Source organism: Bacteroides sp. MSK.20.12, assembly GCF_019052435.1.
Lineage (GTDB): Bacteria > Bacteroidota > Bacteroidia > Bacteroidales > Bacteroidaceae > Bacteroides > Bacteroides xylanisolvens.
This window is the reverse complement of record NZ_JAHQVH010000032.1, coordinates 1-57,671: the sequence shown is the minus strand read 5'-3', so window position 1 is coordinate 57,671 and position 57,671 is coordinate 1. Positions and strand designations below refer to the sequence as shown.

The following is a 57,671-nucleotide window of genomic DNA, read 5'->3' as shown; positions in this document are numbered from 1 at the left end:
TGCAGCAGACGTAAATGAAAACGAAAGCAACAACGAAATCGAGGAATAGACATAATATTAATAATTAATCAAACAACAATCATGAAAAGAGTATTATTTTCGATGGTTTTATTGATGGCTGTTAGCTTCTCATTCGCACAAACGAAGAATGTAAAAGAAGCAAAGAGTATTGCTAATGATGTAAAACCTAATTTTAAGCAGGCTGAACAGCTTATTGGGGAAGCTATGAAGAATCCTGAAACGAAGGATCTTGCTGACACATGGGACGTTGCTGGATTTATTCAGAGACGTATCAACGAAGAGCAAATGAAAAATGCTTTTTTGAAAAAGCCGTATGATACATTGAAAGTGTATAATAGCATTCTGAAAATGTATGAGTACTATACTAAGTGTGATGAATTAGCAGAAATACCTAATGAAAAGGGGAAAGTTAAAAACAAATACCGGAAAGCAAACGCTTCAAGTATGTTGGCTGAACGTCCTAATTTGATTAATGGTGGTATTCAGTATTTTAACTTGGATAAGAATAAAGAAGCCTTGAAATTCTTTGCAACATATGTTGAATCAGCTTCTTACCCAATGTTAGCTGATAAAGAATTGGCTAAAAACGATACTCTTCTCCCGCAAATTGCCTATTACGCAACATTAGCTGCTGATAGAGTAGGTGATAAAGATGCAATTATTAAGTATGCTCCTGCTGCTTTGTCTGATAAAGATGGTGGTAAATTTGCAATGCAGTTGATGGCTGATGCATATAAGGCTAAAGGTGATACTGCTGCATGGATTAAGGCTTTGGAAGAGGGTATCCTTAAGTTCCCAGGAAATGATTATTTCTTCGCTAACTTGGTTGATTATTATAATAGCTCTAATCAAGCTTCAAAAGCTATGGAGTTTGCTGACAGAATGTTATCTAATGATCCGAACAATAAGTTGTATTTGTATGTAAAAGCATATCTTTATCATAATATGAAAGAGTATGATAATGCAATCGAATACTACAAGAAAGCTATTGCTGCTGATCCGGAATATGCAGAAGCATACTCTAATGTAGGCTTGGTATATTTGATGAAAGCACAGGATTATGCTGATAAAGCAACAACAGATATCAATGATCCTAAATATGCTGAAGCACAGGCTGTAGTTAAGAAATTCTACGAAGAAGCTAAACCATTCTATGAAAAAGCTAGAGCTTTGAAACCTGATCAACAAGATTTATGGTTACAAGGTCTTTATAGAGTTTACTATAACTTGAACATGGGACCTGAATTTGAAGAAATCGATAAACTGATGAAGTAATATCGTTTTCAGGAAAATTATAAGTCTGAAAAATATGGGAAGGTTGCTAGAAATAGTAACCTTCTTTTTTTTCGTATAATTCTATTGGGGAGAGATAATCAAAATATACATTTGAGGGAATATGCATTTTTTTCTCCTGCAAATAGTAACTTTCTTCAATTGATAAAAATTAAAAAGGAGTAATATAATAACATTGCTCCTTTTTATATTAAACATAATATTGATTATTCCCTAATCGTAAATGCCCGTTTTTTGCTTGATCTGATCAGCTATTAATAACAAGTAATGGTGTATCAGAATGAAAAATCATTTTTCTAGCAATACTTGGATTAAATAATCGAGCAAATATATTCCTTTTGTAAGAAGTCAAAGTGATTATATCTATTTGATTAACTTTGATATACTGATCAAGCCCTTTTAACAAATTATCGTTCATTACTACATCATAATGAATTTCAAGCCCTGGATATTGCTTGTGAAAATATTCTTTTATGCCTGCTAGTTTTATTTCATTCCAGGTATCTTTGGAATCAGTAAGATGTATTAAAGATACAGAAAAATGGAATGATTTCCAAGTATTAAAGAATGCTTCGAAAGCAATTAAATCTCTTTGATCAAAATTGGTAATAAAGGCGATCCGTTTTACTTCACTAAACTGTTTAAATGGTGTGTTTTCGGGAATGGCCAATACAGCTGTGCGGCTTCTATCAATAACTTCAGCAGTTACACTGCCAATCAAATCGATATCTTTCTGATTCTTTCCCCGAGTCCCCATGATAATAACCATAGGACGCTGTTCCTTAGCATATCTTAAGATTTCTTCTTCTGGAATACCTTCACGTAAGATACAGCTATATTTAATATTGGGAAAATCACCCGATGTGACTTTTTCTTTTATCTTTTCTGATAAGGCATTGAGGTCAGAATGAACTTTCTGAATAATCGTTTTTACGGATTCTTCATCTCCAATCTGGTAATTGAAAATATCTCCATATGGTAATGATGAAGCATATATAGGCGTAAAATAGACGTGCAACAAAATGACTTCAGCATTTTCTGTTTTTGCTAGGTTAAATGCAAATTCACACGCTTTCATCGAATAATTAGAGAAGTCGACGGGAATTAAAATCTTATTTGACTTATTTTCTGTTTTGGGCTCCTTCTCTCCCACTATACTTTCAGACAGCCATGTAGAACTTTCTGTTATTTTCAAAGCACGTGGCAGATCGCTTTCCTTTATGCGTAAACGCACCCCCGAAGAAACAACCGGTTGTATTTGATTTACGTTGTGAATGTATGTTTCTATACCTTCATTTTCCAAGACATTCTTTAAGATCTGCGCTTTGGTGTATGTCAGAATGGCTAGGGTTACTAATTTGTCTTCCATAAATGTATATTTTATAAGGTGAAAACAAATAAGAAATCCCAATTGTTTGATTCAATTGGGATTCAGTTTGTTATATTTTAAACTTGCACAGATTCGGTAGCCTGTTCTTTTTGCATACTCATATTCAATTCATCTAGGATTTTTAAAGCCCGATCAAGAACGGTCGTATCATCCAACATTACAAGCCCACCATCCGGACCGGGCTCAAGATGTATTCCGACACTTTTTCCCTCCTTGAAATTGTGTCCTCCGAAGAAGTTTCGCACTGTATCTACGTGCAAACCAAGTTCGTCTGCTATTCTATGCATGCTACCGCTAGGCAATGAATCTTTAATTTTACGAAGTTCATTAAACGTTATTGTTCTCATGTCTCATAAATTTAATGGTTAATACTATGTGATTTTTTTATCACGCTATAAACTTAAGCAAAAAAAAAGATAAAACAAATTATTTGCTTATCTTTTTTTCTTGAATTTATAAAATCTATTAATGACCTTTATATTACTTCAATAGCGGAAGCTGGTACCCATCCTACTTTTCCATCTTCCAACCGAATTTCTTTCCATTCTTTCATAGAGTTGTCCTTGACGTTTACTTTTCTCCCTTCATGCAGAATAAACAAACTGGTACCACTCTCGCTTGGAGTACTTCGAACTGTTACACTTGGGTTCATTACTATAGCTTCATTTCGATTGACTAAATGTTCTTTTTGTTGTGAAGCAAAAAGATTAGAGCAAATGGTGACAATCAGAAAAACGATTCCTAATATGAAGCCTACTTTCTTTAACACAATCTGTTTAGAGAATATAAAAAAGTAAAGAGCTATAATCAATAGAATAAAGGATACAATACCCCATGTGGCCCATGCATCTACACTCATGCTATTTGTCAGAGATTTGATCCATGAAACAAAGAACACTTCAGGAACAGGCTCAACTTTGTCTATTGTCTTTGCGCGTGCCACTTCAAGATTAGCACGTATATCGCCATTTCCTGGTTGCAATAACAAGGCACGCTCATAATTTAAAACAGCTTTCGCTATCTCTCCTATTTTATAATAACTATTTCCCAGATTGTAATAAACGTCAGCAGCTTCTCCATTTTTTAATAATGCTTCATATATTTGAATAGCTGCTGCATAATCTTCTTTTATATATGCGGAATCGCCTTCAGCTTTTGTGGCATCTTCCAGTGTGTTACTGGAAAATGTGGTATGTGAAGCGTGGATAGAATCAACTCCATTGGTTTGTTTAGAATCAATGTTTAACGAATCTTGTGCAAAACAAGTAAGTGACATTGATAATAATATAAAAAATAATATCTTTTTCATGACACAATCTCTTCTGGGTTAATGTTTTATCGAATTCTCCATTTTGCTTATTACTTCTATTGAAGAAGAATAAACTTTATCCATGGCTTGATTTTCATCACCTGGAGCAAACCGGGCAAATTCACAGTCATTCAATGCATTCAGGAATTCTTTGATTAGTTCCTCATTTACTCCATGATTTCTTAGCTTCTCTTCAATATTATCTTTAGATAAACGAGATACCGGAATATTCAGTTTGTCACTTATATATCCCCACAGTGCCTTTAAAACTTCATCATAGAAAGCATCTTTCTTATTTTCGGAGAGTAATTTTCCAGCTAACTTCATACGTTTTGTTGCTACTTTATTGGCTTTCTTCGTACGCATTTTAGCTACGTTCGCATTTTCAGCAGCTTGCTTACGATAAATAATAAAGAAAATAATAAAGGCAAGAGCGGGAATGATATAGAATAGCCAATATGTCATTGAACCATAGAAGAAACTTCCTTTAGGTTGGAGAGTAACTTCGTTTTGTTTGATGTAACGGATGTCCTCACCTAATACTTTCAAATCCTCTTTATTAGTGAAGTTAGCAATTACTTGATCTGCATTACCCGCACCTTTCTCTACGTTTATTACATATTCTTCTGTTTTCAGCGTTTTATAAGATTTGGAGCGAATATCAAAATAACTGAAAGATACTCCTGGAATCTTATATGTTCCAGCATGTCTCGGAATTGCTAAATATTCGATAACCTTATTACCTGTAAGTCCTTCCCGGGTTAATCTGACTTGATTGTCTACTTTGGGATCGTATACTTCAAAATCATCTGGGAATTTAATTTCCGGATTAGAAATTAACTTCAGGTTACCTGTACCGGATATTACTAATTTAATAGTAATAGCATCATTGGTTTTCAGTTCCTTGTTGTTGATAGATGAAGAAATATTGAACTCTCCCACTCCACCGGAGAAATCTGCCGGTTTACCTGCAGGAAGCGGATTTACATTTATTGCTATCTTAGGGGTGGAAATTGATTTTTTTATTTCAATGACATTACTTCCTCCATTGAAGAAAGCATCAAAAGGATCATCAGATTGTACAGGCTTACCGACTGTCATCTGGAATTGAGCAGGATCAATATATAGTTTTCCTGATTGTTGCGGGAAGAGAACGAACTGACGATAAACTGTCGTATAGTAATTACGTCCCTGATAATGTTCCGGAGTCCATCTCGCATTTGTAGTCATTTCGATTTCTTGAGAATGGAAGCCTTTAAAGTCGGGTAACTTTGCATTATTCAGTTGTAAATTGGATTCTCTGGTGTATATTTTATAGGTCAGGACAAATGCTTCCTGTTCGTACACATTCGTTTTACTGGCACTTGCTGTAATAAACAAGTCTTGGTTAGAGACCCCTGTACCAGATGAGGAATGTGTAGAAGAGCTACTGCTACTATTGCTACTACCTTGATCTTGTGGCAATACTTTAATCCTTACTGAATTTGATACCATTTGATCGCCATCAGCAACAATTGAGGCACCGGGTATTGTGTATTCTCCGGCATTATTTGCCATTAATATATATGTGAATGTAATACTACTAGTAGACGTAACATTACCATTTACTATTTGAGTATTACTTTGTTGTGAACGGCTTGGTCCCATCAACACATCAAAACCTTTGATCGATGGTGCCCGGAAATCTTTCACTTTTTGTGTAGTAACAATATACGACAGCCTGAACTGGTCGCCTACTACCACTGCGTCAGGAGCAGAAGCAGTAAAAGACACTTTATCAGCAAGCATCTGAGTGCTATATGCTATCAATGCCATCAATATAATAATCAGTTTTTTCATTGCTTATGAAATTTATATCATCAACTTTATATTACCAATCTTTTTCTAAGCGACCACCTTGCATAACTTTTTGTTGCTTTTTCACTTTGTCTTGCACATCTTTTTCATCTTGCATTACAGAATTCAGCAATTGTTCAGCATTCTCCTTTGACATCTGGTTATCTTGTTTTTTTTCTGACTTCGGTGGTTGCTGCTGATCTTTCTTTTCATCTTGTTTCTGATCTTTCTGCTTGTCTTTATTCTGATCTTGTTTTTGATCTTGCTTTTGTTGATCTTTATTCTGATCCTGATTTTGGTCTTGATTCTGCTGATTTTGTTGATCTTTCAACATTTTCTGTGCAAGAGCCAAATTGTACCGGGTTTCATGATCGGCAGGATTATTACGCAGTGACATTTTATAGGCGTCCACAGCCTTTGCATAATCTTTACCAGCTTGGAAAAGTACTCCCATATTGTGGTAGATATGGGCGAGCTTCATTTTATCCTTTTCAATTTTGCTGGCCGATACATATTGTTCCATGGCATCCTGAAACTTTTGCTGTTGCGAAAGAGTATTTCCCAAATTGTACATAGATACTGTAGACTTGGGATTTGCTTCCAGAGCTTTCCGGTAGTTTACCTCTGCGTCAACAAATACACTATCATTAAACAGGCGGTTTCCCTTACGGATATAGTCGCGTTCTGCTTTCTGAGCCGAGACACCGGCTGTCGCTAGCAGAAATACAGCGAATAGAATATATTTACTTTTTAACATACGTATAACTATTTCTTATTAGAAAACAGGTGAATGTTCTTAAATAAAGGATTCTTGCGGTCCAAAATTAAGATTTCTGCCAATAACAATAGTAGAATAACCCATGCAATAGCTTGGAATTGTTCGTTAAACTCTGTATATACTTTCGACTCTACATCAGACTTCGCCATTTTGTTCACTTCTTGATTAATAGCTCTTTGGGCTGAATTAGAGTTGTCTACTCGTACATATATACCTTTTCCTTCCTTAGCAATTTCCTGGCACATAGCTTCATTCAAACGGGTAACAATCACATTACCTTCCCGGTCGCGACGATAATCATTCGTACCTTCTACCGGAATGGGGGCACCATCAGGCATACCTACTCCCAACACACTTACTTGAATACCTTTTTCTGCAGCGGCTTTGGCGGCTTCCACTGCACCACCCTCATGATTTTCACCATCAGTAATAACAATAATAGCACGTCCTACCCCTTCTTGTGGAGTGAAACTACGAGCTGCTAAATTGATTGCTTCCCCGATAGCTGTACCCTGTTTAGAAATCAACGAAGGATTGATGGACTCTAAAAACATCTTAGCGGAAATATAGTCACTTGTTATTGGTAGCTGAGTAAAAGCGTCACCTGCAAATACAATCATACCTACCTTGTCATTGTCAAGTTCATCCACTAATCTGGAAATTAGTCTTTTTGCTTTTTCCAGACGGCTAGGCTGTACATCTTGAGCTAACATAGAGTTTGAAATATCCAAAGCTATAATTACCTCTACTCCTTTACGCTTAACCGTTTCCAGCTTAGAACCGAATTGGGGGCGTGCTAATAATATGGAGAACAAGCCAATAGCAACAAAAATAATCCAGAATTTTACATCCGGACGATATTTGGATACATCAGGCATTAATTGAGCCAATAAAGTCGGGTCCCCGAAGCGTCGGATATTCTTTCTTCTCTTGTAGTTGGAATACAAGTAGAAAGCTGCTAAAAAAGGTAATAGCAGCAATAAGTATAAATATGTAGGTTCTCCAAATCGAAACATCTTCTTACTATTTTATGATTGACAAATAACGATTGACAAACATTCTTATGGAATTTTTTTGAGTACCGAATTGCGTAATAGTACTTCCAACAAAACACAGAGGAAAGCAGCTAGGGCAAACCAGTGATACTCTTCGTCTCGTTTACTGTACTCTTTTACGTTCAGTTTCGTCTTTTCCAGTTTATCAATTTCTTCATATACTTCTTTTAGTTTCGAGTTGCTCGTAGCCCGGAAATAGTTACCATCCGTTGTTCCGGCAATCTCTGTCAATGTCTTTTCATCAATTTCCACCGGCATACTTACATATTGTACAGTATTCCCCACCGGATAAGGATAAGGAGCCATTCCATTAGTACCTACCCCGATAGTATATACACGAATACCAAAACTTTTAGCTATTTCTGCCGCTGTCATTGGAGAAATATCTCCCTTATTATTAGTACCATCCGTCAATAAGATAATAACTTTAGATTTCGCTTTGCTATCTTTTAAGCGAGTCACAGCATTAGCAATACCCATACCAACCGCAGTACCGTCAGTGATAAGGCCGCATTTAATATTATGTATCATATCCAACAATACGGCATGGTCTACAGTCAACGGACATTGAGTGAAAGTTTCTCCTGCAAATAATGTAATACCGATATTATCATTGGGGCGTCCGTTGATAAATTCAGCAGCTACATCTTTGGCAGCTTCAAGTCTGTTTGGCTTTAAGTCTTCAGCCAGCATACTGGTAGAAACGTCAATAGCCAGCATAATATCAATTCCTTCTATTTCACTGTTCTGCCACTTGTTAGTAGTTTGCGGGCGTGCAAGAACCAAGATAACTAACACCAAAGCAATGCAGCGCAGTAGAAATGGAACATGCAACAAATAGTTCTTATAACTTTTAGGTGTATGTGCATATACCCGAGCATCTGAAATTTGAAGGGTTGCTTCACTTTTCTTTTGTTTCAGGATATACCATACAATATATGGTATAAGCAATAATAGCAAAAACAGATATTCAATATTGGCAAAAACCATTTTATTTATGATTTAACAGTTTACTATTTAGTATTAAGTTATACACTCTTTATACAAAAAGATTGTATAACTGCAGACCTATATATATAAAGGTACCAATCAGTGCTGCTGATAACAGTGCAATTCCGCAAATCAGCATAGCTTTAACACGTAAAGAACGTTTCTCAATGATAGTGATTTCCGTTGGTTGCGGTTTCTGGTTTTCCTCTTCCGGTTGTTTTGTCTCATTGATAAAATCGATGGCATTAATTAAATTAGCATCGTTTTCATTCATCTGAGGATCATGTTTGGCAAACTTAACTAAATCAGCGGTCTGGAACAAAAGCTTCAAGTCTGATATAGCCTCTTTATCATTCAACTCCAATAGCTGGTCAATTATTTCAGAAGAAGTCATTTCTAATGCGTTAAATCCGAAACGGTCCTTAATATAGGTGCGAAGTGCATCCGTTAGTTCGGTATAATACTCCTTCGATTGTCCTTTTTGCCATATCTTCTCTGTTTTGATACGTTCTATCTCTTTCATTGCAGCCTGATGTGGCGGCAATTTAGGTTCAACTTTTATTTTACGGATAATAGGTTTATTATCACGTATACGAATAATGAGATAGATCAGTAAACCAAGCAAAGGTAAAGCTAGGAATGAACAAGCAATTAATCCATACCAGTCTTCCCACGCAAAAGGAGCTTTCATCACAGGTTTCTGTCCAAAGAACTGGTCCGGATGTAATGTATCAACCGGCATCGAATATACTTTCAATGCCAGAGCTTTGGATTTATATACTTTATCATCTACGGTAACCGGCATTGGTGGTAGATAATATAGAGCAGAGTCAAAAGAAGTGATAATGTATTCTTGAGTAATCAACATTCGTTGGCGATCATTCAGGAATTGAGTATCCGGTTTGACAGTTTCTATAATTTCCACACCTCTTACCAATGTATCGGTGTAAGCAGGAAAAATAGCACGCTGTTTAGCATCCATGGCTACTTGCAATTGCACTTTCGCCTGTTCGCCAATCAGTATCTGCAATGAATCAATTTTTGCTTCTACCGTGACAGACTGTGCTGCTGCTTTGCCTACAGACAATAGAGCTAATAATGCTATCAGAATAATATTTCTATTCATCTTTGATTCCATTAATTTCGTTTGGCAAATAAATTCAACAATGCCTTTACGTAATCCTGGTCGGTTCTGACAGATACAGCATCCACGTTACTTTTAGTGAAAGTATCGTTAAGTTCAGTCTGCTTTTGTATCCACCAGTCACGATGTGCCCGGCGTACAGCTTTGGAAGAGGTGTCGATCCATTGTTCATGTCCAGTTTCCGCATCTTTGATTCGCATCAGTCCTACTGGGGGAAGATCACTAACCCTCCTGTCGTACACTTGTAATGCTACTACATCATGTTTTCTGTTAGCAATGGTCAGTGCATTCTTAAAGCTGTCCTGATCAATAAAGTCTGATAAGATAAATGCGGTGCAACGTCTTTTCATCACGTTTGTCAAATATTCTAAGGCAAGACGAATATTTGTACGACGGCTTTCCGGCTGAAAATCAATCAATTCGCGGATAATATATAAGATATGTTTACGTCCTTTCTTGGGAGGAATAAACTTTTCTATCCGGTCTGAAAAGAAAATCACACCAATTTTATCATTGTTCTGAATAGCAGAGAAAGCAAGCGTGGCAGCGATTTCCGTCACCATATCTTTCTTCAACTGCTTGATCGTACCAAATTCCAAACTTCCGGAAACATCGACCATTAACATAACTGTCAGTTCACGTTCTTCTTCAAACACTTTCACATAAGGTTTATTGAAGCGCGCAGTCACATTCCAGTCTATGTCACGTATATCATCGCCGAACTGATACTCACGGACTTCCGAAAATGACATACCCCTACCCTTGAAAGCCGAATGATATTGGCCTGCAAAGATATTGTTAGACAATCCTCGTGTCTTTATTTCAATTTGGCGAACTTTTTTTAGTATTTCACTTGTTTCCATTTATACAGTAGTTAAGTAGTAAGTAGTTAAGTAGTCATGTATAGATATTAATGACTACTTATTGACTGTATTATAACTACAAATTAGGGCACTTCAACCTTATTCAGAATCTTACTGATGATTTCGTCCGAAGTCATATTATTAGCTTCAGCTTCGTATGTCAATCCAATACGATGACGGAGAACATCATGTGCTACAGCACGTACATCTTCCGGAATTACGTAACCGCGACGTTTGATAAATGCATACGTACGAGCAGCCAAAGCCAGATTGATAGACGCACGAGGTGAACCTCCGAATCCGATCATATCTTTCAGTTCCTTGAGGTCATATTTTTCAGGGAAACGAGTTGCAAATACAATATCTACAATATAACGTTCAATCTTCTCATCCAGGTACACTTGACGAACAACCTTACGTGCTTCAATAATTTCATCCGCTTTGAGAATAGGCTTCACATTGAACTTCTCACCATTGATATTTTGGCGAATAATCAGTTTTTCTTCTTCCAGCTTTGGATAATCAATGACAACTTTCAACATGAAACGGTCAACTTGTGCTTCAGGAAGCGGGTAAGTACCTTCTTGTTCGATAGGGTTCTGAGTAGCCAGTACAAGGAAAGGTTCCGGTAATATGAATGTTTCTTTACCAATAGTAACCTGACGTTCCTGCATTGCTTCCAGCAAAGCACTCTGTACTTTAGCAGGAGCACGGTTGATTTCATCAGCTAATACAAAGTTTGCGAAAATTGGTCCTCGCTGCACTTTAAAAGATTCATCTTTCTGACTGTAAACCATTGTACCAATAACGTCGGCAGGCAATAAGTCCGGCGTAAACTGGATACGGCTATACTTCGCATCAATCAGAGAAGCGAGTGTTTTAATAGCCAAAGTTTTCGCCAAACCAGGCACACCTTCCAAAAGAACGTGACCATCGGAAAGTAATCCGATAAGCAGTGATTCAACCAAATGTTTCTGACCAACAATGATTTGGTCCATCCCTGTCGTAAGATTGGTAACGAAAGCACTTTGTCTTTCAATCCGCTCATTTAGCTCGCGGATATCAATTGATTCAGCCATAAATACTTAATATTTTATTATTTAAATCCCTTTTATTTTATGTAAGCCTTTCCTGTGTGTTGTAAGGCTTCTTATTTTGCCTCCAAAAGTACGCCATATAATTAACGATTGCAACTAATTTTTATTAAAAAACAATGCGAAATCTTTAGATTAAGGTACTTTCATACGCTTTTGTACATCCATAACATTTCACCCGATCAATACAGGATTTGTATGATCGGGTGAATGGATTATTGCTATTTATTCTTTTGTAAGTTCCGGTATTTCAATTGTTGTGCCATATGGTACGTTATTGGGGTTCTTAATAACCTTCGGATTGTGCTTCACAATGTATGGCCACATTGCTTTTGTACCATAAAAACGCAAGGAAACCCTAGTTAAAGTTTCTCCTTCTTTGATTGTATATTTTGTTTTGGTTCCTGTAATTTTATAAGATGCTGAATCCAAATAAGCAGATGTAGCGGGTTGCTGTGGAGCTGTCTGGGGTTCTGCTTTGGCAGGAGCAGTTTCTTCTTTTTGGGCAACAGGTGGTGTGGGCGTAACAACTTTAGGTACATCAGGAGTTATTTCCTTTATGGTATCCTTCTGTTCAATTGTATCGGAAAGTTGTGTTTCCGGTTGAACGGGTTGAGTTGTCACAGGTGGCATATCCAGCGCATTCTTGTCAGATGAAGAAGAAAATAAATCCGGGTAATAAATAAACAGGATAACCCCTCCACATAATAACAAAACGATTACAATAACAGCTATTAAATAAGGTACAGGAGATTTTTCCTTCACTGGAGCTGTTTTTTTAGAAGCCGGTTGGGATACATGTTCTGATTTGACCGGTTTTATCGTTTCTTTTTTAGCAGGAGGTATTATAGGAGCCACAGGTTGCAGGTTTGCTTTCATAAGCTCTTGTTCTATAATTTTCTCGGCAGTGATCTCCTCTTTTTCTTCTATTATAGGTGCTGCTGGTTGTTGTTCTACCATTGCGACTTCCTCTTCCGGGACTTCTTCATCTTCCAGCTGTTCGACTTTCTCTTCAATATTAGTTTCTGTGCTGGTCCTTTTAGGTTCTACATGAGAGGATGGCTCAATAGATTCTTCTACTGTAGATACATTTTCAACGATAACAGGTTCTTCAATGGAGTCTTCCACAGATGGTTGAGCAGTTATTTGCTCTTCCTGAATCAACTCTTTTTCTGAAAGTTCATCATCAGTGCTTTCATATTCCTCCGTTACAAGGGGGGGCGTATTCTCACCAATCTCATTCAATACAGTTTGTGCTGATGCTTCCTCACCTGCTTCTTCTTCCTCTGCATCTTCTATCGGAGTATCTTCCAAAATTGTATTTTCATTCAATACAACAGTCTCAAAGTGTGCGAAAGGCTTATTTATTGTATCTCTTAGATTGGCATCCGGAGAAAATGAGACTTTTGTATGTCCCTTTATCTGGAAACGTTCTCCTGTGTTGACATTGACACTTTCCCGGCTATCTACATCAATAAGTTTGAAAGTTCCCAATCCTTTGATTTTTACAGTCTTTTCGTTCTCCAAAGCTTGTTCTATCAAGAGAAAAAACTCTTTAACAAACGCTTCGGCGTCTTTCTTGGTCATGCTATGTTTGGCTGCCAATAAGTCAGTAAGGTCTTGAATTGTTAGTCTTTCATTCATAACGGGAAATTATTTATTTAAACTTATCTTTCAATGTATTGCTAGGTCTATAAGATAGTACTAATTTGGGTGGAACCAACATGCGTTGTTTACTTGCCGGGTTGATTGAAATTCGTTCCGCTTTCTTTTTAACTTCAAAAGAGCCGAATCCTTGAACTGCAATCACATTACCTTCTTCCAATTCTTGTGTCATGCTGGACAACAAAGAACCTATCAATTCGGAAGTATCCTTGATTGTGTATCCCAATCTTTCCGCTAGTTCGGATGTAAATTCCTTATTATTCATAGTCATTTATAATCTTTGCATATAAATCAAAATCGTCTGCATTCGTCACTTCCACCTGATAAAACTGTCCGATCTTAAGTTCTCTCTCTGAACGCTTAACCAGCACTTCCGGATCTACTTCCGGTGAATCAAATTCTGTTCGTCCAATATAATAATCTCCTTCCAAACGGTCGATGATAATTTTCATCTGTTTACCGATTTTTTCCGCACTTAATTCTGCCGAGATACCTTGCTGGATGTCCATCAATTCATCAAGTCTGGCTTGTTTAACCTCTTGTGGAATAGAATCTTCGTATGCTTTTGCAGCATAAGTTCCCTCTTCTTCGGAATATGCGAAAGCTCCCATCCGATCGAAACGTACTTTGCGCACAAACTCTTTAAGCTCTTCGAAGTCTTCCTCGGTTTCTCCGGGATGCCCTACCATTAAAGTTGTTCGCAGGTGAATGCCTGGCACTTCTTTACGAAATTGTTCAATCAGTCGGTAAGTATCCTCTTTGCTCACTTGCCGACGCATTAATTGCAACATATTGTCGCTGATATGCTGAAGAGCAATATCCATATATTTACATACATTATCGCGTTCACGCATAACCCGGAATAAATCCGTTGGGAAATGTGCCGGATAGGCATAATGCAACCGAATCCATTCCACGCCAGGGATATCGGAAATACGTTCAATCAGTTCCGGAAGCATTTGCTTCTTATACCGATCGATTCCATAATAAGTCAATTCCTGTGCGATCACCTGAAATTCTTTCACGCCTTGCGATACCAGGTATCGTACTTCGTCCAAAATTTCCTCCATCGGTTTGGAGATATGGCGTCCTGTAATAATGGGAATGGCACAATAAGAACATTTGCGGTCACACCCTTCTGAAATTTTCAGGTAAGCATAGTGCTGGGGAGTTGTCAATGTCCGTTCGATATATAACTCATCATGATAGACCTTTCCTAAATCTTGTAAAAGCTCCTTCCAATTGAATTTGCCATAAAATTTATCTACTTGCGGTATCTCAACAGCCAATTCCTTCAGATAACGTTCGGAAAGACAACCCATCACGAAAAGTTTCTTTAAATCCCCTTCTTCCTTTCTTTCAGCAAACTCCAGAATCATATTTATAGACTCCTCTTTGGCATCACCAATAAAGCCGCACGTATTGATTACTGCAATTTCTCCTTGTGGATTTTCAGTATCATGGGTTACGCTATATCCGACTTCTTCCAGTTGACGCATTAACTGTTCGGAGTCAACCAAATTTTTAGAGCATCCTAAAGTGATAATATCTATTCTCTTTCTTTTCATGCATTCTCTCCAAACAAGGAATCAACGAATTCATTTTTACGGAATACTTGCAGGTCTTCCATACCTTCACCTAACCCGATATATTTAACAGGAATCTTGAATTGATCGGAAATACCAATCACAACACCGCCTTTAGCGGTTCCGTCAAGTTTAGTGATAGCCATAGCAGTTACTTCGGTTGCCAGAGTGAATTGTTTGGCTTGTTCGAATGCATTTTGTCCGGTGGAACCGTCCAATACCAATAAAACTTCATCCGGTGCAGCGGGTACAACCTTCTTCATCACATTCTTGATTTTGGTCAGCTCGTTCATCAAGCCCACTTTATTATGCAGACGACCGGCTGTATCGATAATAACCACATCTGCATTATTGGCAACGGCAGAACTAAGAGTGTCATAAGCCACAGATGCAGGATCCGCTCCCATTTTCTGTTTGACAACAGGAACCCCTACCCGTTCTCCCCAAATCATTAACTGTTCTACGGCTGCAGCGCGGAAAGTATCGGCTGCTCCCAAATAAACCGATTTGCCTGCTTTTTTGAATTGATAAGCCAGCTTGCCGATAGTTGTAGTCTTCCCTACTCCATTCACTCCCACAACCATAATTACATAAGGTTTCCTTGTGATGGGTACGTCAAAATCAGCTACATCATCCGAGTTGTTTTCGGTAAGCAAAGCTGCTATTTCGTCACGTAATATAAGATTCAGTTCTTGAGTATTCACATACTTATCAGCCGCAGCGCGTTTCTCGATGCGTTTGATAATATTTAAAGTTGTTTCTACACCTACGTCAGATGTGATCAGTACTTCTTCCAGATTATCTAATACTTCATCGTCTACTTTTGACTTACCAGCCACAGCACGAGCAATCTTACTGAATACGCTCTCTTTGGTTTTAGATAATCCTTTATCTAAAGTTTCCTTCTTCTCCTTTGAAAAAAAACTAAAAAATCCCATATTGACACTTGTTTGTATAATACATTTGCTACAAAGATATAACAAAGGATTGGAAAAGTAAAAAAAGAAGCAATAAAAAATCCCCTCATTGTTCACCAATGAGAGGATTTTGCAGTTATAGCGTATATGCTATTTCGATTATTTTTTGAAAAAGTCTTGTACTTTTTCGTTCGGAACCATTTGTTCATCAAAAACGTATGCTCCAGTTTTCGGAGATTTTACCATTTTGATAACCTTGGTATAAGCACGACCTTCTTTTGAACCTTCGTGCAAACTTGCTACTGTTTTCTTTGCCATGGGTTATACTACTTTTATTATTTAATTTCCTTGTGTACTGTTACTCTCTTCAGAATTGGGTTGTATTTTTTCAACTCAAGTCTTTCTGTAGTATTCTTTCTGTTCTTAGTTGTGATATAACGAGATGTTCCCGGCATTCCACTGTCTTTGTGTTCTGTACATTCCAGAATCACTTGTACTCTGTTACCTTTTGCTTTCTTTGCCATTGTAAGTTTTCTCCTCTACGTTTAGCCGATTACTTTAATGCTTTTCCAATCACAATAACCTTTAGCCACTGCTTCAGTCAGCGCAGCATCCAGTCCTTTTTTGTTGATAATACGCAACCCGTTAGCGCAAAGGCTAAGGCTGATCCAACAATCCTGTTCTACATAATAGAACTTTTTGTTAAACAAGTTCAAATCAAAGGTTCTTTTAGTTCTTCTCTTTGAGTGTGAAACATTGTTGCCAATCATGGCTTTCTTTCCGGTAATTTGACAAATCTTCGACATTTCTATCTTATTTTTATAGTTTTATATCTATACTTATTTCAAACAGGACGCAAAGTAAGCACTTTTATCCGTATAAAACAAGAATTTCTTAAAATAATTCACTTTCAGGCACCTATTTTTCTTTATTTGAGTAAATCACGGAGCATTAATAGGGCATTATTGCCAGCTCTTTCAATGTTCATGCCTCTTCCGCGGTTTGTTTCCTGCTTGTAAGTATGAATTTCGTTTTTATAACCAGCAGCTATCCATACAGTTCCCACCGGCTTTTCCGGAGTACCACCTCCAGGGCCTGCTATCCCTGAAGTAGCAACAGCGCAATCTGTTTTTAATGTTTTCATCGCACCTTTTACCATTTCAATCACAGTTTCCTCACTGACAGCTCCATATCGTTCCAAAGTTTCGGAGGAAACGTGCAAAAGCCCCATTTTCACTTCATTAGAGTAGGCCACTACACTTCCATTAAAATATTCAGAACTGCCGGCGATGGAAGTCAACCGTGCGGCAATACTGCCCCCGGTACAACTTTCTGCGGTGGAAACGGTCAATTTCTTCTTTTTTAAAAGCTCACCGACTATAACCTCCAATGGTGTATCTTCTTCACTGAAAATATCTTCACCAAGTATTTCCTCTAATTTTAACTTTTCACGTTCAAGAAGAACTTTTACTTCTTCTCTGTTTTGTCCTCGTCCTGTCAGTCTAAGACGAATAATGCCAAGTTTGGGTAGATATGCCAATTTAATGCATTCCGGTAAAGCGTTCTCCCACGATTCTAACTTTTCGGCTAATACAGATTCCGGATAGTGCTGTACGAGAAATGTTTGATGCATAATAACATCCGTTTGAAACCTATCGTGCAGCTTAGGTAACACGCTTTCTGTCATCACAGCAATCATCTCTTGTGGAACGCCCGGCATGGAAACAAGTACCTTGCCATCCCTCTCGAACCAACTGACAGAAGCACTTCCCACAGGGTTATTTATTACCATACAATCTTTCGGGACCATTGCCTGGCTTTTATTGAGTGCATTCATTGGTATTTTTCCTGCCAGTACCCGCTTTACGTTTTCGAATACTTCTTCGTTGAAAACCAGTTCCGTATGGAAGTATTTACATAAAGTCTGTTTGGTAATATCGTCTTTGGTAGGTCCGAGGCCTCCGGTTACTAAAACAATATTCACCCTTTCCATCGCATTATCAATCGCTTCCATGATTTCTTCTTCCCGGTCACGGATTGAAACAATACGAAGAACCTCAATACCTATTTTATTTAATTCCTGCCCCATCCAGGCAGAATTAGTATCGACAACCTGTCCTATCAGCAGTTCATCGCCAATGGTTATTATTTCGGCAAACATACTTCTTAGTTTTATCCTATTATATATAAGGTATACTTATTATAATGTCACACGGGAATAAGCCGGAAGATCAATAGAACAAAAATCCTTATCCAGATATTTGAAATATCCGGTAATGGCAATCATGGCTGCATTATCGGTAGTATAACTGAATTTAGGGATGAAAATATTCCAACCATATTTCTCGGCGTGTTCTCGAAAAGCATTGCGTAATCCGTTATTTGCGGAAACTCCTCCAGCTACTGCTATTTCATTAATTTTATATTCTTTGGCAGCTTTCCGTAATTTATCCATCAGAATGTCCACTACAGTAGCTTCCAATGATGCTGCAAGGTCCACTTTATGATGCTCTATAAAATCTGGATCATCTTTTAGCCAGTCGCGTAATGAATATAAAAAGGAAGTTTTCAATCCGCTGAAACTGTAATCTAAACCGGGAATATGCGGTTTGCTAAATGTAAAAGCTTTCGGATTTCCCTGGCGTGCTAATTTGTCAATGATTGGTCCACCCGGATAGCCAAGTCCCATCACTTTAGAACATTTATCAATTGCTTCACCTGCCGCATCGTCAATAGTCTGTCCGAGGATCTCCATATCATTATAGGCTTTTACCAGTATGATTTGTGAATTTCCTCCGGATACCAGCAAGCAAAGAAATGGGAAAGCGGGCTGCCTTTCTTCCTCTCCTTCTGCTTTAATAAAATGTGCTAAAACATGTCCGGTCAAGTGATTAACGTCAATCATTGGAATGTTTAAGGAACGAGCAAATCCTTTTGCAAAGGAGACTCCGACAAGCAAAGACCCCATCAATCCTGGACCACGAGTGAAAGCTACTGCGCTCAACTCTTCTTTGGTGACACCGGCACGTTTTAATGCTTCATGTACTACCGGTACGATGTTTTGTTGGTGTGCCCGTGAAGCCAACTCGGGTACTACTCCACCGTATGCTTCATGTACGGCTTGACTTGATACCACATTTGACAGCAAATAACCATCCTTGATTACGGCTGCCGACGTATCGTCACAGGAGGATTCAATTCCTAAAATTATTGCACTCATAAGTATTTAAACTATTAAACGGTGCAAAAGTAATCATAAAACTACGATTCGTAACGAACTATTTTATATTTTTGTTCGCAAAATAAAAGTTATCGCATATCAGAACGCTGAAAAAGACTGTACGCTGGGTAGTTGGTATTGTACTGGGAGTATATATCGGGACTATTGTTTTGCTGAATATACCAAGCATTCAGCAAACAATGAGTGTATTTGTGGCTAAAGAACTTTCCGAAGTTTTAAACACAAAGGTAGTGATTGGTAGAATTAATATCGGTCTATTGAACCGTATTATTATTGATGATGTATTGCTTGACGATCAAAGTGGTCAGGAAATGCTTAAAGTCACTCGTTTATCCGCCAAGTTTGATATTATGCCTTTCTTTAAAGGAAAGATATCCATTAGCAGTGTTCAGCTCTTCGGATTTAATATCGATCTCCGGAAAGAGACTCCGGAGTCTCCTCCTAATTTTAAATTTGTTTTGGATGCTTTTGCTTCCAAAGATACAGTAAAGAAAGAAAGTTCACTTGATTTACGAATTAACTCCATCCTGATTCGTCGTGGAAGGATGTCCTATCATGTGTTATCGGAACAGGAAACACCGGGAAAATTTAACGCCAAGCATATTCAGCTTCAAAATATCATAGCCAATATATCGCTGAAAGCCTTAAGTAAGGACTCTTTGAATTTAGGAATCAAGCGATTGAGCCTTGATGAAAAGGCATCCGGCTTTTCTTTGAAAAAAATGAGTTTGAAACTGGTTGCCAATAACAAGCAGACAAACATTGATAATTTTACTATAGAGTTGCCCGAAACATCTCTCAAGCTGGATACCATTCATTTAGAGTATGATAGTTTGAAAGCTTTTGACCGTTTTACAGAACAAGTGCATTTCTCTTTCCGTACTTTGCCGTCGCAAGTTACTCTAAAAGATATTTCTCCTTTTGTTCCTATCCTATCGCATTTCAAGGAACCGGTGACATTGGATATGGAGGTGAAGGGAACTGTGGACCAGTTGACTTGTTCGCATTTGGAAATTACGGCCGACGACCGCCAGTTTCGTTTGCGAGGGGATGTGTCGCTTCAGGACTTGTCGCGTCCACAAGATGCGTATGTATATGGAACACTTTCCGAGCTTTCGGCCAATACTCGTGGAGTCGGCTTCTTAGTGCGTAATTTGAGTCACAATTATAATGGAGTTCCTCCGCTTCTCGAACGTTTGGGAAATGTAAGTTTTCAGGGAGAGATTTCAGGATACTTTACGGACCTAGTTACTTACGGGCAATTACAAACGAGTCTTGGAAATGTAAAAACCGACTTAAAATTGAGTTCTGACAAGGCTAAAGGACTGTTTGCATATTCCGGTGCTGTCAAAACTGAAGATTTCCAGCTAGGTAAATTATTGGATAATGAGAAGTTGGAAGAAATCACTTTCAATCTGGATGTACATGGGCGGCACATTACCGGGCAATTGCCAGCTGTGGAATTGAAAGGATTGATCGCTTCGGTAGATTATAGCAGATATAGATATGAAAATATCACATTGGATGGAGAATACAAACAAGGTGGATTTAATGGTAAAGTGGCGTTGGATGACCCTAATGGATCGATTTATCTGAATGGAGATGTAAATGTTACGTCTAAAGTGCCTACTTTTAATTTTCTTGCAGTAGTCAACAAAGTACGTCCACATGATTTGAATCTTACGACTAAATACCCAGATGCGGAGTTCTCTTTAAAACTGAAAGCTAATTTCACAGGTGGATCAGTGGATGAGATGATTGGAGAAATCAATGTGGATAGTTTGGAATTTACAGCTCCGGATAAAGCATATTTTATGCAGAATATGAATATCCGGGCTACCAAACAGAACGGCGAGAACCAACTAAGATTGACTTCAGAATTCCTGAAAGCAAGTATAGAAGGTAAATTCCAGTACCACACATTACCTGCCAGTATTCTGAATATTATGCGGAAGTATGTGCCGTCTTTGATATTACCTCCCAAGAAGCCGATTGAAACACATAACAATTTTCTGTTTGACGTACATATATATAATACGGACATTTTATCTACAATCTTTGATATACCGTTGACAGTGTACACTCATTCCACATTGAAGGGATATTTCAATGATGCCTTACAACGCTTGCGTGTAGAAGGATATTTTCCCCGTCTGCAATATAAAAATAACTTTATTGAGTCGGGCATGATTCTGTGCGAGAATCCTGCAGATCATATTCGTGCACAGGTTCGTTTGACTTCTTTGAAAAAGAAAGGGGCAGTCAATCTATCCTTGGATGCACAAGCTAAAGATGATAATGTCAGTACGACATTGAATTGGGGGAATAATGCTGCAGTGACATATAGCGGGCAATTGGCTGCCATTGCCAAATTTCTACGTACAAGCGGAGAAAAACCATTGTTGAAAGCGATGGTAGATGTAAAACCTACTGATGTTATTTTAAACGATACTCTTTGGAAGATACATGCTTCACAAGTGGTGGTCGATTCAGGCAGGGTGGATGTGAATAACTTCTACTTTAGCCATCAGGATAGATATGTACGTATTAACGGCCGGCTCTCCGAGAATCCTAAAGATACTGTAAAGGTTGATTTAAAAGATATAAATATGGGATATGTATTTGATATTGCAAGCATATCCGACGATGTGAATTTTGAAGGTGATGCAACGGGAACAGCTTATGCAAGCGGAGTGCTAAAGAAACCTATTATGAATACCCGTTTATATATAAAGAACTTTTCACTTAATCAGGGTCGCTTGGGTGATTTGGATATTTATGGTGAGTGGGATAACGAAAATAGAGGTATCCGGTTGGATGCATCCATTCAGGACATATCCCCTTCTCCGTCACGTGTCACAGGTATTATTTATCCATTGAAACCCGAGAGCGGACTTGATTTAAATATTGAAGCAAATGAATTGAACTTAAAATTCCTCGAACATTATATGAAGTCTATTGCCAATGATATTAAAGGACGTGGGACGGGAAAAGTACATTTCTATGGAAAATTCAAAGGATTGAATTTGGATGGTGCGGTTATGACAGACGCTTCCATGAAGTTTGATATTCTGAACACACATTTTGCTGTAAAAGACACGATTCATCTGGCTCCTACCGGATTGACATTTAATAATATACATATATCCGACATGGAAGGACATTCGGGAAGAATGGACGGATATTTGCATTTCCAGCATTTTAAGAACTTAAACTATCGTTTTGAGATACAGGCAAATAATATGCTTGTGATGAATACGAAGGAATCGGCAGATATGCCTTTCTATGGTACGGTATACGGTACCGGAAATGTATTACTTGCCGGAAATGCCACACAAGGGTTGGACGTAAACGTGGCTATGACAACTAACCGAAATACTACCTTTACTTATATTAATGGCAGTGTAGCATCGGCTACCAGTAATCAGTTTATTAAGTTTGTAGATAAAACACCCCGTCGTACTATTCAGGATTCTATTCAGGTAATCTCATATTATGAACAAATACAGCAAAAACGTCAGGCAGAAGAAGAGCAGAAAACGGATATCCGTTTGAATATTCTGGTGGATGCAACTCCCGATGCCACCATGCGAATTATCATGGACCCTATTGCCGGAGATTATATTAGCGGAAAAGGTACGGGAAATATTCGAACGGAATTTTATAATAAGGGTGATGTGAAGATGTTTGGTAATTATCGGATTAATCAGGGAGTATATAAATTCAGCTTGCAGGAAGTAATCCGTAAGGACTTTATAATTAAGGATGGAAGCACAATAACGTTCAATGGAGCACCTCTGGATGCTAACATGGATATACAAGCTTCATATACAGTGAATTCTGCTTCCTTGAATGACTTGATACCGGATGCTTCGGCTATTATCCAACAACCCAATGTACGTGTAAATTGTATCATGAATTTAAGTGGTATGCTGGTACGTCCGACTATCAAGCTGGGCATAGAGCTTCCAAATGAAAGGGATGAAATACAAACATTGGTACGTAACTATATCAGTACGGAAGAGCAGATGAATATGCAGATCCTTTACCTGCTGGGTATTGGTAAGTTTTATACGGAAGATGCACGGAATAATAATCAAAATTCGAATGTGATGTCTTCGGTGCTCTCATCTACCCTCTCCGGCCAGTTGAACAATGCACTTTCACAAGTCTTTGAAACAAATAACTGGAATATAGGTACGAATTTGAGTACGGGTGATAAAGGTTGGACGGATATGGAAGTAGAAGGTATTCTATCGGGACAATTATTGAATAATCGTTTATTGATAAACGGAAACTTCGGTTATCGGGATAATCCGATGGCTAATACTAACTTTGTAGGAGACTTTGAAGCAGAATGGTTGATTACCCGTTCGGGAGATATCCGTTTGAAGGCTTATAATGAGACGAATGACCGCTATTATACAAAAACGAATTTGACTACACAGGGAGTAGGTATCATGTATAAGAAGGACTTCAATAAATGGAGTGATCTCTATTTTTGGAATAAATGGCGGTTGCGTAATAAGCGCAAACGGGAAGAAGCGGAAAAGGTGAAACCGCAACAGACGGACAGTATCACTGATAAAACAGCCAAATCGGCAGTAAAGAGAAATCATTCGCAACAACAATAAACATATAATAAACGATGACATGATTCCAGGCGGATATGTCAACGTTCATTATATGTGAGAATTATGTAATCAGGAGCATGTGCATCCTTTTTTATGGGATGACAATGCCGTCTTCATTGATATTTACTTCAAGATCTACATTCATTTTTTCCAGTTCGATCCGATAATAGATGGTGCCATCTGCTTTTTCAATACGTTTCGCTTCGTCAAAACGATATTCTCCATATTGATTATTAATCGTATTTTTGACAGCTTCGGGCAGTTCATTTTGACGTACTTCCCATGAAGTAGAATGCCAATCTCCGGTCTGATCGAACAAAACATCTTTTGATATTCCGTTATGAATGATATCCACTTCCGTATATCCGAAATCCCAGTCATTTCTATCATCTTCTACATCTATTTCCATGATTTTGGCATTCGGATATTTTTCATTAATGAAGTTTCTCATTGCTTCAGTCAATTGAACGGGAAGATGACCGGTGTTATCATCATCAGTGTCTACGATACTTTTAATCAGAGTTCCGTCCGCAGAATAATATAAGTCTATCTCCTGGTTCTGATTTTCGACTTCAATTACGAAAATAGTCTCAACGCCTGTTCGCTCCAATTTGTCTACATCATCTTGTTTCCACGAAGCATATTCACTCTTTTCAAAAGAAGTTTTCACAGCTTGCGGTAATGCACTGTAAGGAATGTCCGTTTCTGTCATTTGCCATTTTCCATCTTGGGTAAACCATGCAGATGCTTCATATCCATCATAGAAATCTGCTACATAATATCCGGACTTAGTTTCCCATTTCACATTTGCAGCATTAGGGTATTTAGATGAAAATGCGTTTTGAAGTTCGGTAGGAACAGCAATTGAATTATCGTCGTCGTTATCACAACTTTGTAGGCTCCATGTAACGCAAAGTGCCAGTAAGAGTGTATAAATCTTTAGTTTCATCTTTGTTCTATTTTAAAAGGTTTAGAAGTCAATATCAATCAAATTAAATTTCAAGTCGAATTTCAATTCCGTACGGTTGGACAGTTTTACTTCATAATCTTTTTTATCCCTCTCTATTTTCAGGATTTTAGCATCGGGATAATTGGTCGTTACATATTTTTGAATTGTTGCAGGGATAATAGCTGTAGGTACCGCGCTATATTTGCAATTCACTTCTTCCCAGTTTCCTTTGTTATCAAATTCTACTTTATCGCCATTAGTGAAAATCACTTCATAACTTTTATAGAAGAAATCACTTTCCATTTTGGCTAATGCTACTTTGCTGTCGGCAAAATGCTGTTTGATAAACTGCTGTGCCTGTTGTGGCATTTGAGTTACCTGAATAGGTTTGTCGTCATCTGCACGAGCTACTGTTTGCAAAGTAAAAAGACATACTAATAAGAATACTAACTTTTTCATAATCGTTGTTTTTTAAATATTGGTTTTTACTACTATTATTAATTTCACATTGCAAAGATGAAAGGAGAATCTGAAAAGATTTGGGAATTTTGAAAATTATCGAAAAAAAATCTCATAAAAATATAGTGACGCTATCCTGTTAACATAGCGTCACTATCTATAAAGGATACCGTCACCATCCCATAAGGATAGCGTCACTATAATTTCTTCCTGAAATTAGATTCTTTAGGATTCTTTTAAAACTACTAATATACACATCGTTTATTTTTGCACACACGAATTTGACAATATTCATATTAAATAACCATAAGAACTTTTTTATGACTATGAGAACAAATTATTTTTTATTATTAGCTATTCTATTGGGGGTTATTCCCATGAGTTACACACACGCCAATGATTCAATACCGAAAAGCGTGATTCTGTACACACCTTACACAAAAATCTCCGTATCGCCCGGAGCGTCAATTGATTACAGTATTGATCTTATCAACAACACGGACCAATTGACGAATGCGAATCTTTCTGTTAGTGGATTGTCCTCCAGTTGGAAACACGAAATGAAATCCGGTGGCTGGAGTCTTAGCCAGTTGTCGGTACTTCCCAAAGAGAAAAAGACTTTTAATTTAAAAGTCGAAGTTCCATTAAAAGTGAATAAAGGCAATTATCATTTTGTGGTATATGCCGGAAACGCTAAACTTCCCTTGGATGTGGTGGTTGCTCAAAAAGGAACGTACCAAACCGAATTTACTACTGACCAGCCCAATATGCAGGGAAATTCGAAATCAACCTTCACTTTCAGTGCTACTTTAAAGAATCAGACCGCCGATCAGCAACTATATGCTTTGATGGCTAATGCCCCCAGAGGGTGGAATGTCGTTTTTAAACCGAACTACAAACAAGCCACTTCTGCACAAGTAGAGGCAAACAGTACACAAAATGTAAGTATAGATATTACCCCTCCTGCCAATGTAGAAGCCGGTAGCTATAAAATTCCGGTACGTGCTGCTACAGGTACAACTTCTGCCGAATTGGAACTGGAAGTAGTTGTCACCGGTTCTTATCAAATGGAACTGACTACTCCTCGCGGGTTATTAAGCACAGATGTCACAGCTGGTGATGTGAAGAAATTAGAGCTGGAAGTAAGAAACACTGGTTCTTCATTACTGAAAGACATTCAGTTGTCTGCCAATAAACCTGCAGACTGGGAAGTTACTTTTGAACCTTCAAAGGTTGACGCATTAAAAGCTGGAGAGACATCAACGGTAATGGCTACTTTGAAAGCTTCTAAAAAAGCGCTGCCCGGGGACTATGTGACTACTATCATGGCCAAAACTCCTGAAGTAAATGCCGACGCGCAGTTCAGAATTGCGGTAAAAACTCCGATGATATGGGGATGGGTAGGTGTGCTTATCATCATTGCTACTATCGGTGTGGTTTACTATCTGTTCCGTAAATATGGAAGGAGGTAAATGATGGGCGAACAAGTGATCGTACTTACCGATTTGACCAAACAATATGGTAATTTCACTGCTGTAGATCATATTCGCCTGAATATCCGGAAAGGGGAAATCTTCGGATTGCTGGGACCGAATGGTGCCGGAAAATCAACTACTATCTTAATGATGCTAGGGTTGACGGAGCCTACTTCGGGAACAGTTGAAATCTGTGGAATAAATTCTACCACTCATCCTATTGAAGTAAAAAGGAGGATAGGTTATTTGCCTGAAGATGTAGGATTTTATGATGATATGACAGGACCGGAGAACTTGATCTATACAGCGCGATTAAATGGTATTCCTGATAAGGAGGCGAAAACCAAAGCTATGGAACTGATGAAGCGGGTAGGCCTTGAAGAACAGTTAACCAAAAAGACCGGGAAATATTCTCGTGGTATGAGACAGCGGTTGGGATTGGCTGATGTGCTTATTAAAAATCCGGAGATTATTATCCTCGATGAACCGACTTCAGGAATTGACCCGGCCGGTGTTCAGGAGTTTATCGAACTGATTCGCTGGTTGAGTAAGGAAGAGGGGTTGACTGTACTTTTCTCTTCCCATCACTTGGATCAGGTACAGAAAGTGTGCGACCGTGTTGGTTTGTTTAGTAATGGCCAATTACTTGCGTTGATCGATATGGCAGAACTGAAAGACAAGAAACAGGAATTGTCTGATATTTATAACCATTATTTTGAGGAAGGAGGAGAAAGACATGAATAAAGTCAATCATCCTTTTTGGGTGATCGTCAACAAGGAAATTTCCGACCATGTCAAAAGTTGGCGGTTCATTATATTAATAGGTATTATAGCGCTTACCTGCATGGGATCGCTATATACAGCACTCACAAATATTGGTGAAGCTATCAAGCCTAATGATCCGGACGGCTCGTTTTTATTTTTGAAGTTGTTTACGGTTTCAGATGGGACTCTCCCCTCTTTTGTACTGTTTATTAACTTCTTAGGACCTTTATTGGGAATCGCCTTAGGATTTGACGCAGTCAATTCCGAACAAAATAAAGGAACGTTGAGCCGTATGCTGTCCCAGCCTATTCATCGTGATTGCATTATTAACGCGAAGTTTGTGGCTGCTCTAATTGTAATAGGTATCATGCTGTTTGTATTGGGCTTTTTGGTAATGGGCTGTGGATTGATTGCCATTGGCATTCCTCCTACAGCAGAAGAGTTTTGGCGAATTGTTTTCTTCATCATTACCAGTATCTTTTATGTAGCATTTTGGCTGAATTTAGCTATTTTGTTTTCACTTCGTTTTCGTCAGGCAGCGACTTCTGCATTGGCATCGGTGGCTGTTTGGTTATTCTTTAGCGTATTCTATACCATGATTGTTAATTTGGTGGCAAAAGGTTTAAGCCCGTCACAGATGGCGTCGCCTTATCAGATTATCAGTTATCAAAAGTTTATTTTGGGATTGATGCGTTTGGCACCGAGTGAATTGTTTAATGAAGCTACCACTACATTATTGATGCCTTCTGTTAGAAGTTTGGGACCATTGACTATGGAACAGGTGCAGGGAGCTATTCCCAGTCCGCTCCCGTTGGGACAAAGTCTTTTAGTCGTATGGCCGCAACTGACGGGACTGATTGCAGCAACAGTTATCTGTTTCGCTATCTCTTATATCATGTTTATGAGGAGAGAAATACGATCCCGATAACTGACTCACCATAAAAGACGCAAAGGACACAGAGAAATAAGTTAAATGAATACAGCTGATAGATCGGATGATGATTACCGACAAGTTATTCACTTTTTACTCCGTGTCCTTTGTGTTTTCTGAATAAAAAATTATTGTCTGGAAATCTCGAAGCAGTGCTCTTTCTGTTCGAAGTAATATCTTATACTCAAGTGTTGCAAACGACAGATAGAATCGGCTATTGCTAGTCCCAGACCTGTAGATCCTTCCTTTTTAGTTCCTTGATAGAAACGTTCGAAGATATGTTCCTTATCCAACGGATTTTCTACTCCTGAATTTCGGAAAGTAATACTGTTTTTGGTAACAGTGATCCGGATATGTCCCCCGTCAATGTTATGTACAAATGCATTTTTTAGGAGATTCGTGAGTAAAGCAACAGCCAGAGATTCATTCATTGTCACATTGAAAATGTCCTGTTCATCGATAGTTACTTCTATGTTACGATAGTCGTAAACTTCTTCGTAATCTTGCAGATATTGTTTGAGAAGTCCATTTAGTTCCAATTGCTTGGTATCTGTAAACTGGCCATTGTCAATTTTGGTAAGCAATAGTAGAGATTTGTTTAATTTAGTGATGTATTCTAAAGTCTGGTGAGTTTTCATCAGTTCTTCCAGTTGTTTTTCTGATAACGAATCATCTTCCATCAACATTTCCAATCGGTTACGGCAGATAGCAAGTGGAGTTTGTATCTCATGTGAAGCATTTCCGATAAATTGTTTTTGTTGTTCGAACATCTGCTCCGTACGTTCTACATAACGAATAGCAGCCTCATTTAATTTTCGGAATTCCGTGATTTGGGTTTCGTTACTCAACGGCTTATTCTTTTTTCCTGTTTGATAACCGTCCAGCCAATGAAGAAGCACATAGAGCGGTCGCATATTCCGATAGAACACCCATACGGAAATGATAATAATGCAGAATAACAGAGCTACATACAAAAATATAATCCATACTTGGATGGCATCTCTCAAATCATCTTTTTCAATGCTGGGAGTTGATACTGTCAGTTCGTGGTATCGTCCTTCATCGTCTTTAAAGATAGTAGTAAGAATACGTGCCGGTTCGGTTTCCTCTTTTTCTTCAATATATACCATAGAGTCTTTATATTGAATATCCTCCCGGCTTTCTGCATATTCTTTGCTTACTTCCATCATATAATATTGATTGTTGGAGCCGTTGGTTTTAGAAGGTAGCTCCTCTCCTGCCAATGCCCGGATAATGATGGTTTCCGAATAATCTTCCAGAGCGTCATCCACTTCATCGTTGACTTCATCAATCATCGTAACATAAAAAAAGATAGCCCAGACCGTCAGTATGAAGGTCAAAGCAAGCGTAATACGAAGAATGATGTAATATACTAATTTCATGGACAATATTCTCTTTTTTTTTATTCTACTACCATTTTATACCCAAACCCATAGACCGCTTTGATTTCAATATTTGCACCCGAATCTTTGAGCTTTTTGCGAAGATTCTTAATCTGTGCATATATGAAGTCAAAATTGTCAACCTGGTCAATATGATCTCCCCATACTGATTCGGCCAAAGTGTTTTTATTGATTAATCTTCCGGGACGATTGATAAAATATAACAGGATGTCATACTCTTTTCTATTTAGCTCCACTTCCTGATCGTTGACAAATACACGATATTTATCCGGTTCTATTCGTACATTACCTTGGCGGATATCAATTTCTCCGTCATGCTGATGACGGCGAATCACGCTTTTAATTCGTGCATTTAGTTCAACCAAATGAAATGGTTTTGGCAAATAATCGTCTGCTCCCAGTTCTAGTCCCAAAACTTTGTCTTCCAAGGAGTCCTTTGCGGAAATAATAATTACGTTCTCCCGTTTATGGAGAGCTTTCAGTCGTTCAAGAAGATCAAGTCCGCTTCCGTCCGGTAGCATGATGTCCAATAAGATACAATCATAGTCGTAGTCTTCAACTTTGCGTAGAGCAGAATTAAAGTCACTGGCTGTTTCCACAACGTAACGTTCTTTTTCAAGTGAACATTGAATCAGTTCTCTTAAAGAGGGTTCGTCTTCTACAATCAATATCTTCATAACTTTGTCTCCTTTCTTTTTTACAGCTACAAAGAAAAGGGATATTTCTGAAATAAAACTGAAATGGATTGAAAAAAGAGTTTGAAATAACTATTGAATGTCCTATGAACTATTAGGACAGGTCACAAATAATATAATATGGATGGAAAAAGAAAAGGATGAAAGCGATTGAATCGTTTCCATCCTTTTTATAATTATGTGTGATTTCTATTTAATAAGAACGTGCAAATATCACGCGGCAAGCAGATGGTTTGCCTGTTACCATACATTTACCCGGTTCCTTGTCTCCCGGAACAAATGAATCGAACGGAATACAACGAATGGTTGCTTTGGTTTCTTCCTTAATCTTTTCTTCTGTTTCAGTAGTTCCGTCCCAATGAGCCAGAATAAATCCACCTTCTTCGATTTTTTCTTTAAATTCGTCGTAGGTATCTACTGTTGTAATCTTGGAGTTACGGTAGTCCAATGCTTTCTTGTAGATATTAGCCTGCATTTCTTCAAGCAAGTTCTGAACATACATTTCAATGCCTTCACAAGTAACTGTTTCTTTTTCCAGTGTATCACGGCGCATCACTTCCATGGTGTTGTTTTCAAGGTCGCGACCACCCATAACCAAACGAACAGGTACACCTTTCAATTCATAGTCGGCGAATTTAAAGCCTGGACGTTTATTATCTGCATTGTCATATTTAACAGAGATACCTAATGCTTTCAGTTTCGCTACAATGCCTTCTACTTTAGCATCGATTTGTTTCAGTTGTTCGTCATTCTTATAGATAGGAACGATCACTACCTGAATCGGAGCCAAATGCGGAGGTAATACCAATCCGTTATCATCCGAGTGAGTCATAATCAATGCCCCCATCAAACGGGTAGAAACGCCCCATGAAGTAGCCCAAACATACTCCAACTTGTTTTCTTTATTAACAAATTGAACATCGAATGCTTTTGCAAAGTTTTGTCCCAGGAAGTGGGAGGTACCACTCTGCAACGCTTTTCCATCCTGCATCATGGCTTCAATTGTATATGTATCAAGTGCGCCGGCAAAACGTTCGTTGGCTGATTTTACTCCCTTTACAACAGGAACGGCCATATATTTTTCTGCAAATTCACCATATACATTCAGCATTCTGATTGCTTCTTCCTCCGCTTCCTCACGAGTAGCATGAGCAGTATGGCCTTCTTGCCACAGAAATTCAGCAGTACGCAGGAAAAGGCGTGTACGCATTTCCCAACGGAAAACGTTAGCCCACTGATTGCAAAGAATAGGCAGGTCACGGTAAGATTGAATCCAGTTCTTATAAGTATTCCAGATGATTGTTTCTGATGTCGGACGGATAATTAATTCCTCTTCCAATTTAGCTGCAGGATCTACTACAACTCCTGAACCGTCTTCTGCATTCTTCAAGCGATAATGCGTTACAACGGCACACTCTTTAGCAAAACCTTCTACGTGTTCAGCTTCGCGGCTTAAGAATGATTTCGGGATTAATAACGGGAAGTATGCGTTTACATGTCCTGTTTCTTTGAACATATCATCCAATTGACGTTGCATTTTTTCCCAGATGGCGTATCCGTAAGGCTTAATCACCATACATCCGCGCACAGCAGACTGTTCTGCCAAGTCAGCTTTTACCACCAAATCGTTGTACCACTGTGAGTAGTTTTCACTACGTTTGGTAAGGTCTTTCAGTTCTTTTGCCATTATATTTTTCTATTTAAAGTTTTCTTGAGTGTTAAAACAGGGTGCAAAAATACGAAAAATGCATGAATTGCCCTATTCTTCATGCATTAATTTTCTAAAGTCATGTTTTGTTTCTTTTCCTCTATAATATGTATTTCAATAGAAAAGGGGCTTGGAAATAAAAAAATCAGGCAGTGTATTTAAGTTAACTGTCTGATTTTCAAAAGAGCGGTAAACGAGGCTCGAACTCGCGACCCCCAGCTTGGGAAGCTAGTGCTCTACCAACTGAGCTATTACCGCATATTTACTGTGTTTCCCGACTTAAAAGCCTTATGAAACGGTGATGCAAAGGTAAACATAATTTTTATATCTCAAATAAAATCACAGAAATTTTAATGAAAGAAAAAAGTAATGTCAAAGTTGCTTTTACTCTTTTGTTTTGATGAAAAAAGGACTGGAACTGAAAGAGCGTGAACAAACCTCTCTTTTCATCTGTTAGAATATCTCGAAATCAGATATAACCTAACCAGTATGAAAAAAAATAAGCGACTTTTTATACTATTGACTTTGTATTTCTCCATCAGTCAGATAGATGCACAGACACCATTAAGTTTTGAAGAATCACTGCATCTGCTGAATCAGGGAAATCAGAGTTTGAAAATTGCAGATAAGAGTATTGAGATTGCGAAGGCTGAACGTGATAAACTGAATGCTTTCTGGTATCCCAGTCTTCAGTCTACGGGTGCGTTTGTGCACATGTCGGAGAAGATTGAAGTAAAACAGCCCCTATCGCAGTTTACTGATCCGGCTAAAGACTTTGTACATTCCATTATTCCGGATGATCAGGTCATTTCATCCATACTAGATCAAATTGGAGCCAACACACTGGTGTTTCCCCTGACTCCCAGAAACCTGACTACTGTTGATTTATCAGCCGAGTGGGTGCTCTTTTCCGGTGGTAAACGTTTTCGTGCCACCAATATCGGAAGAACGATGGTCGACTTGGCACGAGAAAGTCGGGCACAGGTATCGGCTAACCAGCAAAACCTGTTGGTTGAAAGTTATTATGGGCTTCGGCTGGCACAACAAATAGTAACTGTTCGTGAAGAAACTTATAACGGATTGAAGAAACATTATGAAAATGCCTTGAAATTAGAGGCAGCAGGAATGATTGACAAAGCAGGCAGACTTTTTGCCCAAGTAAATATGGACGAAGCCAAACGTGCATTGGAAGCTGCGCGGAAAGAAGAAACAGTAGTGCAAAGTGCTTTAAAAGTCTTGCTAAATAAAAAGGATACAGATGCTAATATCATTCCTACCTCTCCCCTTTTTATGAATGATTCACTACCACCTAAAATGCTTTTTGATCTTTCTGTAAACAGCGGAAACTATACGCTCAATCAATTACAGTTACAGCAACATATTGCCAAACAAGAAGTACGGATTGCTCAAAGCGGGTATCTGCCGAATATAGCCCTTTTCGGAAAACAGACCTTGTATTCGCATGGTATTCAGAGTAATTTGTTGCCACGTACCATGATAGGTATTGGTTTTACATGGAATCTCTTTGACGGACTGGATCGGGAGAAGAAAGTACGGCAATCGAAATTGACGGAACAAACACTGGCTTTGGGACAGATGAAGGCTCGCGACGATTTGGCTGTTGGTGTAGATAAACTTTATACGCAGTTGGAAAAGGCACAGGATAATGTAAAAGCTCTAAATGCAACAATTGCTTTAAGCGAAGAACTGGTTCGTATCCGAAAGAAATCTTTCACAGAAGGGATGGCAACCTCTACCGAGGTTATTGATGCTGAAACCATGCTTGCCAGTGTAAGAGTAGCTCGTTTGGCAGCGTATTATGAATATGATGTGGCACTTATAAATCTACTCTCGCTTTGTGGCACACCGGAACAATTTGCAAACTATCAACCTAAACCGTAACAAATAATGAAACCAACTAGTAAAACCCTATCATGGGCTTTTGTTATCATCCTTTTGGCGGTCGGTATTTTTACCGGCTTGGGAGTTATACTAATGCATAAACAACAGCTAGTTCTGCAAGGACAGGCTGAAGCAACAGAAATCCGTATCAGTGGAAAACTTCCCGGTCGTATCGATACTTTCTTCGTTCAGGAAGGCGATTGGGTACACCAAGGAGATACTCTTGTCGTTATTAATAGCCCTGAAATATATGCCAAGTATCAACAAGTGAATGCATTGGAACAAGTAGCGGTACAGCAAAACAAGAAAATAGATGCCGGAACCCGTCGTCAGATTGTGGCTACTGCATTGCAGTTGTGGAATAAAACGAAGAGTGACCTAACTCTCGCTCAAACAACCTACAACCGTATTCTCACTTTATATAAAGACAGTGTTGTCACTTCTCAAAGGAAGGATGAAGTAGAAGCGATGTATAAAGCGGCTGTAGCAGCCGAACGCGCTGCATACGAGCAGTATCAGATGGCTGTAGACGGTGCACAGAAAGAAGATAAAGCATCAGCTGCCAGTATGGTGGATGCTGCACGAAGCACGGTGGATGAAGTTTCGGCTTTATTGGTCGACTCCCGGTTGACAGCTCCGGAAAACGGACAGATAGCAACGATCTTTCCTAAACGTGGAGAATTGGTTGCACCGGGAACTCCCATTATGAACTTGGTGGTTATGGATGATATACATGTCGTTCTTAACGTACGGGAAGATCTGATGCCACAGTTTAAAATGGACGGAACATTCGTTGCAGATGTACCCGCCATCGGTAAAGAAAATATAGAGTTCAAAATCTATTATATAAGTCCGTTAGGCAGTTTTGCGACCTGGAAATCAACCAAGCAGACCGGAAGTTATGACTTACGTACATTTGAGATTCATGCGCGTCCTACTCAAAAAGTGGATGATTTGCGTCCCGGTATGTCCGTGTTATTGACTTTAGACTAATTGACATCAAATAAACCAGCGAATGGATGAATCACAAACATACTCCCCTTTTCGTTCCGTATTGTTAAGAGAATGGCAGCGAATGACTTCGCGGCGCCTTTATTTTGGCGTCTGCATTGTTTTGCCGTTGTTCACCCTTTTCTTTATGGCTACGATTTTTGGCAACGGACAGATGGAAAATATTCCTATCGGTATTGTCGATCAGGATAACACTGCTACTTCCCGGACTATTGCCAGGAATATCTCTGCCGTACCGACTTTTAAAGTGACAAAGCATTTTGCAGATGAAGCGGCTGCCCGTGAATCTGTACAAAAGAAAGAGATTTATGGTTATCTTTCCATACCTCCCCAATTTGAGCAAGATGCTATCACCGGAAAGAATGCAACACTCTCCTACTATTATCACTATGCATTATTGTCGGTAGGCGGTGAGCTGATGGCGGCATTCGAAACATCATTAGCTCCGGTGGCTCTTTCCCCTGTGGTGATGCAAGCCGTGGCTCTCGGAGTAGAACAAAATCAGATTACCACCTTTTTATTACCAGTGCAGGCTAATAACCATCCGATATATAATCCAAGTTTGGATTATTCGGTATATTTGAGTCAGCCCTTTTTCTTTGTTTTGTTTCAGGTCTTGATCTTGTTGATTACTGTCTATACGGTCGGTATTGAAATTAAGTTCCGTACAGCAAATGATTGGTTGACGACTGCTAAAGGCAATATAGTAACTGCTGTTTTGGGTAAGTTATTGCCTTATACCATTATATATATATTGATAGGGTGGTTAGCTAATTATGTCATGTTCGGTATCCTGCATATCCCTTTTCAAGGGAGTTGGTGGTTAATGAATATCATGACCGTGCTTTTCATCATTGCGACGCAGGCTTTAGGGCTGTTTTTATTCTCGCTGTTTCCGGCAATTTCGTTGGTGATAAGCGTAGTCTCTATGGTAGGTTCTCTGGGGGCTACCTTGTCCGGGGTGACCTTTCCGGTTCCCAATATGTATCCGTTGGTGAGGGATGCTTCCTATTTGTTTCCTGTCCGCCATTTTACGGAGATGATGCAAACCATGCTTTATGGAGGCGGTGGTTTTATCCATCTTTGGCCGTCGGCTGTGATACTCTGTATCTTTCCGTTGTTGGCCCTATTGTTGCTTCCCCATTTAAAACGAGCTATAGAAAGTCATAAGTATGAAAAAATTAAGTAAGTTACAACAGTTATCATTCATCATTCGTCGTGAATTTCTAGCTATCAGTACCAGTTATGCAGTTCTGCTTGTGTTGATGGGAGGAATCTTTGTCTACGGATTACTCTACAATTATATGTATGCACCGAATATTGTAACCGATGTTCCTGTTGCCGTAGTCGATAATTCGCATAGTGAATTAAGTCGTGACTTTATCCGTTGGCTGGATGCTACTCCCCAAGCAGAGATTTATAGCCAGGCGATGGACTATCACGAAGCAAAAGAATGGATGAAAGAAGGCAAAGTACAGGGAATACTCTATCTGCCTCATGATTTTGAGAAGCGAGTGTTCCGGGGAGATGAAGCCGTATTTTCTCTTTATGCAACTACGGATGCTTTCCTGTATTTCGAGGCTTTGCAGGGGGCTTCATCGCGTGTCATGCTGGCTATTAATGATAAATACAGGCCTGATGTAGCTGTATTTCTTCCGCCTCAAGGATTGCTTGCCGTAACTATGGCAAAACCGATCAATGTAATAGGAACTGCACTTTATAATTATACAGAAGGCTATGGCTCTTATCTTATTCCCGCAGTTATGATGATTATAATCTTCCAGACTTTATTGATGGTTATTGGTATGGTGACCGGAGAAGAGCACAGCAACAGAGGAATCCGCGCTTACACTCCTTTTGGATATGGCTGGGGAGTTGCCATTCGTATAGTGGCGGGAAAAACATCCGTATACTGTGCTCTTTATGCTATCTTTGCTTTCTTTCTATTAGGCTTGCTCCCCCACTTTTTCAGTATCCCTAATATTGGAAACGGACTATACATTGTATTATTATTGATTCCATACCTGATGGCGACCTCTTTTCTGGGGTTGGCAGCTTCCAGATATTTTACGGATTCAGAAGCTCCCCTACTCATGATCGCCTTCTTCTCTGTAGGATTAATCTTTCTTTCCGGGGTTTCCTATCCGATGGAACTAATGCCCTGGTATTGGAAAGCTGCACATTACATTCTTCCCGCTGCACCAGGCACACTTGCTTTTGTGAAATTGAATTCTATGGGAGCCAGTATGGCGGATATCAGACCGGAATATATAACCCTTTGGATACAAGTACTTATTTATTTTATAGTAAGTATATGGGTTTACAAGAAGAAACTGAAATCTGATCCGATTCGTTAAATTAACGAAAATAGAATATACGCTAATTATGACAGAAGTTTAAAGAATACCTTCAGATAAATCAACTTCTCAAAGTGAATAATCAACTTTGGAAATAAAAATGTTTCTAAATGAATATTTTCTTGTAGAATCTCTCCTTTTTCTTTGCATTTTTCATTGCTTTTGTCTAGTTTCGTTAATTGTTATATTTATATGATTGCTAGAAGTAGTTTAAAAACAACTGTTTATATGAAATACATTATATATATTCTCCTCTTTTTTCCTATTTGGGTTACAGCACAAACATACAAATATATAGGAATAGAAAATGGTTTGAGCAATCGCCGGATATTCAATATTCAGAAAGATACACAAGGGTACATGTGGTTTCTCACCAATGAAGGAATGGATCGTTATAACGGTAAAGATATAAAACACTATAAATTAAATAAAGAAGCTAGTACTTTAGATGCTCCTGTACGTTTGGGATGGTTGTATACAGGTCCACAAATTGGTATATGGGTGATCGGTAAGCAGGGACGGGTTTTTCGATATGAAGCAAACGAAGATGATTTCAGAATGGTATATAAACTACCGGATATTTCTGAAACAATTAGTTGTGGCTATTTGGATCGGAATAATAACATTTGGCTATGTTGTAAGGATTCTATATTACTATATAATATAAATGATGCTCACATTCTTCAATTTTCCAATATACTACATAGTAATATCACAGCGATAGAACAAATAGACGAACAACATTTCTTTATAGCAACAGAGCTAGGCGTTCGATATGTTAAACTGGAGAATGGCATTTTGGAGACTATTCCTGTTAAAACACTGGATTATTTTCATGCGCAAGTAAGTGAATTATATTTTCATAAGCAATTAAAAAGACTATTTATCGGTTCATTTGAAAGAGGAGTTTTTGTGTATGACATGAATACACAGGAGATTATGCGACCGGAAGCTGATCTTAGTGACGTAAATATAGCTCGCATCAGCCCGTTGAATGAAACGGAGTTACTGATTGCAACAGAAGGAATGGGAGTATATAAGGTTAATGCAAATACTTGTGAACTGGAACATTACATTATTGCTAATTATCAAAGTTATAATGAAATGAATGGGAATAATATCAATGATGTATTTGTGGATGAAGAAAAACGGATATGGCTTGCTAACTATCCCACAGGGATTACGGTGATTGATAATCGCTATGAGAATTATCATTGGATGAAACACGCTATGGGCAATGTCCAATCATTAATCAATGATCAGGTACAAGCAGTCATTGAAGACCATGAAGGTGACTTGTGGTTTGGAACTAGTAATGGTATTAGTCTTTATAATTCAAAAACAGGTCAGTGGCATTCATTCCTAAGTTCTTTTAATCAGCAACTAAAAGACAAGAATCATATTTTTATTACTCTATGTGAAGTGTCTCCCGGCATTATATGGGCAGGAGGATATACTTCCGGTATTTATAAAATAAATAAAAATACTCTATCAGTTGAATACTTCTCTCCTTACCTGCTTTCTCACGTCAATATGCGTCCGGATAAATATATTCGTGATATAGTTAAAGATTCAAGAGGGTATATCTGGTCGGGAGGATATTATAATCTAAAATGTTTTGATCTGGAGACTAACACTACACGTCTATATTCAGGATTGAATTCCATTACGTCCATTGTTGAAAAAGACAAAGATAATATGTGGATTGGGACTGCTATCGGATTGTATTTATTAAATCGAAATACTGGTGAATATCAGTATATTGAAATGGAGGTAGGGATTACTTATATCAATACGCTTTATCAGGCAGATAATGGGTTGTTATATATCGGGACAAATGGTATGGGAGTATTTATCTATCATCCTCAAGATAAAACTTTCGAGCATTACTTTTCTGATAACTCTGCATTAGTTTCAAACAGAATATTTACAATATTGCCGGAAGTAGATGGACGTATAATGATGAGTACGGAGAATGGAATAACCTGTTTTCATACTAAAGAAAAGATATTTCGTAATTGGACCAAAGGAGAAGGATTGCTACCTTCATATTTTAATGCAGCAGCAGGAACGGTGCGTAAAAATAAAAACTTTGTATTCGGTAGTACGGATGGAGCAATTGAACTTCCGGTGAATGTGAAATTTCCGGATTATAAGTTCTCCAGATTGATATTCAGCGACTTCCATCTTTCTTATCAACCTGTTTATCCGGGTGTCAAGGGTTCCCCTTTACAGAAGAGTATTGATGAGACAGATGTATTAGAGCTGGCATATGATGAGAATACGTTTTCATTTGAAGTTTCTACAATCAATTATGATTCTCCCGGAAGTGCACTATACTCATGGAAATTAGAAGGGTTTTATGAAAAATGGACTCAACCGGGAGCAAATAATTTGATTCGTTTCACCAATTTGCCTCCGGGTAAATATACCCTTCATGTGCGTGCAGTATCCAGAGAAGAACATGACATTGTTTTTCAGGAACGTACTATGAAAGTTATCATCACACAGCCTTTTTGGTCGAGTTGGTGGGCTATCCTGTGTTATATCCTGTTGGTAATCGGAGGATCTTATTTCGTTCTGCGGGTGATAAATCTAAGAAAGCAAAAGAATATATCTGATGAAAAAACGCAGTTCTTCATTAATACGGCGCATGATATACGTACTCCATTAACTTTGATAAAAGCACCTTTGGAGGAATTGTTGGAAGAAGAGACGCTTACCGACAATGGAATCACTCGTACGAACATTGCATTGAGGAATGTAGAAGTACTTTTACGACTGGTCAGCAATCTGATTAATTTTGAACGAACGGATGTATATTCCTCTAAAATGAGTGTTTCCGAGTATGAGTTGAATACCTATATGAATGAGATATATGATACATTTTCTTCTTATGCAGCCATCAGGCGCATTGAATATACATACGAGAGTACTTTCAGCTATATGAATGTATCGTTTGATAAGGAGAAGATGGATTCTATTTTGAAGAATATAATATCAAACTCGCTAAAATATACTCCGGAAAATGGCAAGGTCAGCATTTCCGTATCCGATACGAATGATTCATGGAAAGTGATAATCAAGGATACAGGTATAGGTATTCCTGCCAGTGAACAAAGTAAGTTGTTCAAGCTTCATTTCCGTGCCAGCAATGCTATTAACTCTAAAGTGACGGGTAGTGGTATCGGATTAATGCTGGTAGGAAAACTGGTCAGCCTTCATGGAGGTAAAATTAGTGTAGATAGTGTTGAACATCAAGGTACGACAATCAAAATTGTTTTTCCGAAAAAGAATAAGACTTCTCAAAATATCAGTGACGAAGCACCTTCTAAATTTGAGGCGTTGGCTCCTGTACTGCCCGCTCCGAATGTACCAGCAAAGACAACCGCTACGATAGATAATCCAAATTTACGACGGATTCTTGTTGTGGAAGATAATGATGAGCTACGCTCCTATCTGGTCAGTTCATTATCTTCTATATATAATGTACAAGCTTGCGCTAACGGAAAGGAAGCGTTGATTATTATCAAAGAATATTGGCCGGAACTGGTTCTTTCTGATATCATGATGCCGGAGATGCGGGGAGATGAATTGTGTGTTGCTATCAAAAGTGATATTGAGATTTCACATATTCCTGTGTTGTTGCTCACTGCTTTGGGAGAAGAAAACAATATTCTGGATGGACTGTCGATTGGTGCGGACGAATATCTCATCAAACCTTTCAGTGTGAAAATATTACGGGCGAATATCGCTAATCTGTTGGCAAACCGGGAACTGTTGCGCATGAGATATGCCAATCTGGATATAGAAGCGAAATCAATGGTTCCATCTGCAAACGGTACTAACAGCCTCGATTGGAAGTTTATATCAAATGTAAAGAAAATCGTGGATGAGAATATAAACAACCCTGAATTTTCTGTTAATGTGCTCTGTGAATCAAGTGGCATGAGCCGTACCAGTTTCTATTGTAAATTGAAAGCATTGACGGGACAGTCTCCGACAGAGTTTATTCGGGTGATGCGTTTGAAACGTGCTACCGAGTTATTGAAAGAGGGTGAATATGCCATTAATGAGATTTCAGACATGGTTGGATTCTCTGAAACTAAATATTTCCGGGAAGTATTCAAAAAATACTATAAGATGAGTCCGAGCAGGTATGCTAAAGGAGGAGGTAATCCCACTGCTGCTGATATGGAAGATGACGACGAAGATTGATAAATAGAAAAATAGATGAATAAGTCCTATTATTATAATATGTTCTCCCCTGCTATGAATATCTTTAGCAGAGGAGAACTTTCTTTTTCAAGACTTATTGTTCTGATTTTGGAAAAGTGGGATATTTAAAAGTTCAAATTAATACCACCCATAAACGTAGCTTTCGGCATGGGATAACCTGCATTTATTTCATAACGTTGAGCCAACAGGTTTTCTCCTTTCACAAAGAGATTAGCGAAACGACAGAGACGATAATTTCCCCGAAGGTTCCATAAGACAAAACTATCTTGTTGTTCGTTGTTTAGTATTACAGAGGTATAAAGCCCCTTTACATATTGTATACCTGTTGATACACTCCAACGTCCGGAAGTATAATCTACTCCTGCATACAATTTATGCTCGGGAGCGGCAAGAACAGGATTTTCCATGTGAAGCCAGCTATAATTGGCATTGACATTCCAATGTGAATTCATGCGATAACCAATGTTGGTTTCCAACCCCCAGTTGTCTATTTCGCCGGAATTGATATTCAATGGAGGAACCAAACCGTTCGACATAATCACATTATCCCCATTGATATAATAAAGGTTGGCTCCGTAGGATAACGCGCCCTCCAACAGACGTTGTGAGTATGAAAGTTCGTAACTTATCAGTTTCTCCGGTTTTAGTTCCGGGTTGGCAGGAGGAAACATATACATTTCACGAATCGTCGGATTGCGGTAGCCTTTGCTAACCATTGCTTTAAGTTCTCCATGCTTCGGCAAATGAAAGGCCAACCCACCTTGTGGAATCCATTCAGTACCTACATGCGAATGATGGTCTACACGAATACCTGCATCCAATGAGAACCAGCTATTGATATCCTGACGGAAATCAACGTATCCGGCAAACTCATCCATTTGCTTGTCTACTCCCGGAGTATGTTCACCTGTAGCTACAACCTTGTTCCACGATTCACCTCCGAAGTGCTGATAATCCAGTCCTACGGTCAAACGGTTGCCGGTAAAGAGAGTGGCACTTTGATACCATGACACACCCAGCATCTTATCTTTGGAGTTGAAATGTGACTTTTGCGGTTCTTTTCCTATCTGATAACCATCATTGATTTTATGCCGTCCCCAGTTATAGAAAAAGCTCAAAGCACCCGAAGTCTTCTCGTAATGATTCTCTAAAGCAAATGATGTCATTCCGCGAGTGATACGGGAATCGTTGTCGATCAATGGTACTTGAATAGTTCCCGGATTGGAAGCATTAAAATGAGTTACGTTTACATCTCCCCACACCTTCCAGAAAGAGTTGATGTCATAGCCTAACTTTGCATATCCACCGTATTGCTCGAATTTCATATCAGGGCGATGTCCGTCCGTACGATTATAAGAGCCGGTTACGACACTACTGAAACGTCCCTTTTTGACACGGTTTGAAAATTCAGTCTGTAATGTGTTGTATGAACCATAGCCCACTTGCATATTCGTATTTACTCCATCTTCCTGTTGCTTGCGGGTGACAATATTAATCACTCCACCCATTGCATTCGAACCATAAAGCACGGATGCGGGGCCTCGTAACACTTCTACTTTTTCTGCCATCATCGATTGATAAGCATCCGCTATCGGATGTCCCATCAACCCCATGTACTGCGGATGCCCGTCAATCAATACCAATAATCCCGCTGTCGGACTACCACCGATACCGCGCAGGCTCATACCTCCCGCAGCTCCGCCGGATACACCATATCCCATGACGCCACGACTGGTAGTGAATAATCCCGGCACCTGCTCCGTCAATAACGGTAACAGAGAAGGTTCATATCTTTTCTCAATCTGTTGCCTACTGACTACGGAAATAGTCATCGGAAGATGACGTACATCTGTCTCATTACGTGTCCCGGTGACTACAACTTCATCGATCATATAATTTCTTCCGGCCTGTGTACTGTCTCTTTTAGTTTGTGCCATTCCCGAGAGGGAAAGCAAAATACCGAACAGGAATAAACAAGCTGTATTTCTTCTCATACTTTATTTCGTGTTTCAGTTATCTCTTTCTTACTTTCTACTTCTAATTTTTTCCAGGAAATCGCGGATCAGCGGTAATATTTCTTCTGCTGATTCCACTTCGCTACACATGGTTTCTACTGGACATCCTCCTGTACGGTCGCGGTTCCAGATAAAAGCAACTTCCTGCGCAAAATCGACTTTCACATCTGATTTCCGGAATAGCTCCAAAGCCTTGGTACTGATAATATCCGTATATAATTCTTCTATACCACCCAGAATCATCAGGGCGGCAGCTCCCTTGCCAACCACTTTGTCGGCAACCAAAGCTCCTTTAAGAAACTCCGGTTCCTGTGTTAGCAAATCATAGAGATCGGCTACGCCACGTTGAGTGAAAGTGCGGATTTTTCCTCCGTTGGCAATGGTACAGGAATATCCTCCTGTATGTAATAGATTGATTAATTCTTCCATCGTTTCTTTTATAAAGTACCTTGTTTCAATTGTTCTACAAACTGGTCTATCCGGTGCAGTTCTTTCGGAATATCAATGTTTTGCGGGCAATGAGCCACACACTGATTACAACCGATGCAATGGCTTGCCTGACGAAGTTTGGGTACGCTACGGTCATATCCGACAAGAAAAGCGCGTCGGGCTTTCGCATAATTTTCATCTTGTCCGCTTCTGGCGACATTACCTTCATTGACACAACGGTTGTAATGCAACAATACAGCAGGTATATCCAGCCCATACGGACATGGCATACAATATTTGCAGTCGTTACAAGGGATAGTAGGATATTTCAGCATTAATTGTGCCGTTTCTTCGAGGAATTCTTTTTCTTCATCTGTCAATGGTTCCAAAGGAGAATAAGTGCGGAGATTATCCTGCAGATGCTCCATGTAAGTCATACCACTTAATACAGTCAGAATATCCGGGAATGAACCGGCAAAACGGAAAGCCCAGGAAGCGACACTGCTTTCCGGACGACGTTGTTTGAGCCGTGCCACCAGATTATCGTTCAACTTGGATAGACGTCCTCCCAAAAGTGGTTCCATAATGATGGCAGGAATCCCCCGTTTGGCCAGTTCGCCATAGAGGTATTCCGCATCCGTATTTCGAGTATTGGTCTCTTTGGCATGTTTCCAGTCTACATAATTGAGTTGTATCTGTACAAAATCCCATTTAAATTCATCGTGTCGTGAGAGCAGATAATCATATACTTCAATATCGCCATGGTAAGAAAATCCGAGATTCCGGATACGTCCGGCTTCACGCTCTTTAACCAGAAAATCAAGTATTCCGTTATCCAGGTATCGTCCTTTAAGGGCTTCCATTCCTCCCATGCCGATGCCGTGGAGCAACATATAATCAATGTAGTCGACTTGTAGCTCCGCAAACGATTTGTGGTACATCTTGAGCGAGGCTTCGCGAGACCACGTATCAGGAGAGAAATTAGACAATTTGGTAGCGATGTAATATTTATCACGGGGATGACGACTCAATGCAATACCTGTTGCCTTTTCGGAAAATCCTTGTACATACGCCGGAGATGTATCGAAATAGTTTACTCCGTGAGCGATTGCATAATCTATCAATCCATTGACGGCATCCTGGTCGATAACTTCACCATTACCATCGGGAGCAGATTTGAGCGGCCAACGCATACAACCATATCCCAAAAGTGAAACACGGTCACCGGTGGTTGGAGATGTGCGGTAAGTCATTTTATCGGTGGGCACCTCTCCTTCTCCTGTTGCGCTACTTGAAGAAGTAGTCCCCTTTGAAGAGCATCCGTATAGCAACCCGGTCGATGTGGCTGCGCTGATACCTACAATCTTAATGAAATCTCTTCTATTTATATCTTTCTTATTTTTTTCTTCCATAATCTTATACTGATTTAGATCAAATAATTCTGTGCATCTGGTGTCCGCTCACATAAATGGCGCTGAAAGGACGGGACGGACAAAGGTTTTCACACGCTCCGCAACCAATGCATTTTTCTACATTCACTACCGGAATTTTTAGAGAATCCGCTTTGTCAGGATCGGAAGCCACCATTTGTATGGCACCTGTCGGGCAATGGCGGGCACAGTTGCCACACTCCATTCCATCCGTCAAAGGCACACAGTTCTCTTTAATCCATACGGCATGTCCGATCTGAATAGCCGATTTCTCGGCAAGACTGGTCAGATGAATAGCACCTGCCGGACAAACCTCCGAACATTTGGTACATTCAGGGCGACAATATCCGCGTTCATACGACATTTCCGGTTGCATCAATGTCATCAGATTGTCTGAAGGACGCAACACTTGGTTGGGGCAAACAGATACACATAATTGGCAGGCCGTACAATGTTGAGTGAAATTACGTGCGCTTAATGCGCCGGGAGGATAAATCGGATTTTCTCTGTTCGGGATCTTCTTATCCTCAATAGTGGCTAACCCGCCGTCCACTTTCTTTTCCTGTGCTTTCAGGACAGAAGTTGTCGCAAAGATTGCTGATGCCGAAAGGAAGCTACGGCGGGCATTATCAATCTGTTCGGTAGTGACAGCCTTTGCTTTCATATCTTCACTTGTAGCAGTTTCGTTTTTAGGTTTCCGTCGAGTGTATTTAATGGCTCCATGCTTACACTTTCCAATGCAATCCATACAAGCCACACAACGACTATAATCAATTTCATGAGCTTTTGAATTGATACACGATGCTTTGCAATTACGGGCACATAAACCGCAACTATTACATTTGGAAGTATCAATCACCGGTTTGAATATCGCATATTTGGATATAAATCCCAATACAGTACCCACCGGACAGATGGTATTGCAATACGTTCGTCCATTACGCCACGCCAGAATGAAAAGGACAATGAGAGTGACAACGGCAATAATCAGTGTTGAAAGGCTCTTCATCCATACATCTACCTCATAAAAAGCATAACTATCCATTCGTTCGGCAAAGTACGCCAACAGGTTGTTTCCCCATTGCCATACCGGCGCGAAAAGGCTGGAAGCTATCCGTCCATAAGCACTATACGGAGCCAGTAAGATAGCCAAAGAATTCAGCCCTGCAACCATCATGATAATGAACATTCCTAAAACGCCATACCGCAACCATTTCATTGCCGATGAATAGCGGAACCGGTTTTTCTTTTGTTTACCGGATATCCACGAAACGATGTCCTGAAACACTCCCAACGGACAGATAACGGAGCAATAGATACGCCCGAACAGGAATGTAAGCACAATTAAAAACAATACGACACCTATATTCAAGGCTAATAAAGCCGGCAGAAATTGAATTTTCGCCAACCATCCGAACCATGTGTGCAATGTACCCGTAAAGTCGAGAAAAAGCAGGGTAATAAGCGTAAAGCACACAATGGCGGCTGAAAGTCTGATAGTACGTAGCATAAACTTTTTTAATTTTCAATTTATAGTAGTTATCTCTAAATGTCCAAAACAGTCAGGATTGAACCATCTGTATTTCAACGTTGCAAATTTAATCAGTGAAATTTGTTTTTCAACTATACAGATTACAGAATGTTTTACCAATTTTACTGATAAATAGAAAAGAAACGTTTAACCGTATTAGGTGAAGAGCTATTTTTCTAATGTCACGACCTCTCCGATCTCCGGAATCAATACATTGAGGTAATCTTTATTCTTCATCTCTTCTGCATTCTTCAAAGGCTCGTCCCAACGATGTTTGGCTAACGCATATTTAGAATGATGTACGGTCAGGACTTTCTTCGCTTTTAAGTCTCTGGCTGTCTGCGCCATATATTGGGGCATGAGGTGAATTAAGCTCCACTCTTTGTCGTATTGCCCGTTTTCGAGGATTGCAAGGTCGATATTGGGGAAGCGGTTGCCTATTTCCGCATAATGTGTATCATACCCTCCGTCTCTATAATTAGGAGATTTCATGACTCTCTCCAGCCGTTCCCCGCGAGGAGTTCTGCCGAAGCTGGGTTGATTGATAAAAACAACGACTGACACAGCCAGCAACGCTATTACAGCTAATATACATCCTACAATCATACGTGTTCTGAATTTCTTGAATATGATACGCATATAATTAATGACTAAATTATTTCACGCAGCAAATATACAGGTATTCAGAGAGCCCGTTAGTATATAGATTACAGATTGTTATACCATAATTACTGAAAGCAGTTGTCTGTTGGGTGTCAGTCTATTGTGTGAACAAACCTTTTCTTATTCAGTGCTTTAGAAATAAATTTTGTAGCTGATGTTCGGAATCAATCCTGACCCGTCTTTTTCTTCTACTACGCTTGTTCTTTCATTGTATTCATAGAAATGCATTCCGGTGCGCATACCTACATTCAGTATCTTTAGAGAGAACTTGTGAGACACTCTTTTCTTATTGATCCGGAAGCTGATAGAGACATCACCATTAATGGAAGGATTGAAACGTTTGGTATATGCCTTGCTTTCGTCAAAAACGATGTCGCGTTCTTCCTGGCTTTTTTCTTCATCCACAGGAGTGTAGCGTCCCCCTCCCTGAAAAAACAGGCGTCCGTTTATACTTAATACATTTTGTTTGAGCCTGCCGACCATCCATTCTTTTCCGGCGAGCAAGTTCACTAAATAACTTTTGTCCAGTCTTGTATTTCGCCAGATACGGTCTCCTCCCCTATACTTCGACTTGAATAATGAACCTGTAATCATATAGTAGAAGCCATTTTTCATATACTGCTCCAATGTTATATCTATTCCATAGTTTTTCGCTGTTCCGGTGCTTGTCAGGATCCGGTCTAAATAGAATTCTTCGTAATTAATAATCGAAAAGGAAGAATTCTTTTCCACCGGTATGTGGAACAGGTATTGATAATAGGGTTCTATTTTCAGATGGAGACTTTGATTAATATTCCAGTCATAAGTAAATCCGAAATGATGTGCCTTAGAAAAATCCAGGTATCGGTTTGATTCCTTTTTACCATTGATTACCTGTTCGACAAAATAATAATCGAGCCTTTCCCTATGGCTGTGCAAACCGTAAGCTACCGCTAAAGAATGTGCAGGATTTATTTTCCATTTAAGTGCGACTCTCGGTTCTATCGACCAGTTCTTGTTTAAAGTAAAGTATTGTCCGGTAACTCCCAAACTGGTTGTCAGGTTATTGCTCAAGTTGATTACGGAACTGCTATACGCCGAAAAAACTGTACTTTCTCCACTACCTTTCGAAAGCTGCTCCATGGGTTGGTTTAATCCAAAATAAGGACTGACCTTATAATCAAGATCATATTTAAGTTCCGTAATGGTAATCCCCGTTCTATTGGTGTGCCTCGAACTGAATTTCTTGTTCAGATAAGAATTGAACACAAAATTCCATCTGCTGTTTTGAATATCTCCCACTTGGACAATGGTTCCATCGTCAGTCTGTAAGTTGACTAGTGAATGATCTTTCGAATAGGTTGCAGATAGAGACGAACGGATATAGGTATTTTCATTAATTACATATTTATGAGTTAGCCCGCCTGCCAGTTTATCCAGTTTGTTAGATCCCGACGACCGGTCTCCCATCGTTTCCCATTCGGAACGATCCAAAACCTCTGCCTTGTTCCTGTCGATCAATCCTAATCCCCAGATCGAAAAGGTTCCGGCTTTACGTGTGGGGAAATTCAGTTTAAAGGCTAAATCCTGATATTTCAGGTTGATGTCATTGCCCGACGCCAGCGAGGTAGTGGAAAAACGGTAATTAATCAGGTAGGAACTTCCCCGTTTTTTATTGATAGGACCTTCCGAAGCCAAATCTATCCCCATGAGTCCGACCTGAAAAGCGTGTTCGTACTTCTGATTATTACCATTTCGCAGATGCATATCGAAAACTCCTGATAGGGCATTGCTGTATTCCGCAGGGAAAGCTCCGTTGTAGAAGTCGGAGTTGCCGATGACTTGCGTACTTAAGCCAGACAGGAATCCTCCGCCCAAACCTGATAAATCGGCAAAATGGGTAGGATTAGGTATTTCAATTCCCTCCAGTCTCCATTGGGTAAATTGTGGAGCGTTTCCCCGGATGGCAACTGCATTGGTGCCGACATCTCCCGCTACTCCTGCAAATGCAGAACTCAACCGTGCAGGATCGTCAAAGCCATTGGCAAATCGTGACGCTTCTTCGATACTAATCATACGTCCTCCTGTGATGGCCATCGGGTTGACAGTCCGGTCTTTTTTTATTTCCGGTTTGACAAGCACTTCGGCCAAATCCTGTACATTTTCATCCATCGGAATCTCTACAAATACTTCTTTGGAAGAAGTGACAGATACTTCGGTGATGATACTTGAGCGATACCCCATAAAAGTTGCCTGAATATTATAACGCCCTACCGGGACATTATTAATCCGGAAATTTCCCCGTTCGTCAGTCGAACCTCCCCGAGAGGGATCTTCTGTTATACAGACGGAGGCATATTCTATCGGCGTATTGGTTTTGGAATCAACAACAATTCCTCTTATGGTTTGAGTTAGTTTTTGTGTATCATTGTTGGCGGGCTTTTGCTTGTTATCCTGCAAAGAGATAATAATATGATATCCTTTTATTTTATATGCATATCCCGTTCCTTTCAATAGTTGGGCCATGGCTTTGTCGACAGTTACATTTTTGAGAGATAAAGAGTGCTTCTTTTCGATATCCAGCTTCGATTGCTCATAAGCGATGCTATATCCGGTTTGTGTCTCTATTTGTGCAAAAGCCTCTTTTAATGAGATCTTTTTATTTTGTATGGTAATCTTTTTTTCTTTATTCTGTGCAACAGTTGTGAGAGAGAGAAAAGTAAAAAATAAAAAAATGGCGAGCATACCTGCTCTTTTCTTCGTATTTATTCGATTCATTATTCTATATTTGTATGTTGATACTTCATTTTACGTCACTTGTTGAATGAGGGTAGACATTTCAGAACTGGGAAGAGGGTCTCAAGCTACTTCCCGGTTCTTTTTATTCATAGGCTGTTTCTTTTTATGGTTGGGTTACTACTATTTTCTTTTCATACTGCTGATAATCAAAGCCGATTATATCTTTCAATATATTCAGTATTTCATCCAGGCTTTCATCTTTTAGAAACTTGACTGTATATCGTTTCGATGTGGGGATAGTTGTTGTATTATCAATCGTGGTGTTGTAGTGCCTTTCCAAGGTTCGGAATATTTCTCCGGCACTGGCATTGGTAAAGACTAGTTTTCCCACTATCCAGCAGTTGGTATCATTGGTATCTATCATTGATATATGGATGTCTGATGATTTTTTGTCGTATGTAAGCTGCTCATTGGGCTTTAGTATATGGGGAGGTTGGGACTGAACGCTCACTTCCACCTTACCGCTAGTCAATGTAGTAGTTATTTTCTCATCATTAGGATAGGCTTTCACGTTGAATCTGGTTCCGAGCACTTTCACCGAAAGTTGGGATACTTCTACAATAAAAGGACTTGCGGTATCTTTTTTGACAGAGAAATAAGCTTCGCCGTCAAGCATGACCAAGCGTTTATCTTTGGCAAAAGTTTCCGGATATAAAATGGTACTTCCCGCGTTCAACCATACTTCCGAACTGTCTGGTAAGATCAGGTGTTTCTGTTCTCCGTAGGCAACGGATACTTCTATCATTTCGTTTTGGGGAGAAAGATAGTAGAACATTCCTCCTGCAAATAAAAACAAAGGAATAATAACGGCGGCAATACGGGCAAATTTCTGATAAGAAGCGATGTTGGTGAGATGCTCCTTATTATATCCCGTTCTTAAATTTACCCGTTCCAATGAAGCATAAGTATTCGAATCGGCTTCTACGTCCAATTCATTCCAAAAATCCAGTGAAGCTTTAGCTTTCGCCTGCTGATTTTTATCTTTGATGATCCACTTCTGCACTTTCTCTTCCGTTTCGGATGGAAAGCGGGCGGAGAGGAACATTTTGATGATTTTACTGATATTACTTTTCTTCATTTTTGCTGCACTTTACTATATATACAGTTTGGTGGCAAAAAGCTCAATAAGAAAATGAATATTTTTTTGAAAAAAGCAGGATGAAGACGAAAATGATCCTATAACAATGATACCAAAAAACATGAAATAACCTTCCGTATTTCTTTCAAAGCAAGGCTTAACTGGCTTTCAACATTTCTTTTGGTAGTATTCAGGCGTTCGGCAATTTCGGCATTGGATAATCCTTCGTTACGGCTCAATGTATAAATCATTCTCCGTTGTTCGGGCATTCCTCCGACAAGTTTGTCAATCAGCATTTCCAGTTCCTTGGCAATAAGGTCTTCTTCGGAAGTAGAGCTATATTCTGTATCTTGGTTGTTGTTCAGATAGGCATCACACACATATTTATGTTTCAGGAAGTTGATGGCTGCATTTCTGGCAATGGTGTGCAAATAAGAATTGAATGATTTGGATGTATCAATGGAATGACGATTGATCCAAAGATTGACAAATAAATCCTCTGTCAGCTCTTCTGCATCGGGCTCCGATTTTATATATCCGTCAATGAATGTTTTGGTTTTGTTGTAGTATGCTATAAAAATAGTCTCAAAGGCCTTGTGATTCCCATCCTGAAAGGCCTCCAGCGTTTTTATATCAATGTTATTACTCATACTATTTCCCAACTTTCATTTCATTAGGACAAAAGAAACAATAATTTATCTTATATGAATGCTCTTTTTTGAAATATTAATGATATTAGGAGGATTTATTTTATTTTAATGGCCGGTAAAGAATACCAAATACATTCAGCAGATAGCCTAACAAACAGACTAAAGGGGCAATACGTATGCGTGTTTCGCTAAATATATCGGGATGATAGGCGGCAAGGGTACTCCCCTCGCCGCTCATCAATATATATCCTGCGATAATCAATATCGAACCGATTATTAAAATGATGTAATTCTTTTTGCTTAATACAGTTTCCTGTTCTTTCTCTTTTACTATTTTCGTTTTCATCTTTCTTGAGTTTAGTTTTGATAATTCATTAGTTGAGCGAGTTGCATGTATTTCTCTTCAAACTGCTGATTACTCTGTTTATACCTCTCTTTATCCATATCTTTCAGTAATTCATTACACTGATTCCATTGCCAGAACTTATACAGGCAATCCCGTTGAACCATCGCTATCCGGCTATCTCCCAACGAGAAAGCCCAGTCAATATAATCTCTCGATTCTGCTATCAGATCATTCAATAAAGTGATCGCTTTCCCGGTTTCTCCTATGGAGGCATAAGCTGTGGCTATATCATACGAACCACTCTCGTATACTTGAGGTACATTATACGCCGGAATAGCTTGTTCGGCATACGCTAATACTTTTTGGGCACGGGCATTGTCTCCTTGCTTCACCAGTTCTTTCGCCAGTTGAGCAAAGAGTCTTCGGTGGGAGTAGCAGATACGCATAGTCGTTTCGTCCAGATAAAGTCCGGGAGTATCTAATCCTCCATATTTATATCTGTTCATCACATTCTCGTAGAATTTCTCCGTATCTATTGCATATCCATTGTCCCCTTCCGCATCTCCCCATTTTTTATAATTAAACGGGGTAAACCGGAATGCCAATCCTTCCTGGACAAAGTAATCATCAAACTTCAATTTAGTGGCATTTCCCACCGAGATAGCCATATATAACGGACGTTCCCAGTTGCAGTTAGCCAATATTTCAAGTATGAGCAAATCTACTTTAGTCAGCAGACGCATGTCTTTCAGAGAAATAGATAGTTTATCCGGTATTGCATTTTTCAATTCTTCTCCTTTTAAATGACGAATGGCTTTAGGTAGCATCATTCCCGAACGAAGCACTGCATCCTTATCGATGTGAATGTTTATTGTATCGGTAGGTATCACATGAAATTCCTGCTTCTCTGCAAATACCCAATGTTTCAAGATATTCTTTATCTCATACGGATCATCTCCAAAACTGTCACGGGCTTCTTCGGGATGCTTTTGATACAATTCTTCTATTTGTTTTTTCAACTCCGGACGAACGGCTACATATTCGTTCTTTCCCTCTTGATATTGATTTTGTTTCCAGCTGATCGGTAGTCCGGGAGCATTGTATAGAGGACATTGTTGCTGATAAATATACCAGTCGGTTTGCGCATAACTTAAGTTGCAGATGCGTGCATCTCTGCGCACCTCTTCCGTGTCCTGATTATACCATAAAGGGAACGTATCATTGTCTCCATTACAGAATATGATCGGATTTCCTGTATCGGGAAGCGTCATTAGATAATTAGCCCCAAAGTCACGGCAGGTATACCGATTGCTCCGGTCGTGATCGTCCCAAGTCTGGCTCGCCATTTGTACGGGGATGAGCAGGCAAAGCAGCATGAGTAAGCTGACCGGGAGGACTTTAAAGTGCTTCCGACGAAGCATGTCACAGCATTCGGCAGCTCCCATCCCGATCCAGATAGCGAAGGCATAGAACGAACCTGCATACGCATAATCCCGTTCGCGAGGTTGTCCGGGAGTCTGATTCAGATAGAGCACAATCGCCAATCCGGTCATAAAGAAAAGGAAAAACAAGACACTGAATTGTTGCTTGCCTTTCTTCCCACGTGCCCATTGCCAATAGATACCAAGTAGTCCTAATAATAACGGCAAGCCATAGAAAACATTGTGGCCTTTATTCTGCTGCAAAGATTCTGGTAAAAGCTTCTGATCTCCCAAGCGCAGATTGTCAAGCCAGGAAATTCCGGTAATCCAGTTGCCGTGTTCCGGTTCACCGCTTCCTTGAATATCATTCTGCCGTCCGACAAAATTCCATAGGAAATAACGTACATACATGTAGTTGAGCTGGTATGTAATGAAATAAGTCAGGTTCTCTTTTTGTGTGGGTACATCATTCGTGCTTCCCGACCATCCTTTATAAGAAGCAGCCAAACGATCATTCCACATTCGCGGAAACAACATATTTTGAGTGTAGCACACATTTTCTTTATAGCCGATGATTTTATACTTGCCTTCTTCTTTATCTTGTCGATATATGGCACTACCTTTTTCTGTTTTCACTTTGTAATAGTCTCCTTCGGGCACATACTCCGGTTCGGAAGCGTATGTTCTTCCGTAAAGTAAAGGGGCACTTTCATACTGTTCGCGATTCAGGTAGCTTTTGAGCGTGAAAATATGACCCGGTGCATTTTCATTAAGCGGTGTATTGGCATTGGCACGAATCAATATGACCGCATAAGTGGTATATCCTATGGTGAGCATGAGCAGGCACCATAAACCGGTATGTACTATGCGTTTTCTGAATCGGTAGATGGCTCCTATCAACAAAGACAGGACTAAAGTCAGAAAAATGATTAATCCTGTTTGGAAAGGAAATCCCAATACATTGACGAAGAATAGCTCGAACCATCCTCCCATATCAGCCATTCCGGGTATATAAACAAAGAGAATCAATACAATAAGAAGACCGGACAGAGCAACTGTTCCGATCACTCCCTTGAGTGATACAGTTTGGTATTTCCGGTAATAGAACACCAATACAATAGCAGGAATACAAAGCAGATTGAGCAGGTGTACTCCGATGGAAAGTCCTATGATATAGGCTATCAGGATAATCCAGCGGTCGCCGGATATTGAATCTGCTTCGTCCTGCCAGCGAAGAATCATCCAAAAAACCAAAGCCGTGAGGAAGGAAGAGAAGGCATATACTTCACCCTCTACCGCACTGAACCAGAATGTATCGCTGAAGGTGTAAACCAAAGCTCCTACAAACCCTGCTCCTAAAATGATAATTACGTCGGTCGTTGATAGCTTCCGTGCATCATCCGTAAGTATGCTTCGCACCAATCGGGTAATACTCCAAAAAAGAAACAAAATACACCCTGCACTTAACAGTGCATTTAAAAAGTTGACCATGCGCGATACCTGCGAAGCATCGGATGCAAACTGGGTGAATAGATTCCCGACAAGCATATAGAAAGGTGCTCCCGGTGGATGACCTACTTGTAGCTTTTCGGCACATGAAATAAATTCGGGACAATCCCAAAAACTTGCGGTAGGTTCAATAGTCATTCCATACACAAAAGCTGCTATCAGAAAGACAATCCAACCTCCTAAATCGTTTCCTCTTTTAAATAATAAGTAACTCATTGTTCTGTCATTTTTTTGTTTGCAAAGTTACAGAACATGCATATATGATAAGTGTTTTTAGTCGGACAGATACGGACAGGATGATTTCGTAATTTATTGATATTCAGACTTAATAGGAGTCTAAATACAGACAAAAGCAGACAGCATATATATAGGGGAAAATTATTTATTCTGTAATTTCATTGTTTCTTCAGTTTTAGCTTATTTCTGTACGGGTTTTCACCACAGAATTCTAAGACCTATGCAAATAATAGGCCTATAAAAAACAGTTAAAGAAGTTAAACGGGCTATTTCAGTCCGTTTACTTTTTGTAAGTCATTAACTCCACAAAGGGTGTTCCCCTTTTGACCACCGCAAACATTCTTCCTACTAGTTTAAACTTGACTGCATTTAGCACTACTCCATAAGCTTTCCCTTCCTTCCTTTTCCTTTCATAATACTCTTTCATTTCCTTATCCCATACAATCGCTGAATTAGCAGCTTGTGAAAGATCCGCTTTCAATAGTTTTGCTCCCGTGGGATAAACCCTTGTTTTACCTTTAATACTTGTTCCCGAAGAATGCTCAAAAGGAGCAATACCTAAATAACATGCATATTGACGTGCCGTTTCAAATGCCTGAAAATTATTAGTATGTATGATTGTATTCATCGCATTGATCGTCCCAATGCCTTTAATACTGTTTAAGAGCTCATAATTTCGGAGAATAGATGGGTCTGAATTGATAATTTGCAGCATTTCTTCTTCAACACTTGCAATTTCTTCATCCAGTATCTTTACCATATGGGCAGCGCGCCCAATGGTAGAAGTCATTTCACAATCTTTTCTATCAGTGAGAAAACCTTTGTATTCAGCTTGTTGCTTTACAAAACGTTTTCTCTCTGCAGCAAAGTCACGCAAACGGATAATTGAACTCCCTGACAGCTTAGAGTAAGATAGTTCATCCCGATGAAGATAAGCAAAATAGGCTATTCTTTCGGCATCTACACGGTCATTTTTCCCACGTACCAAACCTAAGGAACGTTTTAAATGAAGAGGATTGAAAGAACAGTAATCGATGGATGCTGCTTCTAGAAAAAGGCATAAGTCAAAACTGTAAATACCCGTATTTTCCATACTAATGACCAGCCTTTTCTTTGCCATGTTTTTCTTTTTCAACCAACAAAGAAGAGACTTGTAGCCCTCTTCTTTGTTTAAGAAGCGTTCATAATTTGTTTCGTCCGCATGTTTCTTTGTAGGAACGTAAATAACAACATCCAAAGTTTTTTTTGAGATGTCAATGCCAATAAACCATTTCTTTTCCATATTTTTGCACTATTAAAGGGTTAACCATAGGTTGAACAAACTATATCCTTTAATAGGCCAACGACCTAAAATTCTAATTGGATCTGTTCAACTGATAAGGAAAGAAGGACTAATTCCGTGGATAGGGCTTCTGCCTAGAGGACACAATGGGTCACCTACTTTCCTTGGTTAACTTGTTTTAACCACAAAGGTAATATTTCAACCTTTATTTTTCACAGTGCAAATCTAAAGGAGGACACAGAGGGCACAGAGGTGAATTTTATTCATTACTTACAGTTTTGAGCATAATTGTGATGCGTAATCCCCTACTATAAAGTTGAAAAACGTAAAAACATCTGCCACCTGCAACGAAAAGCGTGTAATGTGCTAGTTGATAAATAGTTGGAACGTTGCAGATACCTGCGGCAGATAGGTTGCAGATACTTTATCTGCAACGCAGTATAAACTTTACATAAGCTAATTCTCTAGGAGTGCAAAAGTTTATTTGTAGTGTACTAAATAAGTTGACACTTCTTCAATGCGAAATTCCCATGAAAGAATTAAAAAAGAAGTACACTCCTTACACAGAATC

The 57,671-nt window shown here is 39.2% G+C and carries 46 protein-coding genes and 1 tRNA gene (1 of these 47 running past the window's edge); 11 read left to right on the top strand and 36 right to left on the bottom strand.

All coding sequences use genetic code 11. The annotated features are described in order from the left end of the window. On the top strand, positions 1-49 hold the final stretch of the coding sequence (gene gyrA, locus KTR06_RS16470; protein ID WP_049702827.1) for a DNA gyrase subunit A. 2,528 nt of this gene lie to the left of the window's left edge; the window shows 49 of its 2,577 coding nt (coding positions 2,529-2,577); its start codon lies off the left edge, out of view; the stop codon is at positions 47-49. Between the two features lie 32 nt (positions 50-81). Beyond that, positions 82-1,296: a lipopolysaccharide assembly protein LapB gene (locus KTR06_RS16465; RefSeq protein ID WP_049702828.1), complete on the top strand. Its 1,215-nt coding sequence runs from the start codon at positions 82-84 to the stop codon at positions 1,294-1,296. A gap of 265 nt (positions 1,297-1,561) precedes the next feature. Here the strand turns inward: KTR06_RS16465 and KTR06_RS16460 are convergent, their stop codons facing one another. The 19 genes from KTR06_RS16460 to tsaD all read right to left on the bottom strand — a co-directional run bounded on the left by KTR06_RS16460 (position 1,562) and on the right by tsaD (position 19,161). After that, positions 1,562-2,683 (bottom strand): universal stress protein, encoded by a 1,122-nt coding sequence (locus KTR06_RS16460; RefSeq protein ID WP_120068395.1) that lies wholly within the window; start codon positions 2,681-2,683, stop codon positions 1,562-1,564. Positions 2,684-2,760: 77 nt separating this feature from the next. Further along, entirely contained in the window at positions 2,761-3,051 is a 291-nt protein-coding gene (locus tag KTR06_RS16455) for a hypothetical protein (RefSeq protein WP_004295969.1), read from the bottom strand. Between the two features lie 128 nt (positions 3,052-3,179). After that, the gene (locus KTR06_RS16450) at positions 3,180-4,013 is read right to left on the bottom strand and encodes a tetratricopeptide repeat protein (RefSeq protein WP_120068399.1); all 834 of its coding nucleotides are present in this window, start codon (positions 4,011-4,013) and stop codon (positions 3,180-3,182) included. An 18-nt stretch (positions 4,014-4,031) separates the two neighbouring features. Continuing rightward, positions 4,032-5,852: a BatD family protein gene (locus tag KTR06_RS16445; protein ID WP_120068404.1), complete on the bottom strand. Its 1,821-nt coding sequence runs from the start codon at positions 5,850-5,852 to the stop codon at positions 4,032-4,034. A gap of 31 nt (positions 5,853-5,883) precedes the next feature. Continuing rightward, a complete protein-coding gene (locus KTR06_RS16440; RefSeq protein WP_015531111.1) occupies positions 5,884-6,606 on the bottom strand; it encodes a tetratricopeptide repeat protein in 723 nt (240 codons plus the stop codon). Positions 6,607-6,614: 8 nt separating this feature from the next. Then, entirely contained in the window at positions 6,615-7,643 is a 1,029-nt protein-coding gene (locus tag KTR06_RS16435) for a VWA domain-containing protein (protein WP_055234969.1), read from the bottom strand. A gap of 45 nt (positions 7,644-7,688) precedes the next feature. Continuing rightward, complete coding sequence (locus KTR06_RS16430) at positions 7,689-8,672, bottom strand: VWA domain-containing protein (protein ID WP_004314367.1); 984 nt, start codon at positions 8,670-8,672, stop codon at positions 7,689-7,691. A gap of 49 nt (positions 8,673-8,721) precedes the next feature. Then, positions 8,722-9,798 (bottom strand): hypothetical protein, encoded by a 1,077-nt coding sequence (locus KTR06_RS16425; RefSeq protein WP_055235110.1) that lies wholly within the window; start codon positions 9,796-9,798, stop codon positions 8,722-8,724. An 11-nt stretch (positions 9,799-9,809) separates the two neighbouring features. Continuing rightward, a complete protein-coding gene (locus KTR06_RS16420; RefSeq protein ID WP_004314365.1) occupies positions 9,810-10,679 on the bottom strand; it encodes a DUF58 domain-containing protein in 870 nt (289 codons plus the stop codon). A gap of 83 nt (positions 10,680-10,762) precedes the next feature. Continuing rightward, the gene (locus tag KTR06_RS16415; RefSeq protein ID WP_004314364.1) at positions 10,763-11,758 is read right to left on the bottom strand and encodes a MoxR family ATPase; all 996 of its coding nucleotides are present in this window, start codon (positions 11,756-11,758) and stop codon (positions 10,763-10,765) included. Between the two features lie 240 nt (positions 11,759-11,998). After that, entirely contained in the window at positions 11,999-13,417 is a 1,419-nt protein-coding gene (locus tag KTR06_RS16410) for an HU family DNA-binding protein (RefSeq protein WP_120068407.1), read from the bottom strand. Between the two features lie 13 nt (positions 13,418-13,430). Next, positions 13,431-13,703: an HU family DNA-binding protein gene (locus KTR06_RS16405; RefSeq protein WP_004314362.1), complete on the bottom strand. Its 273-nt coding sequence runs from the start codon at positions 13,701-13,703 to the stop codon at positions 13,431-13,433. Beyond that, positions 13,696-15,006, bottom strand: coding sequence for a 30S ribosomal protein S12 methylthiotransferase RimO (gene rimO, locus KTR06_RS16400; protein ID WP_120068411.1), 1,311 nt, complete (start codon positions 15,004-15,006; stop codon positions 13,696-13,698). The genes KTR06_RS16405 and rimO overlap by 8 nt, the downstream gene beginning before the upstream one ends. Beyond that, the gene (gene ftsY, locus KTR06_RS16395) at positions 15,003-15,962 is read right to left on the bottom strand and encodes a signal recognition particle-docking protein FtsY (protein WP_120068416.1); all 960 of its coding nucleotides are present in this window, start codon (positions 15,960-15,962) and stop codon (positions 15,003-15,005) included. Before ftsY ends, rimO begins: the two co-directional genes overlap by 4 nt. A gap of 138 nt (positions 15,963-16,100) precedes the next feature. After that, on the bottom strand, positions 16,101-16,259 hold the full coding sequence (locus KTR06_RS16390) for a DUF4295 domain-containing protein (protein ID WP_004295982.1): 159 nt from the start codon (positions 16,257-16,259) through the stop codon (positions 16,101-16,103). A gap of 17 nt (positions 16,260-16,276) precedes the next feature. Then, positions 16,277-16,465 carry a 50S ribosomal protein L33 gene (gene rpmG / locus KTR06_RS16385; RefSeq protein ID WP_002560155.1) on the bottom strand — a complete coding sequence of 63 codons (189 nt, stop codon included), beginning with the start codon at positions 16,463-16,465 and terminating at the stop codon, positions 16,277-16,279. Positions 16,466-16,486: 21 nt separating this feature from the next. After that, positions 16,487-16,747: a 50S ribosomal protein L28 gene (rpmB, locus tag KTR06_RS16380; RefSeq protein WP_004314359.1), complete on the bottom strand. Its 261-nt coding sequence runs from the start codon at positions 16,745-16,747 to the stop codon at positions 16,487-16,489. 122 nt (positions 16,748-16,869) lie between these two features. Further along, positions 16,870-18,102 (bottom strand): competence/damage-inducible protein A, encoded by a 1,233-nt coding sequence (locus KTR06_RS16375; protein WP_120068419.1) that lies wholly within the window; start codon positions 18,100-18,102, stop codon positions 16,870-16,872. A 39-nt stretch (positions 18,103-18,141) separates the two neighbouring features. After that, positions 18,142-19,161: a tRNA (adenosine(37)-N6)-threonylcarbamoyltransferase complex transferase subunit TsaD gene (gene tsaD / locus KTR06_RS16370; protein ID WP_120068423.1), complete on the bottom strand. Its 1,020-nt coding sequence runs from the start codon at positions 19,159-19,161 to the stop codon at positions 18,142-18,144. 200 nt (positions 19,162-19,361) lie between these two features. Between tsaD and KTR06_RS16365 the strand changes: the two genes are divergently transcribed. Beyond that, positions 19,362-23,816 (top strand): translocation/assembly module TamB, encoded by a 4,455-nt coding sequence (locus KTR06_RS16365; protein ID WP_120068427.1) that lies wholly within the window; start codon positions 19,362-19,364, stop codon positions 23,814-23,816. 91 nt (positions 23,817-23,907) lie between these two features. On the opposite strand, the gene KTR06_RS16360 is transcribed toward KTR06_RS16365, so the two are convergent. Further along, positions 23,908-24,765 (bottom strand): PepSY-like domain-containing protein, encoded by an 858-nt coding sequence (locus tag KTR06_RS16360; RefSeq protein ID WP_120068430.1) that lies wholly within the window; start codon positions 24,763-24,765, stop codon positions 23,908-23,910. 21 nt (positions 24,766-24,786) lie between these two features. After that, on the bottom strand, positions 24,787-25,224 hold the full coding sequence (locus KTR06_RS16355; RefSeq protein ID WP_015531103.1) for a PepSY-like domain-containing protein: 438 nt from the start codon (positions 25,222-25,224) through the stop codon (positions 24,787-24,789). Positions 25,225-25,544: 320 nt separating this feature from the next. On the opposite strand from KTR06_RS16355, the gene KTR06_RS16350 reads away from it, so the two are divergent. From KTR06_RS16350 to KTR06_RS16340, 3 genes are read left to right on the top strand one after another with little or no spacing between them, the layout of a single operon-like run. Then, positions 25,545-26,696, top strand: coding sequence for an NEW3 domain-containing protein (locus tag KTR06_RS16350; protein ID WP_120068434.1), 1,152 nt, complete (start codon positions 25,545-25,547; stop codon positions 26,694-26,696). Between the two features lie 3 nt (positions 26,697-26,699). Then, positions 26,700-27,443: an ABC transporter ATP-binding protein gene (locus KTR06_RS16345; RefSeq protein ID WP_004314352.1), complete on the top strand. Its 744-nt coding sequence runs from the start codon at positions 26,700-26,702 to the stop codon at positions 27,441-27,443. Then, positions 27,436-28,392: an ABC transporter permease gene (locus KTR06_RS16340; protein WP_007752792.1), complete on the top strand. Its 957-nt coding sequence runs from the start codon at positions 27,436-27,438 to the stop codon at positions 28,390-28,392. The genes KTR06_RS16345 and KTR06_RS16340 overlap by 8 nt, the downstream gene beginning before the upstream one ends. A 131-nt stretch (positions 28,393-28,523) precedes the next feature. Here the strand turns inward: KTR06_RS16340 and KTR06_RS16335 are convergent, their stop codons facing one another. From KTR06_RS16335 to KTR06_RS16320, 4 genes are all read right to left on the bottom strand, one after another. Then, positions 28,524-29,798 carry a HAMP domain-containing sensor histidine kinase gene (locus KTR06_RS16335; protein WP_217290579.1) on the bottom strand — a complete coding sequence of 425 codons (1,275 nt, stop codon included), beginning with the start codon at positions 29,796-29,798 and terminating at the stop codon, positions 28,524-28,526. 20 nt (positions 29,799-29,818) lie between these two features. Continuing rightward, on the bottom strand, positions 29,819-30,496 hold the full coding sequence (locus KTR06_RS16330; RefSeq protein ID WP_007752797.1) for a response regulator transcription factor: 678 nt from the start codon (positions 30,494-30,496) through the stop codon (positions 29,819-29,821). Positions 30,497-30,707: 211 nt separating this feature from the next. Continuing rightward, positions 30,708-32,201, bottom strand: coding sequence for a proline--tRNA ligase (gene proS / locus KTR06_RS16325; RefSeq protein ID WP_120068437.1), 1,494 nt, complete (start codon positions 32,199-32,201; stop codon positions 30,708-30,710). A gap of 206 nt (positions 32,202-32,407) precedes the next feature. Continuing rightward, a tRNA-Gly gene (locus KTR06_RS16320) sits at positions 32,408-32,480 on the bottom strand. A gap of 231 nt (positions 32,481-32,711) precedes the next feature. Between KTR06_RS16320 and KTR06_RS16315 the strand changes: the two genes are divergently transcribed. The 5 genes from KTR06_RS16315 to KTR06_RS16295 all read left to right on the top strand — a co-directional run bounded on the left by KTR06_RS16315 (position 32,712) and on the right by KTR06_RS16295 (position 41,710). Then, the gene (locus tag KTR06_RS16315) at positions 32,712-34,124 is read left to right on the top strand and encodes a TolC family protein (protein ID WP_117808861.1); all 1,413 of its coding nucleotides are present in this window, start codon (positions 32,712-32,714) and stop codon (positions 34,122-34,124) included. A gap of 6 nt (positions 34,125-34,130) precedes the next feature. Further along, entirely contained in the window at positions 34,131-35,117 is a 987-nt protein-coding gene (locus KTR06_RS16310; RefSeq protein WP_120068441.1) for an HlyD family secretion protein, read from the top strand. Positions 35,118-35,139: 22 nt separating this feature from the next. After that, entirely contained in the window at positions 35,140-36,324 is a 1,185-nt protein-coding gene (locus tag KTR06_RS16305) for an ABC transporter permease (RefSeq protein ID WP_120068445.1), read from the top strand. Then, positions 36,308-37,492 carry an ABC transporter permease gene (locus tag KTR06_RS16300; protein ID WP_151923134.1) on the top strand — a complete coding sequence of 395 codons (1,185 nt, stop codon included), beginning with the start codon at positions 36,308-36,310 and terminating at the stop codon, positions 37,490-37,492. Before KTR06_RS16305 ends, KTR06_RS16300 begins: the two co-directional genes overlap by 17 nt. 228 nt (positions 37,493-37,720) lie before the next feature. Next, positions 37,721-41,710: a two-component regulator propeller domain-containing protein gene (locus tag KTR06_RS16295; protein WP_120068452.1), complete on the top strand. Its 3,990-nt coding sequence runs from the start codon at positions 37,721-37,723 to the stop codon at positions 41,708-41,710. A gap of 125 nt (positions 41,711-41,835) precedes the next feature. Here KTR06_RS16295 and KTR06_RS16290 read toward each other — a convergent pair whose 3' ends face one another. From KTR06_RS16290 to KTR06_RS16240, 11 genes are all read right to left on the bottom strand, one after another. Next, positions 41,836-43,725: a TonB-dependent receptor gene (locus KTR06_RS16290; protein ID WP_165861913.1), complete on the bottom strand. Its 1,890-nt coding sequence runs from the start codon at positions 43,723-43,725 to the stop codon at positions 41,836-41,838. A gap of 30 nt (positions 43,726-43,755) precedes the next feature. Next, the gene (locus KTR06_RS16285) at positions 43,756-44,175 is read right to left on the bottom strand and encodes a DUF1893 domain-containing protein (RefSeq protein WP_120068456.1); all 420 of its coding nucleotides are present in this window, start codon (positions 44,173-44,175) and stop codon (positions 43,756-43,758) included. An 8-nt stretch (positions 44,176-44,183) separates the two neighbouring features. Continuing rightward, entirely contained in the window at positions 44,184-45,587 is a 1,404-nt protein-coding gene (locus KTR06_RS16280) for an aldo/keto reductase (protein WP_004314340.1), read from the bottom strand. Between the two features lie 19 nt (positions 45,588-45,606). Beyond that, positions 45,607-47,115 carry a 4Fe-4S binding protein gene (locus KTR06_RS16275; protein WP_151929191.1) on the bottom strand — a complete coding sequence of 503 codons (1,509 nt, stop codon included), beginning with the start codon at positions 47,113-47,115 and terminating at the stop codon, positions 45,607-45,609. 189 nt (positions 47,116-47,304) lie between these two features. After that, positions 47,305-47,775, bottom strand: coding sequence for an MBL fold metallo-hydrolase (locus KTR06_RS16270; protein ID WP_151923131.1), 471 nt, complete (start codon positions 47,773-47,775; stop codon positions 47,305-47,307). Between the two features lie 156 nt (positions 47,776-47,931). Continuing rightward, positions 47,932-50,556 carry a carboxypeptidase regulatory-like domain-containing protein gene (locus KTR06_RS16265; RefSeq protein WP_217290578.1) on the bottom strand — a complete coding sequence of 875 codons (2,625 nt, stop codon included), beginning with the start codon at positions 50,554-50,556 and terminating at the stop codon, positions 47,932-47,934. Between the two features lie 124 nt (positions 50,557-50,680). Beyond that, positions 50,681-51,655 (bottom strand): FecR family protein, encoded by a 975-nt coding sequence (locus KTR06_RS16260; RefSeq protein ID WP_217290577.1) that lies wholly within the window; start codon positions 51,653-51,655, stop codon positions 50,681-50,683. Positions 51,656-51,753: 98 nt separating this feature from the next. Then, entirely contained in the window at positions 51,754-52,305 is a 552-nt protein-coding gene (locus tag KTR06_RS16255; protein ID WP_008647509.1) for an RNA polymerase sigma-70 factor, read from the bottom strand. A gap of 100 nt (positions 52,306-52,405) precedes the next feature. Next, entirely contained in the window at positions 52,406-52,651 is a 246-nt protein-coding gene (locus tag KTR06_RS16250; protein ID WP_015531097.1) for a DUF3098 domain-containing protein, read from the bottom strand. Positions 52,652-52,662: 11 nt separating this feature from the next. After that, positions 52,663-55,797, bottom strand: coding sequence for a DUF2723 domain-containing protein (locus KTR06_RS16245; protein WP_217290576.1), 3,135 nt, complete (start codon positions 55,795-55,797; stop codon positions 52,663-52,665). Positions 55,798-56,098: 301 nt separating this feature from the next. Beyond that, a complete protein-coding gene (locus KTR06_RS16240) occupies positions 56,099-57,100 on the bottom strand; it encodes an IS110 family transposase (protein ID WP_151923126.1) in 1,002 nt (333 codons plus the stop codon). Positions 57,101-57,671 lie beyond the last annotated feature (571 nt).

Coding starts and splice junctions, on each gene's coding strand:
- KTR06_RS16465 (WP_049702828.1), top strand. CDS start 82: ATGAAAAGAGTATTATTTTCGATGGTTTTATTGATGGCTGTTAGCTTC.
- rpmB (WP_004314359.1), bottom strand. CDS start 16,747: ATGTCGAAGATTTGTCAAATTACCGGAAAGAAAGCCATGATTGGCAAC.
- tsaD (WP_120068423.1), bottom strand. CDS start 19,161: ATGAGTGCAATAATTTTAGGAATTGAATCCTCCTGTGACGATACGTCG.
- KTR06_RS16390 (WP_004295982.1), bottom strand. CDS start 16,259: ATGGCAAAGAAAACAGTAGCAAGTTTGCACGAAGGTTCAAAAGAAGGT.
- KTR06_RS16310 (WP_120068441.1), top strand. CDS start 34,131: ATGAAACCAACTAGTAAAACCCTATCATGGGCTTTTGTTATCATCCTT.
- KTR06_RS16355 (WP_015531103.1), bottom strand. CDS start 25,224: ATGAAAAAGTTAGTATTCTTATTAGTATGTCTTTTTACTTTGCAAACA.
- KTR06_RS16350 (WP_120068434.1), top strand. CDS start 25,545: ATGACTATGAGAACAAATTATTTTTTATTATTAGCTATTCTATTGGGG.
- KTR06_RS16245 (WP_217290576.1), bottom strand. CDS start 55,797: ATGAGTTACTTATTATTTAAAAGAGGAAACGATTTAGGAGGTTGGATT.
- KTR06_RS16280 (WP_004314340.1), bottom strand. CDS start 45,587: ATGGAAGAAAAAAATAAGAAAGATATAAATAGAAGAGATTTCATTAAG.
- KTR06_RS16410 (WP_120068407.1), bottom strand. CDS start 13,417: ATGAATGAAAGACTAACAATTCAAGACCTTACTGACTTATTGGCAGCC.
- KTR06_RS16420 (WP_004314365.1), bottom strand. CDS start 10,679: ATGGAAACAAGTGAAATACTAAAAAAAGTTCGCCAAATTGAAATAAAG.
- KTR06_RS16365 (WP_120068427.1), top strand. CDS start 19,362: ATGAGTGTATTTGTGGCTAAAGAACTTTCCGAAGTTTTAAACACAAAG.
- KTR06_RS16305 (WP_120068445.1), top strand. CDS start 35,140: ATGGATGAATCACAAACATACTCCCCTTTTCGTTCCGTATTGTTAAGA.
- KTR06_RS16315 (WP_117808861.1), top strand. CDS start 32,712: ATGAAAAAAAATAAGCGACTTTTTATACTATTGACTTTGTATTTCTCC.
- KTR06_RS16360 (WP_120068430.1), bottom strand. CDS start 24,765: ATGAAACTAAAGATTTATACACTCTTACTGGCACTTTGCGTTACATGG.
- KTR06_RS16405 (WP_004314362.1), bottom strand. CDS start 13,703: ATGAATAATAAGGAATTTACATCCGAACTAGCGGAAAGATTGGGATAC.
- KTR06_RS16340 (WP_007752792.1), top strand. CDS start 27,436: ATGAATAAAGTCAATCATCCTTTTTGGGTGATCGTCAACAAGGAAATT.
- KTR06_RS16255 (WP_008647509.1), bottom strand. CDS start 52,305: ATGAGTAATAACATTGATATAAAAACGCTGGAGGCCTTTCAGGATGGG.
- KTR06_RS16260 (WP_217290577.1), bottom strand. CDS start 51,655: ATGAAGAAAAGTAATATCAGTAAAATCATCAAAATGTTCCTCTCCGCC.
- KTR06_RS16435 (WP_055234969.1), bottom strand. CDS start 7,643: ATGTTTCGATTTGGAGAACCTACATATTTATACTTATTGCTGCTATTA.
- KTR06_RS16300 (WP_151923134.1), top strand. CDS start 36,308: ATGAAAAAATTAAGTAAGTTACAACAGTTATCATTCATCATTCGTCGT.
- KTR06_RS16430 (WP_004314367.1), bottom strand. CDS start 8,672: ATGGTTTTTGCCAATATTGAATATCTGTTTTTGCTATTATTGCTTATA.
- KTR06_RS16265 (WP_217290578.1), bottom strand. CDS start 50,556: ATGAATCGAATAAATACGAAGAAAAGAGCAGGTATGCTCGCCATTTTT.
- proS (WP_120068437.1), bottom strand. CDS start 32,201: ATGGCAAAAGAACTGAAAGACCTTACCAAACGTAGTGAAAACTACTCA.
- rpmG (WP_002560155.1), bottom strand. CDS start 16,465: ATGGCAAAGAAAGCAAAAGGTAACAGAGTACAAGTGATTCTGGAATGT.
- KTR06_RS16375 (WP_120068419.1), bottom strand. CDS start 18,102: ATGTTTGCCGAAATAATAACCATTGGCGATGAACTGCTGATAGGACAG.
- KTR06_RS16275 (WP_151929191.1), bottom strand. CDS start 47,115: ATGCTACGTACTATCAGACTTTCAGCCGCCATTGTGTGCTTTACGCTT.
- KTR06_RS16425 (WP_055235110.1), bottom strand. CDS start 9,798: ATGAATAGAAATATTATTCTGATAGCATTATTAGCTCTATTGTCTGTA.
- KTR06_RS16270 (WP_151923131.1), bottom strand. CDS start 47,775: ATGCGTATCATATTCAAGAAATTCAGAACACGTATGATTGTAGGATGT.
- KTR06_RS16345 (WP_004314352.1), top strand. CDS start 26,700: ATGGGCGAACAAGTGATCGTACTTACCGATTTGACCAAACAATATGGT.
- ftsY (WP_120068416.1), bottom strand. CDS start 15,962: ATGGGATTTTTTAGTTTTTTTTCAAAGGAGAAGAAGGAAACTTTAGAT.
- KTR06_RS16250 (WP_015531097.1), bottom strand. CDS start 52,651: ATGAAAACGAAAATAGTAAAAGAGAAAGAACAGGAAACTGTATTAAGC.
- KTR06_RS16290 (WP_165861913.1), bottom strand. CDS start 43,725: ATGAGAAGAAATACAGCTTGTTTATTCCTGTTCGGTATTTTGCTTTCC.
- rimO (WP_120068411.1), bottom strand. CDS start 15,006: ATGAAAAGAAAGAGAATAGATATTATCACTTTAGGATGCTCTAAAAAT.
- KTR06_RS16285 (WP_120068456.1), bottom strand. CDS start 44,175: ATGGAAGAATTAATCAATCTATTACATACAGGAGGATATTCCTGTACC.
- KTR06_RS16445 (WP_120068404.1), bottom strand. CDS start 5,852: ATGAAAAAACTGATTATTATATTGATGGCATTGATAGCATATAGCACT.
- KTR06_RS16460 (WP_120068395.1), bottom strand. CDS start 2,683: ATGGAAGACAAATTAGTAACCCTAGCCATTCTGACATACACCAAAGCG.
- KTR06_RS16415 (WP_004314364.1), bottom strand. CDS start 11,758: ATGGCTGAATCAATTGATATCCGCGAGCTAAATGAGCGGATTGAAAGA.
- KTR06_RS16240 (WP_151923126.1), bottom strand. CDS start 57,100: ATGGAAAAGAAATGGTTTATTGGCATTGACATCTCAAAAAAAACTTTG.
- KTR06_RS16440 (WP_015531111.1), bottom strand. CDS start 6,606: ATGTTAAAAAGTAAATATATTCTATTCGCTGTATTTCTGCTAGCGACA.
- KTR06_RS16455 (WP_004295969.1), bottom strand. CDS start 3,051: ATGAGAACAATAACGTTTAATGAACTTCGTAAAATTAAAGATTCATTG.
- KTR06_RS16335 (WP_217290579.1), bottom strand. CDS start 29,798: ATGAAATTAGTATATTACATCATTCTTCGTATTACGCTTGCTTTGACC.
- KTR06_RS16330 (WP_007752797.1), bottom strand. CDS start 30,496: ATGAAGATATTGATTGTAGAAGACGAACCCTCTTTAAGAGAACTGATT.
- KTR06_RS16295 (WP_120068452.1), top strand. CDS start 37,721: ATGAAATACATTATATATATTCTCCTCTTTTTTCCTATTTGGGTTACA.
- KTR06_RS16450 (WP_120068399.1), bottom strand. CDS start 4,013: ATGAAAAAGATATTATTTTTTATATTATTATCAATGTCACTTACTTGT.